The following is a 57,671-nucleotide window of genomic DNA, read 5'->3' as shown; positions in this document are numbered from 1 at the left end:
ATGATTTCAATTGCAATAGGTGAAACCTGAACAAAGAATTTTTTGTATAGATTTCGAATATGGGAAATAAACTGAGTTGGTTTCTTTACCAATAAATATCCAATGTAATGACATGTTAGCCAAATACTTTGTAATAAATAGCGTAAGGGATCGAAAATTTTAGGGCAACGAGGGTTAATATGAGGAAATAACTCACGCTGTTTTCTAGCTATTTTTCGCCAAAAAGGTGATTCCATCCGTAAAAAAATCCACATAATGCCGATAAATAGCTCGTTAACAATGGCTGCACTACGAGAGGCTCCGTTATGGCGATAGAATTTGTAATAACGAATAAGAATGTGTTGTGGCACATTCTTTTCTGTTTTTTGCTTGGCATCGAAAGATGATGGCATTATGGCTGTCCTTCTTTCCTCTCTAATAACGGAATACACCATTGGGTTAGTTGTGTAATTTCTTCAACTAACATGCAATTGGCTCGATAATCATATAAAGGTAAACGTGAGGCACAGGCTTCTAATGACGCCTCATCTCGATGAAGAACCATTGGGCATAAGGGAAAAGAAGTAGTTTGCCAAAATTGATAAAAATCTTGGTGAACTTGGCTAGTTGCTCGAAATTGATTAATGAGTATGTACTCATTTTTACTAAATTCATGCTGATTTAGGCGGATATGGCAGTTGCTTTCAGCCATTGCAACAGTGAAAAAAATAGCTGCTTTTTCTATCCAAGGGGTAAATAACGTATCTTGTGTATGTTGCAAGTCCATTAAAATAATGGCGTCTGGATGCAGTTGAATAAAGGATGATAAAAAGTGATTGAAATGCTGTTTTGCTGAAAATGATAACTGTAAGAGTAAATTATCCTTCGTGTTAACAAAACCAAAGGGTAAAACTTGATAGTGTGATCGATAGCTAAAAAGACACTCCTCTATAGGGGTTTGTGCCAATAATGCCTGACTTAATGTGGTCATTTCTTGCTGTGCAGGGAAATAATAAGACAAAATACTTTCAGTGCAATTATCAATAATAAGCACTTTTTTATTTTGTTGGTTAAATTGCCGAGCAAGAGCAATTGCAGTGGATGTTGTACCCACTCCGCCTCGTATCCCTTTTAATACAATAAGTGGCATAGTTAGCCTCATTTAGTCATGTAATGAAATGCATTGAGTAATGGCCATCGATAAATAAGCACACTATTTTCTTCTTCTTTATTAATATCCTGATAGTGATAGTTATTTAATGAAAATAATTTTTTTAATTTATCGATGTCCTTATTTAGATTATTTTTTTCTATTTTTATATTTGAGTTAATAAAAGTTTCATTTTTCATATTAATAACCTCTAGATAAAAACAAAATAAATCCTTTCCAGGATTAAATTCCCGGCAAAAGAATGTTTAATTAATCTTGTTTACTAATTATTTAAAACTTCCATTTTAGAATATGCTTTAAAAATAATTATTTCAATTACGTAAAAACACATAAAATAGATATTTATTATCTTTTTTATGTAATGGAGGGTTATTGGTTTTTCTTTTTAATTTATATTTTGTTTTTTTTATAATTGACTTTTCAAATAATGAATAAATGAGTTTAACTGCAAAATAAGGCAAAGAAAAAGAATTGTAAATTGCCTGTTTATAACAATATATTAAATTATTTAATTATGATGTTCATTATTGTATATTGATCTTAATCATTTTTAATCAAAAAGTTATTATTAGATAGTCACTTTTTGATTATTTATGTTTTTATATTAAGTGAATTATTTATTTATCGTAGTTGGTGTTTTTAAATTGTTATTAATTGTTATTTATTTGTTGTTTATTTTGTTTTTGTTTAGAAATATAAAAATAAGATAACTCTGTGTTTTATTAATTAATGAAAATAATGCACCATTTTTAAAAATAGTGGCTATTATATAAATAGAAGCTTGAGTGTTTTCTTTTAATACCGACTTAAATAAGTTGGTTTTTATTATTATCTTTATTTTTATATAAGAGGCCAGTATCCGTCTGGTTAATTTCTTTTTTGTTTTTTTTATTTAAGGGTTTTTACTAAGTGGTTAAATAAATATTCTCTTATATCTTTATTTAGTAGTTAATTTAATATCAGAAGTAATAAAAAGACAGATATGAATCATCATATAACTGTCGAGTTGGATTTATTTATACTAATAAGTAGGAAATCAAAATGAACAAGTCTAATTCAACCCAATTCGATTTTTTACATTACTGGCATGGGTTGGGAGCATGGAATTTCTATTTTTTACTAAAGTTTGTTTTACTTTGGTATGGTTATTTAAATTTTGATGCTTTTAGTAATCTACTTTTCCTCGCATTTTTATTGTTTCCATTACCTAAAAACATTTGGCATAAAATGCGCAATTGGATTGCTATCCCTATCGGAGCCATTTTATTTTATCATGATACATGGTTGCCCAGCTTTTCAACGGTATTAGCGCAAGGTGGACAACTTAAACAGTTTTCGTTTGATTATCTTGTTGAATTATCTGTTAATTTTATCAACATTAAAATGATCGGTGTTGCCTTTATTTTGCTGGTGGCTTACCTGTTTATTGAGCAGTGGGTAAGGGTTTCTGTCTTTATCATTGCGGGGGTCCTTTGGTTAAATATTGGAGGGTTTACCCATTTTTCGCAAGGTATGGTACCTGCTGTTTCAGCCAATAGCTTTACCCAAGAAAATAGTGTCAATAATGAGATAAGTAGTGAAAGAGCCAGTGAAATTGAAGTGTTACCCGCAACTGTTGGATCTCCAGCTGTGACACCTGTAGCGCCTGAAGTTATTACGAAACCTGTAGAACAAACAGTAATGGGAACACTTTATCCTCCCCAAAAACATCAGTTTAATAATAAAGTATTAGATGATTGGTTAACTCAATTTTATAGCTATGAGAAAAAACGTATAACGCCATTCCCAGTGCAGTTGTCTGCAGATGCTCAACCTTTTGATATCTTAATTATTAATATTTGTTCACTTTCAACAGCGGATGCCGCAGCTGTAGGGCTACAAGAGCATCCTATTTGGGGAAATTTTGATGTGCTATTTAGTCACTTTAATACCGTATCTTCTTATAGTGGCCCTGCATCACTAAGATTATTACGTGCTAGTTGTGGTCAAACTCACCATTCTGATTTATATGATCCGACCGATACACAATGCTTGTTAATGGACAATTTATCTTCGTTAGGTTTTGCAAAGAAATTGGTGCTCGATCATAACGGGAAGTTTGGCAATTATCTTCAAGAAGTTCAGCAACTTGGTAATCTTAATATCGCCTTACAAGATCAAGAGAATCTTTCTCATCAAATAACGGCCTTTGACGGCACTAAAATTTATAACGACAAAGAGACGTTGATGCGTTGGTTGCAAGGACGTGAACAATCAAATGAGAGTCGTAGTGTGACGTTTGTGAATTTAGTGTCATTACATGATGGTAATCGTTTTGTAGGGGAAAATAACACCGCTGATTACGGTAAGCGAGCCAGCACTTTATTAGACAGTTTAGATAATTTTATGAATGAGTTAGATAAAAAAGGAAGAAAAGTGATGGTAGTCATTGTGCCGGAACATGGCGCCGCTTTACTAGGTGATAAAACACAGATGTCAGGTTTAAGAGACATTCCTAGTCAAAGTATTACCACAGTACCTGTCGGTATTCGTTTTACAGGGATCAAAGATAGAGCACAATTTTATCCACCTGTGATTGTTGAAGAGCCAAGTAGCTATTTGGCCTTGTCTGAATTTATCTCTCGTAATGTGAATGGTGATGTTTTTAATCAATCTTCTATTGATTGGAATGCATTAGCCAGCGGATTACCTCAAACAGCCAATGTTGCAGAAAACCAAGCTACCATTGTGGTTGATTATCAAGGTCAGTCTTATATCAAGTTAAATGGAGGTGAGTGGATTAATTATCCTAACTAACTTGTTATAGAAAATCATTTCATTATAAGTCTATGTTCTCGTTTTCTCCTTTTGAGATCCCCGTGTTGATTGCGGGGTTTTTTTTATAGATTTAGAAATAAAATGAACAGCAATAAAAAACCACATCTCAAAAGATGTGGTTTTATCAAATAGTCAATAGCGTGATGTTAATAGCAGAGGATTATTTTAAACCCGCAGCTTCACGTAAGATTTCTGCTTTATCTGTTGCTTCCCAAGGGAATTCAGGGCGACCAAAATGGCCATAAGCCGCTGTTTTTTGGTAGATTGGATGCAGTAAATCTAGCATTTGAATTAATCCATAAGGACGTAAATCAAAGAATTCACGTACTAACAGAATAAGTTGTGCTGTTGGGACTTTTTCAGTACCAAATGTTTCTACCATAATTGATGTTGGCTCTGCCACACCGATTGCATAAGAAACTTGAATTTCACAACGATCTGCTAAACCAGCAGCAACGATATTTTTAGCAACGTAACGTGCTGCATAAGCTGCTGAACGGTCTACTTTCGATGGATCTTTACCAGAGAAAGCACCGCCACCGTGACGGGCCATACCGCCGTAAGTATCGACAATGATTTTACGACCTGTTAAACCACAGTCACCCATTGGGCCACCGATAACAAAACGACCCGTTGGGTTGATGAAGTATTTAGTTTGCTCATTTAACCATTCTGCTGGCAGAACAGGTTTAATGATCTCTTCCATCACCGCTTCATGCAGGTCTTTTTGTGAAATATCTTCAGAATGCTGAGTTGATAATACAACCGCATCAATACCAACAACTTTATTGTTGTCGTATTGGAGGGTAACTTGGCTTTTCGCATCAGGGCGTAACCAAGGTAAAGTGCCACTTTTACGTACTTGTGCTTGACGCTGAACTAAGCGGTGAGCATAAGTAATTGGTGCTGGCATTAATACGTCAGTTTCATTTGTTGCATAACCAAACATTAAACCTTGGTCACCAGCACCTTGTTCTAAAGGATCAGCTCGGTCAACACCTTGGTTGATATCTGGTGATTGTTTACCAATCGCACTGATAACTGCGCAGGAATTAGCATCAAAGCCCATATCGGAACTGGTATAACCGATTTCACGAACGGTATTACGTGTAATTTCTTCGATATCGACCCAAGCTTTGGTGGTAATTTCTCCGCCTACCATAACCATGCCTGTCTTAACGTAAGTTTCGCAGGCAACGCGTGCTTTTGGATCTTGTTCTAAAATTGCATCCAGAACAGCATCAGAAATTTGATCTGCAATTTTATCTGGATGACCTTCTGAGACTGATTCAGAAGTAAATAGGTGTGTAGTCATTATATCTCGTTACCTTAATACAAACGGTTTAAGGATGGATGTTTTAACATCTAGACGTCTATTTTATGACTCTTCTCTCTTTAATTCCAGCTTTTTTTAATCAAATATAGGGATAAAATAGAATCAAACAGTTAATCTTGTTTTTTATTGTGTGCTATTTTCTGATGATAAAAGATCGAAAATAAGAAAAAAAAGGTTTTTGTGCATTTTGCTTTTGCATTTTATGTTAACTACAGGTATAAACTCGCGGTTACTGTGAAATCTGAACACAGTGTAAACCGCAGAATTTCTAATTCTGTTTCTCTGTTAGGGAAATGGCTTATAGGTTTAAGCCATGTGTGGAGTGAATGGGTAATGATCCATTGTCTACAGGTTAGTCTTTTCAAAAACCAAAACAGCACTCGTCAATACTATACACGTAGTATATCTAGAGTGATTTCCTCTCTGAGCTCTTTCTCTTTAGAGCGAAGTTGTCTGTTACTTGCCAATAGGTGATTGTGTTAACTCGTTATAGGTTAACTCAAGAACTTTCTACTATTATGTCCGGCGAATAGCTGGATAATCATATAAAAATATATAGTGAGTCATTACTTCCAACTGTTATTTATCAGTCGTTTCAGATTTTCAATAAATTATTGACTACTATAGTGACAGGCAAGGTATAAACTCATACTCCCTAAGGAGAATGTCATGAATGATAACATCGCTCGTAAGATGCAGCAGACCTATAATATTGCATATTGGGGTGGCGGTTACTATTTAGCGAACAATCGGGGAAATATTAGCGTTTGCCCTAATCCTGATGTTCCTGATGCCACTTTTGATTTAACTGAATTGGTTAAACGTGTTCAAGAAGAGCAATCACATCTGCGCTTACCTGCACTTTTTTGTTTTCCTCAAATTCTACAGCATCGCTTACGTTCGATTAATGCGGCGTTTCATCGTGCGCGTGAATCTTATGGTTATAAAGGTGACTATTTTTTAGTTTACCCAATCAAAGTTAACCAACAACGCCGTGTTATTGAGTCATTAGTCAATGCAGGAGAGCCTTTAGGTTTAGAAGCTGGTTCTAAAGCTGAATTAATGGCCGTGCTTGCTCATGCCAATATGACAAGCTCTGTGATTGTGTGTAATGGTTATAAAGATCGTGAGTATATTCGCTTAGCACTCACAGGCGAAAAGCTTGGGCATAAAGTTTTCTTAGTGATTGAGAAAATGTCTGAGATAAAAATGGTACTTGAAGAAGCTGAACGTTTAGAGGTTATTCCTCGTTTAGGCGTTCGCGCTCGTCTTGCTTCTCAAGGATCAGGCAAATGGCAGGCAAGTGGTGGTGAAAAATCAAAATTTGGTTTAGCTGCGACACAAGTTCTGCAATTAATTGATATGTTACGTCAAGCTGATCGCTTAGAGAGTCTGCAATTACTGCATTTCCATTTAGGCTCTCAGATGGCGAATATCCGTGATATCGCAACCGGTGTTCGTGAGTCTGCTCGTTTCTATGTTGAGTTGCACAAATTAGGTGTGAATATTCAATATTTTGATGTGGGTGGCGGGCTAGGTGTGGACTATGAAGGCACTCGTTCACAATCTGATTGCTCGGTTAACTATGGCCTTAATGAATATGCAAATAATGTTATTTGGGCAATTGGTGATGCGTGTGATGAAAATGATTTACCGCATCCAACCGTAATTACCGAATCAGGCCGTGCGTTAACTGCACATCATACCGTATTGATTTCTAATGTCATTGGTGTTGAGCGTAATGAATTTACCGCGATTACGCCACCGGAGGAAGATGCAGCGAGACCAATCGCTAGCCTTTGGGAAACATGGGAAGAGATGCAAACCAAAGGGCATAGTCGTTCATTACGTGAATGGTTGCATGATAGCCAATTAGACTTGCATGATGTGCATACTCAATATGTTCATGGCATGTTAAGCCTGACAGAGCGTGCATGGGCAGAAGAGTTATATTTAAATATCTGTCGTCGTATCCAATATGATTTAGATCCAAGTAATCGTGCTCATCGCCCGATTATCGATGAGTTACAAGAACGTATGTCAGATAAGTTCTATGTTAACTTCTCATTATTCCAATCTTTGCCTGATGCATGGGGTATTGATCAATTATTTCCTGTATTACCGATTGAAGGGTTAGATAAACCACTGGATCGTCGTGCGGTACTACTCGATATTACGTGTGACTCAGATGGTATTATTGACCATTATGTTGATGGTGATGGCGTTGAAACAACGATGCCTATGCCAGCTTATGATCCTGAATACCCGCCTATGATTGGCTTCTTTATGGTTGGGGCTTATCAGGAAATTTTAGGCAATATGCATAATTTATTTGGTGATACTGCTGCTGTTGACGTTTATCTTGATGAAAAAGGTAATCTTACTTACGTCCAAAGCGAAGAGGGCGATACCGTTGCCGATATGCTTCAGTACGTTAAGTTAAATCCAACGGTGTTGTTAGATCGTTTCCGTACCCAAGTAAAAAATGCACAGTTAGATGAAGCGTTGCAAGAACAATTCCTGACTGAATTTGAAAGTGGCTTATACGGTTATACGTATCTGGAAGAAGAAGAGTAATTCTTAATTTTCCAATGCAGGAGTGATGTTATTAAACATCACTCTTTATCTATCATATTGATTTGTATGTTACTTATTTAAAATAAGTGACAGAGGTAATAGCATGAAAAATAGTACGTTAGGTAATGAGACTGATAATTCATTGATCTCTAATGCATTTGGTTTTTTACGTTTTCCACTGAATTTTCAGCCTTATAGTAGTGATGCGGATTGGGTTATTACGGGTGTACCTTTCGATATGGCAACATCGGGTCGTGCGGGAACTCGTCATGGACCAGGCGCTATCCGCCAAATCTCAACCAATTTAGCGTGGGAAGGAAACCGCTGGCCTTGGGATTTTGATATGCGTGAGCGCTTAAACGTTGTCGATTGTGGTGACTTAGTTTTTAATTTCGGTGATGCACAAGATATGAGCGATAAACTACAAGCTCATACAGAGAAGCTATTAGCCGCAGGTAAAAAATGTTTAACCTTTGGTGGTGACCACTTTGTCACATTACCTTTACTACGTGCTCATGCTAAACATTTTGGCAAAATGGCATTAGTCCATTTTGATGCGCATACAGATACTTATGGTAATGGCAGTAAATTTGATCACGGTACCATGTTCTTCCATGCACCTAATGAAGGATTAATCGATCCTAATCATTCTGTTCAAATTGGTATTCGTACCGAGCATGACAGTGATAACGGCTTTACCGTGTTAGATGCTGCACAAGTTAACGATCGTGGTGTGACTGATCTTGTCGATCAGATCAAAGGAATTGTGGGTGATTTACCTGTTTACCTGACTTTTGATATTGATTGTCTTGATCCTGCATTTGCACCTGGAACAGGAACACCAGTCGTCGGTGGCTTAACAACCGATAAAGCACTGAAGATCTTACGTGCATTACAACCGTTAAATATCGTCGGTATGGATTTAGTTGAAGTCTCTCCAGCTTATGATCAATCTGATATTACAGCACTTGCTGGAGCTACAATTGCACTTGATATGTTATATCTGCAAGCAACAAAAAAATAATGTCTGTTAACCCCAGAAAATAAAGATAAAGCGATATCTTGTAGGTATCGCTTTTTCTATTTCTATTTCTATTTCTATTTTTCTTCTATCTATGAATAAGTTAAGCATTTTTTGCTAATAAATAAACTTACTTCTCAAATGCCTTTTCTGCTCTTTTTAGTGCTTATTTTATCATTTATCGAGCACTTATTCTAAATGATAATTATTTACAGAGTGTTTGATCGCTATTATTGAGTTTACTAGCGAATGATCGTTATTTTGTCACCCGCCTGTTTAATTGCTACTGTTAATCTATTAACAAAGTTCTTTTTTAGAAGAGCTTTTTCATCTGTAAATATTCAGGAGAAAGACAATGGCTTTGAATGGTAAAGTAATTTTAGTTACAGGCGCTGCTCAGGGAATTGGCCGTGGCATTGCATTGCGTTTAGCAAAAGAAGGTGCTGATATTGCTCTGGTTGACTTGAAAGCAGATAAGTTAGCGGATGTTGCAAAAGAAATTGAAGCTCTCGGACGTAAAACAACAATTTTTGCTGCAGATATTAGTCATCGTGATGAAGTTTTTGCTGCTGTTGAACATGCTGAAAAGGTATTAGGTGGCTTTGATGTGATGATCAATAACGCAGGTATTGCCCAAGTTAAGCCTCTGGCTGACGTAACACCTGAAGATATGGATAGGATCTTCAAAATTAACGTAAATGGCACCATGTGGGGGATCCAAGCAGCATCAGAGAAATTTAAAGCATTAGGTCATAAAGGTAAAATTATTAATGCTTCTTCTATTGCAGGACACGATGGCTTTGCAATGTTAGGTGTTTATTCCGCAACTAAGTTTGCTGTACGTGCGCTGACACAAGCCGCAGCAAAAGAGTATGCTAGTGCTGGTATTACTGTAAATGCTTACTGCCCAGGTATTGTAGGCACAGATATGTGGGTTGAAATTGATGAGCGATTTGCTGAGATAACTGGAGCACCAAAAGGCGAAACCTATAAGAAATATGTTGAAGGTATTGCATTGGGTCGTGCTCAAACCCCTGATGATGTTGCTGCCCTCGTTGTTTTCTTATCAAGTGATGATTCTGACTATATTACAGGCCAAGCAATTTTAACTGATGGCGGTATTGTTTATCGTTAATCAATAAAATAAAAAGTTATTTATCAATACCCTGTGTGATTTAAAAGAATGACACAGGGTTATTTATTGCGAGCGATTTATAACGAAATCAAAGCTGAAAATACCGTGCCAGCAGCGGGGCGGTAAAATTCTTTTTCAAATAGAAGCCTCTGGGTAAGGTCATAATACGTTTTCCATCTTCACCAATAGCTTCTGTTAATGCTTTACTGTTTGCGGCTTTTGGACGGATTTGTAACACTTGTCCGTGGCGTGCAGTAATACTTTCTACTTTACCCAGCACAATCATATCCATTAACTCTTCCCAATCATGGCGTAAGAGTTCTTCTTCCAGACTATTAGGGCTCCAAAGTAACGGAGAAGCGACACGACGTTGTGCTAATGGTATTTCCCTTTCACCTTCAACAGGAACCCATAAGACTCTAGAGAGCTTACGTTTTACATGGCTGTTTTCCCATGTAATACCACTATTACCTGTTAATGCAGCAACACAGACAAAGGTGGTTTCTAAAGGCATACCTAGTCTGTCAATCGGGATTGTTTTAAGTTCAATACCCAATTCACTGAAATCTTGTTCGGGTTTACTGCCTGCACTTGCACCTAAATAATATTCTAACAACATTCCTACCCAGCCTTTATCTCTTTTTAGGTTGGCAGGAATAGGCAATTGTGCAAAAGCAGCAAGTTCACCAAATGTATAACCTGCTAGGGCTTTTGCCCGCTCAAATAAAACTTGCTCATTTTCAGGTGCTACAGGTGGCGTAAACATAGTTATCATCTTCTTGTTTAAAAAATAGACAGAAAAAAAAGGTTGTTGATAATGTATTTCACTTTATTTTATTTAAATCATAATAGCATGATATATCATCATTTTTTTGAGTTAATCCTTCAATTGAAATTTATAATATCAAGTTGTGCACGGTTATCCTGAAATCATAAACAGGCTTTTACACTAGGTTATCCACAGCTTTATGGGATAACTCACAGAAAGTGAGATCACTGTTCTGATTTACAGCCTTGACTTTTGCAGATATTCCTCAAAATAATCCTATTTTGTCTAACTAATCGGCATAACCTGTGGATAAAACATCCTGTGATTGTTTTTTGTACGATTTAAGGCGGTGAGTCTTTTAATTGTTTTATCTAATCGCTGAAATAGGCATTAAAAACTAGCTACTAATTTGAATTATAAGTGATATTTTAAAATTTATATCAACAGCCTTTTTTATGATATAAAAACTATACCCTGATTATCTCACTCTTTTTCACATAGATATCCACAGAAAAAGTGAATAAATCCCCTAAGCATTTATGTGGGTGTTTATAACTTTCAAGTTTTCTGTGAATTAACTTAAATCGTCACAATCATGACGATGAAAAAGTTCGTTATCTCTTATTCTGGTTACTGTGGCTCAATATCGGGTGTGAACCATGCTGATTTGAAATCAAACCAACCAAAAGTATTCATTTTGACACCACGTATGGTTCTTTCTCCTTGTAACTCAAGTAAATGGTGGAATAAAGGATAAAGCCAAATATTGTGTGTTAACTGACGACACCACTCTTCTAGTGGTAGCTTTTTTTGATGCCATAAAGAGAGCTCGTGTGTAAATGAACGCCCTAAACAGTGATGAAAAAGAGGTAATTCATAAAGAGTAGCGAAAATAGAAAATTCTAAAGGTTTATAGAAATTTACCGTTGCTAACCAGATATCACTTTCTGCCTGGCCGTAATACCATTGTTCGTAATCAAGAACTTGAATGGTGAGCTCAATACCATACAGAGATAAAATATTTTTGATGAGTTCAGCGATAGTGCTGTATTCATGATGCTCTTTATAGAGTGTGACAGTCAGTTTGGTTAATGATGCAGGTTTGGGATGTTGACGTATTAATTTACTGTGATGCCAATGAAGTAGTAAACCATAAGCAGGAGACCAATGGCGTTGATAGAAAGGATCGCAATGTGTCAGCATATTAACTGGAGTTAATACACTGCTTAACCACTCTCTTATTTCTATTTGCTGGCATTGTGCTGAGCGACTATCGTAAAGTAAAAAATAACATCCTTCCTCTTTACGACTTTCCAGTGAATCTTTGTTTGTATCATCATCTGTTAAATGAATGGTTGAACAGACCATTTTTTTATTCAGTTCAGGTACAACCCATATATCAATTTCATCTAATAATGCTCGTAACCCAAAATAGCGACTAAAGGCTTTGATTTGCAGTTTATGCTGATCATTAGCCATGATTTGATAAGCACCTGTTCCTATTGGGTGCTGTGCAAAGTCTGAGAGTGATGCCCATTCTTGTGGCAAAATAACAGCTTGAGGGCTCCCTAATAATGTAGCAAATTGTTTATCCGCTTCGTTTAAGAAAATATCAAGCACATAAGGTTGAGGTGAGGAAATACGTTCTATATGTGCATAAAGTGGATTACAGTGCTTCATACGCATTAAGGAAGTGCTGATATCTTCAAAAGTAAGCTCGCGACCATGATGAAAGTAGATAGAAGGGCGTAAATAAAATCGCCAATGTTGCTCTGTGATCATTTGCCAATGGTGAGCTAATTCTGCTTCAACTTCCCCATTTTCCTCTTTTAAATACACCAGAGAATTAAATATTTGACTCATTAAATGTAATTCAGATCGCCTTAAAGGCGTTCCTGGCAATAAATTTCTAAAAGGACGATAGTAAATAATCCGAAGTAACTGTTGACCAGGATGAAAACTTTTTTCAATTTGAGAGAGCACCATTTGGCGCACGGAGTCTTTGTCACCCATTAGTGCAACAAGCTTTTCAATATCGTTCTCTTTTATTAATCGCTCAGCACGATTTTGTTGAATTTCCTGCGCATTAGATTGAAAACTCAATGTGGACTTTTTGCCTCTACCTACTTCTGCTTGCCAATTTATCCAGCCTATTTCTTGCATTTTATTTAACAAAGAACGGACATGACGGCGCGTACAATGTAGCGTTTGTGCTAATTCTTGTAAGGTAGTTTCAGATGTTTTTCCCTGAAAGGCTTGCCATAGGCGAATAAATTGTAACTCTAAGCGGGGTGTAGTCATAAAAGAGGAAATCCCTTAATAAAGTGATCAATTTTAATTTCCTTATATTAGACCGATAATGTTTGTGTTTAAAGTTAGCTCTCATGTTAGTTATCACAAATTATGAATACTGACAGACTCCCCCATTTGAGCATTCGGTGATTGCCGGCCAGTGATAATTGATCACTGGCTTTTTTATTGGCTATTTATTGAGATAAAAAAAAACCGTAAACGAATTTACGGCAAGAATGACAAAGTAAACATCACAGAAAGTAGAAGAAGGTAAGAAATTGTCTTTATTAGCGCATAAAGGCAGGTTGTTTTGCCTCGTAAGCACTAATGTCATCTTGGTGTTGTAGCGTTAATCCAATACTGTCTAATCCTTCAATCATGCAATGACGGCGAAATGAATCGATTTCAAAAGAGAAACATAATTCACCGGCTCTGACTTCTTGTGCCACCAAATCGACAGTAATAGGGGTACCTGTGTGTTGTTTCACCCAATCAAATAATTGTGAAACTTCATTGTCACTTAATTTGATTGGCAACAGTTGGTTATTAAATGAATTGCCGTAAAAAATATCAGCAAAACTAGGGGCGATAACGGCGTGAAAACCATAATCTGTTAATGCCCAAGGAGCATGTTCACGAGATGATCCACACCCAAAGTTTTCTCGTGCTAATAAAATAGAAGCGCCTTGGTAAATAGGCTGATTCAAAATAAAAGCTGGATTAGGCTGAGTACCTTCATCATCTAAGAATCGCCAATCATGAAACAGATGCTTACCAAAGCCAGTACGAGTGACTTTTTGTAAAAATTGCTTAGGAATAATGGCATCGGTATCAACGTTTGCTGCATCTAAAGGAACCGCAATACCCGTATGTTGAGTAAATTTATTCATCATGTTCTCCTTTAGGATGCCACTGCAAATGTACGGATATCTGCAAAATGGCCATTAATTGCCGCAGCTGCTGCCATTGCAGGACTGACTAAATGTGTTCGGCCTCCACGGCCTTGACGTCCTTCAAAGTTACGGTTGCTGGTGGATGCACAACGTTCGCCTGGATTTAATCGATCGTTATTCATAGCTAAACACATCGAACAACCCGGTAAACGCCATTCAAAACCTGCTTCAATAAAGATTTTATCTAAACCTTCGGCTTCAGCTTGTGCTTTAACCGGCCCAGATCCCGGAACAACAATAGCTTGAACATGGGATGCAACTTTATGGCCTTTTGCGATTTCAGCTGCAGCACGTAAATCTTCAATGCGTGAGTTTGTACAAGAGCCAATAAAGACTTTATCAATAGCGATATCTGTTAAATTAACGCCTTCACTTAATCCCATATATGCCAAGGCTTTTTCAGCAGAAGCGCGTTCAACAGGATCATTAAAGCTATCTAATAACGGTACGATTTGATCAATAGCAATAACTTGCCCTGGGTTGGTACCCCATGTAACTTGTGGTGCAATGTCGGCAGCATTAATCGTGACAGTGGCATCGAAAGTGGCATCATCATCAGACTTTAAGGTTCTCCAATAAGCAACAGCCTCATCCCATGATTGGCCTTTAGGGGCAAATTGACGACCTTTTAAATAAGCAAAAGTGGTGTCATCAGGCGCCACTAAACCTGCTTTAGCACCCATTTCAATTGCCATATTGCATAAAGTCATTCGACCTTCCATGCTTAAGGCTTCAATAGCTTCACCTGCAAATTCGACGATATAACCAGTACCACCAGCACTACCTAATTTGCCAATAATCGCTAATACGATATCTTTTGCGGTGATCCCAATGGCAGTCTTGCCTTGAACTTCAATTTTTAATGTTTTAGCTCGTGATTGTTTTAACGTCTGAGTTGCTAAAACGTGTTCAACCTCAGATGTGCCGATCCCAAAAGCTAATGAGCCAAAAGCACCATGAGTTGCTGTATGTGAATCACCACAAACAATCGTCATTCCGGGCAAGGTTAAGCCTTGTTCTGGCCCCATTACGTGAACAATCCCTTGATATGGATGGTTTAAGTCATACAGCGTAACGCCAAATTCTTGGCAGTTTTTCATCAACTCTTGCATTTGAATTCTCGCCATATCACCACAAGCATTAATATCTTTAGTCTGTGTTGATACGTTGTGATCCATCGTTGCAAAGGTTTTATTGGGTTGACGAACAGGACGACCTTTTGTTCTTAATCCATCAAAGGCTTGAGGTGATGTCACTTCGTGCACTAAATGGCGATCGATATATAAAATCGGTGTTTCATCACTCACTTCTCTGACAACATGTGCATCGTAGATTTTTTGATATAATGTTTTACCCATGTTATGCCCCTTCACGAATATATTGAGTGATACGATCACCCATTTCTGTCGTTGTAATTGCGTTACCATCTCCCGCTAAGTCTGCGGTACGATAGCCTTCTGCTAATACTTGAGTGATAGCATCTTCAATGGCTTGGGCCGCTTTGTCTTCATTAAAGCTGTAACGCAGTAATAATGCAGCCGACAAAATTTGTGCAATCGGGTTAGCGATATTTTTACCTGCAATATCTGGTGCTGAACCACCAGCTGGCTCATATAAGCCAAAGCGTTCTTCATTAACGCTTGCGGATGGTAACATCCCCATTGAACCAGTGATCATGGCGCATTCATCAGATAAAATATCGCCAAAAATATTGGAGCACAGTAATACATCAAACTGAGATGGATCTTTAATTAACTGCATTGTGGCGTTATCGATATACATATGCTGAATTTCAACATCTGGGTATTCTTTGGCAATACCAGTTACGACTTCACGCCATAAAATAGAGCTTTGTAAAACGTTCGCTTTATCAATAGACGTTACTTTATGGCGACGTTTACGCGCTGATTCAAATGCAAAACGGGCAATACGCTCGATTTCGTAACGATGATAAACTTCAGTATCAAAAGCGCGTTCTTGAGCACCTTCGCCTTCACGGCCTTTAGGTTGACCAAAATAGATACCGCCTGTTAATTCACGTACACACAAAATATCAAAGCCACGCTGTGCAATATCAGCACGTAATGGACAATAAGCTTCTAAACCTTCATATAGGCGAGCAGGGCGTAAATTGCAGAACAATTTAAAATGTTTGCGTAAAGGCAGTAACGCACCACGTTCAGGTTGTTCATTAGCGGGTAAATGCTCCCACTTAGGGCCACCGACAGAACCAAATAAAATAGCATCGGCTTGCTCGCAACCTGCTAAGGTATTTGCTGGTAATGGTGTGCCATGATTATCGATGGCAATACCACCGATATCATATTCTTTTGTAGTGATATTGAGTGAGAAACGCTCACTTATGGCATCCATCACTTTGTGTGCTTGAGCCATAACTTCAGGACCAATACCATCTCCGGGTAATACTGCAATATGATAATTTTTTGACATAATTAAACCGCTTCTTGTGTTGTATGTTGTTTGCGTTTTTCTATTTCGACTTGCTCTGAGCGCCAAATACTATTGATAACGTGGATCATGGCATTGGCGGATGAACCAACTATGTCTGTTTCTAACCCCATTCCATGAAATTTACGGCCTTGATACTCAACGACAATATCAACTTGTCCTAAAGCATCTCTACCTTCACCTTTGGCTGTTAATTGGTAAGTTACTAACTTTAATGGGTAACCCGTTGCACGGGATATTGCTTGATATACTGCATCTACGGGGCCATTACCGGTTGCTGCTTCAGTAATTTCTTTATCACCATGTGTAATGCTGACACTGGCGGTGGCAACAGTTGATGAACCAGATTGAGTATTAAAATAGTTCATAACAAATTCATCTGGCTCTTGTTGTTGCTGACCAATAAATGCTAATGCCTCTAAATCATAATCAAAGACTTGGCCTTTTTTATCTGCTAAACGTAAGAAGGCTGCATATAAATTATCTAAGTTATAATCTTTTTCTCGATACCCCATTTCTTCCATACGATGTTTGACTGCAGCTCGGCCAGAACGAGAAGTTAAGTTTAATTGCACTTCTTTTAATCCAATTGATTCAGGTGTCATGATTTCGTAGGTTTCACGGTTTTTCAGTACGCCATCTTGGTGAATACCTGATGAATGGGCGAATGCATTGGAGCCGACAACCGATTTATTAGCATGAATAGGTGTATTACATAATTGGCTGACTAATTGACTGGTACGATAAATTTCTTTGTGATTAATGCGTGTTTGAACATTCATCATTTGTTCACGGACTTTTATTGCCATGATAACTTCTTCTAATGCACAGTTACCTGCGCGTTCACCTAACCCATTAATAGTACCTTCAACTTGTCTTGCACCTGCTTGTACTGCAGTAATCGAATTAGCAACAGCCATGCCTAAATCATCATGACAATGGACAGAGATAACTGCTTTATCAATATTAGGTACTCGCTCAAATAAGTTGGTGATAATGCCACCGAATTGATAAGGTGTTGTATAACCTACAGTATCAGGAATATTAATTGTGGTTGCCCCAGCATTAATGGCGCTTTCTACGATCCGACATAAATTATCAATATGAGTACGACCGGCATCTTCACAAGAAAACTCCACATCATCGGTATAACGGCGAGCACGTTTTATGGAATTCACACCCATTTCAATAATATCTTCGAACGATTTCTTCAATTTATGTTCAGCATGTAATGCCGAGGTCGCCAAGAATACGTGGATACGAAAAGCTTCTGCGACTTTTAAAGACTCTGCTGCAACATCAATATCGTTATCAACGCAGCGAGCTAATGCACAAATACGGCTATTTTTGATCTCACGTGCAATAGTTTGCACTGATTCAAAATCACCTGGAGAAGAAACAGGAAAGCCCGCTTCAATGATATCCACACCTAAACGCTCTAAGGCATAAGCAATTTGTAATTTTTCTTTTACGCTTAAGCTTGCTTGCAATGCCTGTTCGCCATCTCTCAATGTGGTATCAAAAATAATCACGTTGTTGCTCATAATCTGTTCCTTTCTCTTTTTATTTGCTGTTTGCGCTCTCCCAGGTATAAAAAAACCCGCGACTAGCGCGGGTTTTCTCTTTAAGGGTAGGTGTGTTTCATTTTTTACCCATAAGCCGACCGCGCATAAAAGTTGCGAGTAGTAGTAGGCTTGATAGTAAAATTGCGTTTAACATGAAACACCCTTAGATAAGTTCTCAATAATCTTTATTTATTGATACCTAATACCAATAAAGATGTCAAGCATTGGAATTTATAAAATCATTTAGCCATATTATTTATAAAATTTTCACAGTGATTTTGACTAATATCTAAATTTTTACTAATGATTATGACTATCAGCAAATCATTGATTGGGTTAATGTTCCGTACATTGTTTAAAAAAGAGTGAAATGAAAAATTAAACAACTGTTTGCTTTTTTTTTAATCAGCTAAATGAGAAGGAAAAAGAGTATCAATGAGATAGTAAAGATTAATAAATGTAAGCAAGGTTTTGAATGTAAGCATAAAAATCATTGTATTATTAGAGTTGATAGCTCTTGGATACTTATTTTAGGAATGAAAATACATCATTTTATTATGATTTTTATCATACTTTGTTTTATTATTTGCAAGGCAGAAGGTAAAACAGGTTGTAATATATATTGATATAATCATTTTCTATACATGTAATTTTAATATCAATTTTTCATCTTTATATGAAAAATGTTTTTTTATTGATATGAAACTTATGTGTTTAGTTATATGCATGGACGATGAATAATAAATTTTAATAAATAGTTAAAGTAATAGTTAAGACATATCTATTATTAATAATGCCTTTGTTAATAATAGTTAATTAACCATTATAATAACATAGTGGAGTAAGAAATGACGGATTACACATCAGCAACAGTTACCAGTAAAGAATCAGCAGATATGCATTTACGTAATGTTGATCTTAATTTATTAACGGTATTTGATGCTGTTATGCAAATGCAAATGCAAAATGTCACTCGAGCCGCACAGGTTCTTGGCATGTCACAACCCGCAGTTAGTAATGCAGTATCTCGACTTAAAGTAATGTTTAATGATGAATTATTTGTTCGTTATGGTCGTGGTATTCAACCTACATTAAGAGCAAAACAGCTTTTTGGTCCTGTTAGACAAGCATTGCAATTAGTACATAATGAACTTCCAGGGGCTGGGTTTGAACCAGAACAAAGTGAACGTATATTTAATTTATCTATTTGTAGCCCGCTAGATATTAAATTAGCACCAAAAATAGTTGAACAAATTAAAAATAAAACACCTAACATTAATGTTAATATTAAATCTTACTTAAATAGTAATATAGAACACCAATTAAAATATCAAGAAGTCGAATTCTTTATTAATTATAAACAATTTGATAGAGCAGAGTTTCATTCACAGCCATTGTTTAATGATGAACTTGTTTTAGTTGTTTCTAATAAGCATCCACGTATTAAAGAAAGTGTGACACAAGAGATGTTATTAAATGAACAACATTCAATTGTTTCTTTAGATGATGTTGGTTCATTTAGTACTCCTTATTATAAAGATACTCATTTAGAAAATCTTATCACTTATCAGGGAACTGATTTAAATAGCGTATTAAATATTGTCTCTAAAACTTATTTAGTTGCTATTGCACCAAAATGGTTAGTGGAATGCAATGCTGAGCAATTAGACATCAAAGCCATTTCGTTACCTTGGGAAAAGACACTGCGTCCATGTTATTTAATTTGGCATGAATCAACCGAGCGTGACAAAGGTCACTTATGGATGAAAAATTTACTTAGTGAAGTTTGTCAGAACTAGAGTGTTTTCGCTCATAATTAGTTTTTATTTCTAATTATGCAGAAATAGTGGCAGATAACATTAGTTGTTAGACTAATGACCAACATGAGTTTTATGCGGTTAGATAAAATAAATTGGATTGCTGTCACTATTTTTGCCCTTTATTTATAATAATGACTATTATTCGCATTTTACTCGCTCAACGGTGATTTTCTACACCAATACTCTTTTCTATATATTGTCACTGATTACGTAATAACAGTTACTTGTTGTTATTCATCTATTTTTCTTTTTATCTTCCATAAAAAAATAGAATTGTAATGTCGAACTCCCTCACTGAGGTGAGATAGCTCCTTTTGACAAAACTTTTCATAACTCACAATTTTACAAATTTATGTAAAATTGAATTCCTTTATTTTGGTGGATCACTTAGACTTTTATCCGAGTCAGCGAACAAGTGTAAGCTGAAATTATAAGTGGCGTATTTTGTCCATTTCAGTTTGATAACACGGTCGCTTTTCCATAAATAGCAGGAAAATTATGATAACTAATAATAATCTTCAAGATTATCATATAATTAGAAGATTGCAGATGCGGTTTTTGCACAGCGGGAATAATATTGCTTATCGTCAGTGGGATGCTAAGCGCAATATCGAAATGTCATGGACAGAGGTTGAAAAGAAAACACGCGCGCTCTCAAATGCATTATTAGAAATGGGTGTGAGTGTTCAAGAAAATATAGGGATCTTTTCTCAAAATACCATTGATTGGTCTTTGGCTGATATTGCTTCTTTGCAATTACGTGCGGTAACTGTTCCTCTTTATGCAACCAGCAATGTTGAACAAGCCGCTTATATTTTAAATGATGCAAATATTCGCATTCTTTTTGTTGGCGACCAAAAGCAATACGATATTGCTTCTGAATTATTAGCGTTATGTCCTCAACTTGAACATATTATTGTATTTAACTCTGATGTCGTATTAAACACAAATCCAGCTTCATGTTATCTCGATAGTTTAATTAATAACACTCAATATCAGTATGATGACGTGTTAGTACAACGCATTGGTGAGTGTAATTTAGACGATCTGTTTACCTTGATTTATACATCAGGAACAACAGGGGAACCTAAAGGTGTAATGCTTGATTACACGAGTTTAGCATCTCAACTTTACCTGCATGACGAACGTCTTTCATTATCAGATAAAGACGTTTCATTATGTTTCTTACCGCTTTCTCACGTTTTCGAACGTGCTTGGAGCTTTTATGTCATGCACACGGGAGCTGTCAATGTGTATTTAACGGATACTCATGCTGTTAGAGAAGCAATGAGTGAGGTTAAGCCTACCGTTATGTGTGCTGTTCCGCGCTTCTATGAAAAAGTATATAGCGCAATTCAAGACAAAGTGTCTCAGGCTTCACTATTACGTCGATTTATTTTTAAATGGGCAATCAAGCAGGGTGAAAAACAGCGCGAAGCACAACTTAATCAGCGTAATCTCAGTTTCATTTCTCGTTTATGTTATCGCTTTGCTGATAAGAAGGTTTTAAAACCATTACGCCAAATTTTAGGTGGACGGGTCCGCTTTTTACCAGCAGCTGGTGCGCGTTTAGATGATGCTGTTATTCGTTTCTTTTTAGCAACAGGGATTAATATTAAATACGGTTATGGTATGACCGAAACCTGTGCCACTGTTTCATGCTGGGAAGAAAATAAGTATAAATTAGGCTCTATTGGTACACCACTACCAGGTATTGAAGTTCGTATTGGGGCTGAAAATGAAATTCAAGTCCGTGGTAGCATTGTTATGAAAGGGTACTTCAATAAACCAGAAGATACCGCGGCTGCTTTTACAGAAGACGGTTGGTTACGTACTGGTGATGCCGGCGCGCTTGATAGTGATGGTGCACTATTTATCACTGAACGTTTAAAAGACTTAATGAAAACGTCGAATGGTAAATATATTGCACCACAAATGATTGAAGGTACTTTAGGGCAAGACCGTTTTATTGAGCATATTGCGGTGATTGCTGATACGCGTAAATTTGTTTCTGCGCTGATTGTGCCTTGTTTTGATGCTCTTGAAGAACATGCCCGAGCATTAAATCTAAAATACCATGATCGCATCGAATTATTACGTCATACAAAAATTAAAGAACTGTTTGATGAGCGTTTACGTGAAATGCAAAAAAACTTTTCTAGTTTTCATCAGGTTAAGCGATTTACGTTGCTTGCTGAAGGTTTTTCAATGGAATCAGGTGAGTTAACACCGACATTAAAACTTCGCCGTAAAATTATTTCAGAACGTTATCGAAATGAAATTGAATTGATGTATCAAGATTAAATTTAAGCAAGAAAAAGCACCTTTAAGGTGCTTTTTTCTTGTGAAATTACTGATTGATAGATAATGATGATTAAAATAATTGATAAAAGGCATAAACGGAAACGTTGACGCATACGGTTTTATCAGTAAATTGTGTTAAAATGCAAAATCAGATCAGCATAATGACTGAAGTTCATAGCAATATGTAATAAATAACACATTTAATAATTAAAAGAGGCTAATGTGAAACTGGATGAAATCGCCCGCTTGGCTGGTGTTTCACGAACAACAGCAAGTTATGTCATTAATGGTAAGGCGAAACAGTACCGTGTAAGTGACAAGACTGTTGAAAAAGTGATGGCGGTGGTCAGAGAGCATAATTACCACCCGAACGCTGTTGCCGCGGGATTACGTGCTGGTCGTACGCGTTCTATTGGTTTGGTTATTCCTGATTTGGAAAACACCAGTTATACCAGGATCGCAAATTACCTTGAACGACAAGCACGCCAACGCGGTTATCAGTTGCTAATTGCATGTTCAGAAGACCAACCTGACAACGAAATTCGTTGTGTTGAGCATTTATTACAACGTCAAGTTGATGCCATTATTGTTTCAACGGCATTGCCACCAGAACACCCTTTTTATCAGCGTTGGGCTAATCGCTCATTACCGATTATCGCGCTAGATAGGGCATTAGAAAGTGAGCATTTTATCAGCGTTGTTGGTGATGACTTAGAAGATGCCAAAATGTTGGCAACTGAACTGAAAGCTTTTCCTTCGCAATCTGTACTTTACTTAGGGGCCCTTCCTGAACTCTCTGTGAGTTTTTTACGTGAACAAGGTTTCCGTAGTGTTTGGAAAGATGATCCTCGAGAAGTAACCTACCTTTATGCTAATAGCTATGAGCGAGAAGCCGCAGCAGCAGCTTTCTCAGAATGGCTAAACAATAATCCAATGCCAGATGCATTATTCACAACTTCGTTTGCTTTATTGCAAGGGGTTATGGATGTGACGTTACAACGAAGTGGCCGTTTACCAACACAATTGGTTATTGCGACTTTCGGTGATCATGAGTTATTGGATTTCCTTGAATGCCCTGTTTTATCTGTCGCTCAACGACATCGTGATATTGCAGAACGTGTATTAGAACTTGTTCTTGCTAGTCTGGAAGAAGAACAAAAACCGCAAGCGGGAATTACACGTATTCGTCGTGATTTATGTCGCCGAGGCAGTTTAGGACGCGCACGTTAATTTGATATTGCTTTATCATAATTACCTGCATTTATACTCATCCCTGTTTTATTAAATTAAAACGGGGATGCTTTATTTGATTTAAGAATGTCGAATAGCTTAGAGAATATTAAATTTGAGATTAATCTTAAGCCTTTTTTTACTATTTCTCTCATTTTTCTAAGTTAATAGATTAAATTTTGACATACCCATAAGTGATATTGCTTAACTTTAATAAATAACAGATTTTACTTTAGAGAAAGTGAGAAGAAAATAAATAACTATCTGCCTGATATTGAATTATTTTTTTAAGCCTTTTTATTTTTATTTATATAAAAGCATCCTCAAATGATTATGTTGGCTAAAGGTAAATGAACTGCTATAAATTAGTTTTTTATCATTAAAATTATTATTTACTCATTATGATTTCTTTATCTGGTTTTCTTCCTTGTTATCGTTATAAATAATTACTTTTCGTAATTAAAAATATAAAATGAAAAATAATCGCTATTAATCATAGTGTTAATATTCCTTATTTCTTTTTTGTCAATAATTTCAACATTTCGGTGTACTCATCAAATTACTGTAAATATAAATAAAGCTTCCTACATCTGGCTTGACAACGTTTTCATACCATCCGTAAACTCTATTTGTGGGGATTTGTGGGATAATGTGGTGTAAATTACAAAGCTGAGGGTAATGAGGATGTTTCGTGGAGCAACACTCGTTAATCTTGACAGCAAAGGGCGAATAACAGTTCCTTCCCGTTATCGAACAACGCTGAGTGAGATTTCTGAAGGTCAAATGGTTTGTACCATTGATCTCAATCAGCCGTGTTTATTGCTTTATACACTTCCTGAATGGGAAAAGATTGAGTTAAAATTGGCGGCTTTGTCTTCCATGAACCCGGCTGAACGTCGAGTTCAACGTCTGTTATTAGGACATGCCAGCGAATGCCAAATGGATAGTGCAGGACGTCTTTTGCTAGCTAGCACGCTAAGACAGCATGCGGGGCTAACCAAAGAGGTCATGTTAGTCGGTCAATTCAATAAATTTGAATTGTGGGATGAACAGGTCTGGTATAGCCAGATTGAAAAAGACATTGTTGCCGAGCAAACCTCTCAGGAACCGTTATCGACACGACTATTGGATTTATCACTTTAAATAATGACAACAAATAATTTTAGCCATACCAGTGTACTACTGGATGAAGCAGTGAATGGCCTGAACATTAAGTCTTCAGGTATCTATATCGACGGAACATTTGGTCGCGGAGGCCACTCCCGTTTAATTTTATCGCAATTAGGTGAGCAAGGTCGCTTGATAGCGATAGACCGAGATCCACAAGCTATTGCAGTTGCCAATGAAATAGATGATGCACGATTTTCTATTGTTCATGGGCCTTTTTCAAATATTGAACAGTATGTCAAAGAGTTAGGTTTAGCTGGGAAGATTGATGGCGTTTTGCTGGATTTAGGCGTTTCTTCTCCTCAGCTTGATGATCCTGAACGTGGTTTTTCTTTTATGCGAGACGGGCCACTTGATATGCGTATGGACCCCACTTCAGGGCAATCTGCTGCGCAATGGCTAATGACAGCTGCAGAAGATGACATTACTTGGGTACTGAAAACATTTGGTGAAGAACGTTTCGCTAAGCGCATTGCACGCGCCATTGTTGCTCGTAATAAAACAGAAGAGCCGTTGACACGAACTAAGCAGTTAGCTGATTTAATTAGTGAAGCAAGCCCAGTAAAAGAACGCCATAAGCATCCAGCAACACGAAGCTTTCAAGCAATTCGAATCTATATCAACAGCGAATTAGATGAAATTGAAAAAGCATTAAAAGGTGCAGTCTCAGTTTTAGCGCCAGAAGGGCGTTTATCTGTGATTAGCTTCCATTCATTAGAAGACCGATTAGTAAAACGCTTTATTCGTGATGAGAGCAAAGGGCCAGTTGTCCCAGCGGGTATTCCACTCACAGAAGCGCAGATAAAAGAGTTAGGAAGTGCTCGCTTATCCAGTATTCACAAGATGAAACCGACAGGTATAGAGGTGGAAGAGAACCCACGGGCACGAAGCTCTGTATTACGTGTAGCACAACGTATTGAGGAATAAATGTCTACAGAACGACACACACTACCAGGAGTTATAGGGCAGGATTTACTGCGTCATGGCAAGTTACCTGTATGTTTACTGATAGCCGTGATTATTTCTGCGGTGTATGTCGTGACGACAGCGCACAAGACACGTTTATTGACAGCAGAAAAAGAGCGTTTAGTGCTGGAAAAAAATGTATTGGATATCGAATGGCGCAACCTCATTCTTGAAGAAAATGCACTGGCCGATCATAGCCGAGTAGAGCGTTTTTCAAGTGATAGTTTGGGGATGGTTCATGTTGATCCAACAAAAGAGAACATCGTGGTTACTAAATAATTAAGGCAAGTATGAAATTTTCACGTTCGGCAAAAGCGAAAGCAAAGACAAAGTCAAATGCCAAACTACGCAAGCCTGAAGAAAAAACAGGATTTGTGAGTTGGCGTTTTGCGTTGCTTTGCACAGGCATTGGTATCGCTTTAGCCGCGCTATTAATCCGTGTTGCCTATTTACAAATTATTAATCCAGATCCCCTAATTCGTGAAGGGGATATGCGTTCTTTACGTGTACAAAAAGTCCCAACAGCAAGAGGGATGATCAGCGATAGAATGGGAAGACCTCTTGCAGTCAGTGTGCCTGTGTATGCTATTTGGGCAGATCCTAAAGTTGTATTGGATGCCAATCCAGATATGACAGATTCTCGTTGGTTAGCGCTTGCTGACGCACTAAAGATCTCCGTCAGTCAAATCGAACAGAAAATTGCTGCCGCACCTTCCGCACGTTTTATCTATCTTGCTCGCCAAGTTAATCCCGAAATTAGTGATTACATTAGTAAATTGAAAATTACTGGGATTAACATGCGCCAAGAATCCAAACGTTATTATCCATCGGGTGAAGTAACTGCTCATATTATTGGTGTAACGAATATTGATGGTGATGGCATTGAAGGTGTTGAAAAAAGTTTTAACCAATGGCTAACAGGTGCTCCTGGTGAACGTGTCGTTCGTAAGGATGGTTTCAATCGAGTCATTGAAAATATTGCTCAAACAGATAGTCAAGCTGCTCATAACTTGATGTTAAGTATTGATGAACGCCTACAATCCGTGGTTTATCGTGAATTAACCAATGCTGTTATCAAGAATAAAGCAGAATCTGGAACTGCTGTTTTAGTAGACGTCAATACAGGCGAAGTGTTAGCAATGGCGAATAGCCCATCTTATAACCCGAATAATTTAGCGGGAACGCCTAAAGATGCGATGCGTAATCGTGCTATCACCGATATTTTTGAACCAGGTTCTACAGTAAAACCGATGGTTGTGATGAGTGCTCTGCACAATCATATTGTTAAAGAAAATAGTGTTATTAATACAATTCCTTATCGTCTTAACGGACATCAAATAAAAGATGTGGCGTTATATCATGAGTTATCGATAACAGGAATATTACAGAAATCGAGTAACGTTGGTGTTTCACGACTAGCGTTAGCGATGCCTGCATCTGAACTTGTGGATGTTTATTCACGTTTTGGATTCGGGAAGCCAACTAACTTGGGGCTAGTTGGTGAAAGTAGTGGCATATTTCCAATAAAAAAACAACGGTGGTCCGATCTTGAAAGGGCCACCTTCTCATTCGGATATGGGCTAATGGTAACACCGTTACAATTAGCGCGTGTCTATGCAACGATTGGTAGTTTTGGTATTTACCGTCCACTCTCAATTACAAAAGTTGATCCTCCTGTACCAGGAACGCGCGTATTTCCTGAGCCAGTAATGAAAACGGTCGTGCATATGATGGAAAGTGTTGCATTGCCCGGTGGCGGCGGTGTAAGTGCGGCTATTAAAGGGTATCGCATTGCGATTAAAACAGGTACGGCGAAAAAAGTAGGACCAGACGGAAAATATATCAATCAATATATCTCTTATGCGGCGGGCGTTGCGCCTGCGAGTCGTCCACGTTTTGCGTTGGTTGTGATAATCGACGAACCTAAAGCGGGTAAATATTACGGGGGCGCAGTATCTGCACCGGTGTTTGGCACAATCATGGGCGCGGTTTTACGAACAATGAACGTAGAACCAGATGCATTGATGCCAGACGATAAAAATGAATTTGTAATTAAAAAAGAAGAGGATACAAGTGGCCGATCCTAACTTAAGTGACCTATTAGGGGCACTAGGGATACAAGCACCGTCATTGATGCTCAAAGACATGACACTCGACAGCCGAAAAGCGGCAAGCGGTGATCTTTTTATCGCCATTAAGGGTCATGAAACTGATGGTAGACGCTATATTCCTCAAGCAATTGCTCAAGGTGTTTCTGCGGTATTAGCGGAAGCACAAGATGTTGCAACGCATGGTGAAATTCGTGAAAGCCACGGCATACCTGTTATTTATATTGATAATCTCAATGCGGAATTATCAAAATTAGCTGGATATTTTTATCATCAACCAGCTGAAAAACTGAAATTAATTGGTGTTACTGGAACTAACGGAAAAACAACAACAACACAATTGTTAGCGCAGTGGGCACAAGGATTAGGCGAAACCAGTGCTGTGATGGGAACAGTAGGTAACGGGCTATTAGGTCACGTTGTTCCAGCCATGAACACCACAGGCTCTGCGGTTGATATTCAATTAGAGTTACAACAACTATTAAATCAAGGCGCGACATTTACAGCGATGGAAGTCTCTTCTCATGGCTTAGTGCAAGGTCGCGTTAGCGCTTTACCTTTTGTGACCAGTGTGTTTACTAATTTAAGTCGTGATCATCTTGATTATCATGGTGATATGGCAAATTACGAAGAGGCCAAATGGTTATTGTTCTCCACACATCATAGTGGTGAGAAAATCATTAATGCGGATGATACTGTTGGTCAAAAATGGTTATTACGTTTGCCTGACGCTGTTGCAGTGACAATGGATAATAAATTGCCTGTAAATTGGCAAGGTCGCTTCGTTAAAACAACAAACATTAATTACCACGATGAAGGTGCAACTATTCGCTTTAGCTCAAGCTGGGGTGAAGGGGAAATTGAAAGCCCATTAATGGGGGCATTTAACGTCAGTAATCTATTATGTGCTTTAGCGACATTGTTAGCACTGGAATATCCATTAGATGCTGTGATTAAAGCATCGTCTGCACTTACTCCTGTTTGTGGTCGAATGGAAGTGTTTAGTGCAGATAATCGTCCTACCGTTATTGTCGATTATGCTCATACTCCTGATGCACTAGAAAAAGCACTCCAAGCCACTCGTTTACACTGCACTGGTAAATTGTGGTGTGTGTTTGGTTGTGGTGGTGATAGAGATAAAGGTAAGCGCCCACTAATGGGTGCAGTTGCAGAAGAATTAGCAGATAAAGTTGTTATCACTGATGATAATCCACGTAGTGAAGAGCCAAAAGCCATTATTCAAGATATTCTTTCTGGTTTAATGGAACCTGGCCGTGCAATTGCTATTGAAGGCAGAGCAGAAGCAGTGACTAACGTGATTATGCAAGCCGATGCTAATGATATGATTTTAGTCGCAGGCAAAGGGCATGAAGATTACCAGTTAGTCGGTTCACGCCGCCTTGATTATTCGGATAGATTAACCGTTGCACGGTTATTAGGGGTGATAGCATGATCCCTTTATCACTAGAAATCATTGCACAAGTTACAGATGGTCAGTTGAGCCATATTGCTCAAAGCCAAGCTAATCAGTTAACGATTAAATCAATTTCAACAGATAGCCGCAATATTGATGAATATTGCCTCTTTATTGCATTAGCAGGTGAGCGTTTTGATGCGCATGACTTTATCGCTGATGTCAAAGAAAAGGGCGCCGTTGCCGTATTGGTTAACCGTGAAATTGATATTGATTGTCCGCAAATCATTGTGAAAGATACTCGTTTGGCAATGGGGGCGATTGCTACTCATATCCGTTCACTGAGCAATGCTAAAATTGTGGCATTGACAGGCTCTTCAGGAAAAACATCTGTCAAAGAAATGACGGCTTCGATTTTGCGTCATTGTGGTGAAACTTTATATACTTACGGTAATTTAAATAATGATATTGGTGTGCCACTAACACTGTTTCGTTTAACACCAGAGCATCGTTTTGCCGTTATCGAGCTAGGTGCAAATCATATTGGTGAAATTGCCTATACCGTGGATATGGTTAAACCTGATAGCGCTTTGGTAAATAATCTCTTTTCTGCTCATATTGAAGGTTTCGGCTCACTTGAAGGCATTGCCCAAGCAAAAGGCGAAATCTTTACACATCTAAAAGAGCAAGGTACTGCCATTATTAATCTTGATAGTAATGACTTACCTCTATGGGAACGCCACTTTAATGCGCGTCAAACGCAATGGTCTTTCTCTTTATCAGCTCACAGTAATGCTGATTTTTATCCGACGGATATCGCTATTAAGCAATTCACCACTAACTTCACCTTACATACACCAGAAGGTTGTGTTGAAGTCACTCTTCCATTGCCGGGACGTCATAATATTGCCAATGCTTTAGCTGCTAGTGCGTTGGCACTTTCAGCAGGCGCAACGCTTGATGCGGTTCGCCTTGGGTTATCAACATTAAAAGCGGTACCTGGGCGATTGTACCCTGTGGAGTTAACCACCGGGAAAATGGTGTTAGATGATACTTATAATGCGAATGATGGTTCGATGATTGCGGGCTTACAAGTGCTCTCTCAATTGCCGGGATATAAGATTTTTGTTGCGGGAGATATGGCTGAGTTAGGTAAAGACTCAGAGAAATGTCACCGTGATGTGGGACGTTTTGCACACAATGCAGGGATTGATAGTGTATTTACCGTAGGGGATCACAGCCACTTTATTAGTGATGAAAACCAAGGTGGTCAGCATTTTACATTTAAAGCCGACTTACTCGCTCAATTAATTCCATTATTACAGCAGCATGATGTTGTTTCAGTTTTAGTAAAAGGTTCACGAAGCTCCGCAATGGAAGATATCGTGAACGCATTAAAGGAGTGCTTTGAATGTTAGTTTGGCTAGCCGAATATTTGGTTAAATACCATACATTTTTTAATGTGTTTTCTTATCTGACATTCAGGGCGATTGTTGGTTTATTGACGGCATTAATTATTGCTTTGTGGATGGGGCCTCACCTCATTGCTTGGTTACAAAAAATGCAAATTGGACAAGTGGTTCGTAGTGAAGGGCCAGAGTCTCACTTTAGCAAACGTGGCACACCAACAATGGGCGGGATTATGATCCTGTTCTCTATCTCCATTTCCACATTACTATGGGCAAGACTAGACAACCCTTATGTTTGGTGTGTGTTATTGGTTTTAATTGGTTATGGCGTTATCGGCTTTGTTGATGATTATCGCAAAGTCGTTCGTAAAGATACCAAAGGCTTGATTGCACGTTGGAAATATTTCTGGCAATCCGTGTTGGCGTTAGTCGTTGCATTTAGTATGTATGCTATTGGTAAAGATACTCCTGCAACACAGCTAGTCGTCCCATTCTTTAAAGATGTTATGCCTCAATTAGGCATGCTTTATATTTTACTGGCTTATTTCGTCATTGTGGGAACAAGTAACGCCGTTAACTTAACGGATGGTTTAGATGGTTTAGCCATTATGCCAACTGTTTTTGTCGCCGCTGGTTTTGCATTAGTCGCATGGGCGACAGGTAACGTTAATTTTGCAAGTTACTTGAAGATCCCCTATTTAATGCATGCGGGCGAATTAGTGATTGTATGTACCGCTATCGTCGGTGCGGGTTTAGGTTTTCTTTGGTTTAACACTTACCCAGCGCAAGTCTTTATGGGAGATGTTGGTTCTCTCGCATTGGGTGGTGCGTTAGGTACGATTGCTGTGTTATTACGCCAAGAATTCTTATTAGTGATTATGGGGGGTGTGTTTGTTGTTGAAACACTCTCCGTTATTTTACAAGTCGGTTCATTTAAATTACGTGGTCAGCGTATTTTCCGTATGGCTCCAATTCATCACCACTATGAATTAAAAGGCTGGCCTGAACCTCGTGTTATTGTCCGCTTCTGGATTATTTCACTGATGTTAGTGCTTATTGGTCTGGCGACGTTAAAGGTACGTTAAGATGGCAAATTATCAGGGAAAAAAAGTCGTTGTTGTTGGGCTTGGAATAACAGGTCTTTCCTGCGTTGACTTTTTTATCCGTCAAGGTGTTACACCTAAAGTGATTGACACGCGCCAAAAACCAGGAGGCTTAGATAAGCTTCCTGTTGACGTTGAATATCATACAGGCAGCTTTCACCAAGCATGGCTTAACGATGCTGATTTAATTGTCTCAAGTCCTGGTATTGCCCTTTCGACTCCTGAGCTTGTTGAAGCTGCAAGTCATGGTGTCGAAATTGTGGGGGATATTGAACTGTTTTGTCGCGAAGCAAAAGCACCTATTGTGGCTATTACAGGCTCTAATGGTAAAAGCACAGTTACAATGCTTGTGGGTGAAATGGCAAAAGCGGATGGTATTCGAGTTGGTGTTGGGGGGAATATTGGTGTTCCTGCACTGACCTTGCTAACTGAGCCTCATGATCTTTATGTATTAGAGCTATCAAGTTTCCAACTAGAAACCACGTATAGCTTAAAAGCAGCTGCGGCGACAGTCTTAAATATTAGCGAAGATCATATGAATCGCTATCCATTAGGATTGGAACAGTACCGTGAAGCGAAATTACGTATCTATGATAATGCTAATACCTGCGTTTATAACCAAGATGACACACTCACATTACCTTTAATGGGTAAAGATGGCCGTTGTGTCAGTTTTGGAGTAGGACAAGGTGATTATCAGCTTGATAACACAAATCGCGTCTTAAAAGTAAATGGTGAAAAAGTTCTTTCAACGTCCGAAATGTATCTTTCAGGACAGCATAACTATACCAATGCATTAGCGGCACTAGCACTTGCAGATGCAGTGGAGATTTCTCGTCAAGCAGCAACTGAAGTACTGAAAACGTATCACGGTCTTGCTCATCGTTTTCAATTAGTTTATTCACATCAAAATGTACGCTGGATAAATGATTCGAAAGCGACCAATGTGGGAAGTACAGAAGCGGCATTACGAGGACTCGACGTCGAAGGTACATTGCACCTTTTATTAGGTGGTGATGGAAAATCAGCCGATTTTACAGCTTTATTGCCTTATATCAGTGGTGACAATATTCGCCTCTATTGCTTTGGACAAGACGGGCAAGCTCTAGCTAGTTTACGACCAGATGTCTCTTTATTAACAGTGACAATGGAAGAGGCAATGCGTGCATTAGCCCCTACTGTTAAACCAGGGGATATGGTGTTGCTTTCACCAGCTTGCGCAAGTTTAGATCAGTTTAAATGTTTTGAGCAACGTGGTGATGAATTTGCGCGCTTGGCAAGGGAGCTTGGCTGATGAGCATATTCGCAATGCGAAGACTAAAACAGTGGTTAGTGGGCAGTTATCAAACTGAGAATACGGCGTTTGTGCCGTATGATCGCACTTTGCTCTGGTTTACTTTCGGATTAGCGGTTATCGGTTTTGTCATGGTGACATCAGCTTCAATGCCTGTTGGTCAACGACTTGCAGAAGATCCTTTCCTATTTGCAAAGCGTGATGGAATTTACCTTATAGTGGCGTTTTGTATTGCGTTAGTCACTATGCGTATTCCTATGGCAATTTGGCAACGTTATAGCAGTCTAATGCTGTTTGGTTCAATACTACTTTTATTAGTGGTATTGGGCGTCGGAAGTTCGGTTAATGGTGCTTCACGTTGGATTGCTGTGGGGCCATTAAACTTTCAACCTGCTGAATTATCAAAATTGGCTTTATTTTGTTACTTATCTAGCTACTTAGTTCGAAAAGTTGAAGAGGTCAGAAACAACTTTTGGGGTTTCTGTAAGCCGATGGGCGTTATGTTAGTACTGGCTGTTTTACTGTTATTGCAGCCAGACTTAGGTACCGTGGTTGTGTTGTTTGTTACCACATTGGCACTTTTATTTTTAGCGGGTGCTAAGATCTGGCAATTCTTAGCGATTATCGGTTCAGGTATTGCCGCTGTGGTTATGCTTATCATTGTTGAACCTTATCGTGTTCGCCGGATCACTTCTTTCTTAGAGCCTTGGGAGGATCCATTTGGTAGTGGTTACCAATTAACGCAATCTTTGATGGCATTTGGCCGAGGCGATTTGCTTGGACAAGGTTTAGGAAACTCAGTACAAAAACTGGAATATTTGCCAGAAGCACATACCGACTTTATTTTCTCCATTTTGGCAGAAGAACTTGGTTATATCGGTGTGGTTTTAGTGCTTTTAATGGTATTCTTCATCGCTTTTCGCGCGATGCAAATTGGGCGACGTGCATTGATACTCGATCAGCGCTTTTCAGGCTTTTTAGCGTGTTCAATTGGGATCTGGTTTACATTCCAATCCTTGGTCAATGTAGGCGCAGCAGCAGGCATGTTGCCAACGAAGGGATTAACTCTTCCTCTTATTAGTTACGGTGGTTCAAGTTTGATTATTATGTCAACAGCCATCGTGATGTTGTTACGAATAGATTATGAAACACGTCTAGCACAAGCTCAGGCGTTTGTAAGGAGCCCGAAATGAGCGAGCGTAGACGCCGTTTAATGGTAATGGCTGGTGGTACGGGGGGACACGTATTCCCCGGGCTAGCTGTTGCTCATTATCTACAATCCCAAGGTTGGGAAATCCGATGGTTAGGAACGGCGGATAGAATGGAAGCTGATTTAGTACCCAAACACGGTATTGATATTGAATTTATTCGTATTTCTGGCTTACGTGGTAAAGGTATTAAAGCATTAATAGCAGCGCCAATTCGTATAATTAAAGCCATTTTTCAGGCGCGCGCCATTATGAAACGTTATCAACCCGATGCTGTACTTGGTATGGGGGGATATGTTTCAGGCCCCGGTGGTGTTGCGGCTTGGATGTGTGGCATCCCCGTTATTTTGCATGAACAAAATGGGATTGCTGGATTAACCAATCGTTGGCTATCCAAGATTGCTAAACGTGTATTACAGGCTTTTCCGGGCGCATTTCCTAAAGCGCCAGTTGTTGGGAATCCTGTACGTGAAGATGTATTAGCGCTTGAAGCGCCATCGGTACGATTAAAAGAGAGAACTGGTCCGATTCGAGTGTTGATTATTGGTGGTAGCCAAGGCGCTCGAATTTTAAATCATACCTTGCCGGTGGTCGCTGGTTTGCTTGGTGAACATGTTACAATCTGGCATCAAGCAGGAAAAGGTGGCGAAAGTGATACAAAAACACGCTATCAGAATGAATTAGCGAAAAATTCAGTTAAATCTGAATACAAAGTTACTGAATTTATTGATGATATAGCGCAAGCTTACCAATGGGCTGATGTTGTCGTATGTCGTTCCGGCGCATTAACAGTCAGTGAAATTGCCGCTGCGGGATTACCCGCTATTTTTGTTCCCTTCCAGCACAAAGATAGACAGCAATATTGGAATGCCCTGCCATTAGAAAAAGCGGGGGCAGCGCGAATTATCGAGCAAAATGATTTAACTCCAGAAGTCATTGCACAAACCCTGAAGCAGTGGGATAGAGAAACATTGTTAGCGATGGCAGAAAAAGCAAAAAGTGTTGCGATTACGGATGCCACAGAGCGTGTAGCAAATGTGATAATCGAAGTGGCAAAGAAATAAACGTAACTTGTAACCATTAACTTAGAGTGAAGAAGTAAATAGTGAATACACAACAACTGGCAAAATTAAGATCGTTTGTGCCTGAAATGAGAAAAGTTAAGCATATTCACTTTATTGGCATCGGTGGTGCCGGTATGGGTGGGATTGCCGAAGTGCTAGCGAATGAAGGCTATGAAATCAGTGGTTCTGATTTAGCGCCAAATGCCGTTACACAACAGCTCGTTGCTTTGGGCGCAACTGTTTATTTTAATCACCGCCCTGAAAATATTCGTGGCGCTAGTGTTGTTGTGGTCTCGACTGCAATCAGTGCTGAGAATCCTGAAATTATTGCCGCGAGAGAGGCACGTATTCCAGTTATTCGTCGTGCTGAGATGTTGGCTGAATTAATGCGTTATCGTCATGGTGTGGCGATTGCAGGAACTCATGGTAAAACCACCACGACAGCAATGATTTCAAATATTTATGCACAAGCAGGATTAGATCCTACTTTTGTAAATGGCGGATTAGTTAAATCAGCGGGTACGCATGCTCGTTTAGGATGTAGCCGTTATTTAATCGCTGAAGCTGACGAAAGTGATGCATCGTTTTTACATTTACAACCTATGGTGGCTGTGGTTACGAATATCGAAGCAGACCATATGGATACATATCACGGTAATTTTGACAATTTAAAAGAGACGTTTATTACCTTTTTGCACAATTTACCGTTCTATGGTCGTGCAGTGATGTGTCTTGATGATGATGTTATCCGTTCTATCATCCCTAAAGTGGGTCGTTATATTACGACTTACGGGTTTAGTGAGGATGCAGATGTTCGTATTACGCATTATGAACAAAAAGGTGCTCAAGGTTTCTTCACTATTTCTCGTGAAGATATGCCTGATTTACAAGTTGTATTAAATGCACCTGGTCGTCATAACGCATTAAATGCAACTGCGGCTGTGGCGGTTGCTACTGAAGAAGGTATTGCTGACGAACATATTTTAGCTGCATTACTTAACTTCCAAGGTACGGGACGCCGTTTCGACTTCTTAGGTAATTACGGTCTTGAACATGTTAACGGTCAAGAAGGTGAGGTGATGTTAGTTGATGATTATGGCCATCACCCAACAGAAGTTGACGCAACGATTAAAGCAGCGAGAGCCGGTTGGCCAGATAAACGTCTTGTAATGATTTTCCAACCGCATCGTTATACACGTACACGTGATTTGTATGAGGACTTTGCTACTGTTCTCAACCAAGTTGATATTTTATTATTAACAGACGTTTATTCTGCCGGAGAAACTCCGATTGCAGGCGCAGACAGTCGCTCACTTTGTCGAACAATTCGTCAGCGTGGCAAGCTAGATCCTATCTGGGTATCTGATGTCGATAATATTTCATCAATATTAGCGGGTGTATTAACAGATAATGATCTTGTTTTAGTTCAAGGTGCTGGAAATATTGGTAAAATAGCGCGTCGCTTAGCAGATACAAAATTACAGCCATCTTTAAGCGAGGATTAAGACGGATGTTTGAGCAAGTGAACATCATTTATGGTGAAATGGGTAATCAACTCGCTGTAATGATGAGGTGTTATGAGAAAAATAGCACTGTATTGGCGAAAAAAATGAACAAGAATTCGCTTGCTCAAAACCGTGTTGAGAGAAAATTTCAGTTAAAAAGCAAGAAAAACGCAGAAAAATTCGCAATTTCTTCTTTTAAAGTAAATAATTCTCAACAGATTGAACAATTTAGTGATTTAATTATCAAACCTAAAGGTGTTCATAAAGTATATATATGTAGGAAAAGTATTAATCGAAGGAACATCGGACAAAAGGATGGGCGATTCTCTGGTTTAAACGTTGCTCAGGAGTTAGTGGGTTAATATGTCACAAGCAGCGCTAAATATAAAAGAACACAAAGAGAAACAGCATTCTGACAGACCGAGTAATGGTACTTATTTATCAGGATTAATCTTTTTCTTATGTGTGATTGCCACTATCGTTTGGGGTGGAATACAAGTAGTTAACTGGATGAAAGATGCAAATCGTCTTCCTATCTCAAAACTTGTATTAACCGGTGAGAGGCATTACACAACGAATGATGATGTGCGTCAGGCGATTTTATCTTTAGGACAGCCAGGCACATTTATGACACAGGATGTGAATATCATTCAGCAACAAATTGAACGTATGCCATGGATTAGGCAAGTCACTGTGCGTAAACAGTGGCCTGATGAGCTTAAGATCCATCTGGTAGAGTATGTTCCCTTTACCCGCTGGAATGATACTTACTTTCTTGATAAAGAAGGGCGCGTTTTCAGTCTGCCAACGCAATTGGAAACCAAAGGTAATTACCCTTTGTTATATGGCCCTCAAGGAAGTGAAAAAATGGTGTTATCAGGTTATGTAGCAATGAGAGATCAACTTCTTGCAAGTAACCTGAATTTAAAAGCAGCGTCAATGTCTGCACGTCAAGGATGGCAATTAGTTTTAGACAATGATGTCCGATTGGAGTTAGGTCGTAAGGATAACGAAAAACGGATCGCTCGCTTTATTGAGTTGTATCCGATACTGCAACAACAAACAGATAAACGAGTTGATTATGTTGATCTGCGTTATGACAGTGGTGGTGCAGTCGGATGGGCTCCTTTATTACTTGAGAATGAATAAACAAGACGTGGCAGATGACACGATGAAGGCGAAGGCAGAACAATAATGATCAAAGCGACGGACAGAAAATTAGTAGTTGGTCTTGAGATTGGTACGGCCAAAGTAGCCACCCTTGTCGGTGAGATCCTGCCTGATGGTGTTGTGAATATTATTGGGGTGGGAAGTTGTCCATCTCGAGGCATGGATAAAGGTGGCGTTAACGATCTTGAATCCGTCGTAAAATGTGTGCAACGGGCGGTAGATCAGGCTGAATTGATGGCTGACTGTCAAATATCTTCAGTATATTTGGCGTTATCAGGCAAGCATATCAGCTGCCAAAATGAGATTGGTATGGTGCCAATTTCAGAAGAAGAAGTGACTCAAGATGACGTTGATAGCGTGGTTCACACTGCGAAATCCGTCAAAGTAAAAGATGAACATCGTGTTTTACACGTTATACCGCAAGAGTATGCCATTGATTATCAAGAAGGGATCAAAAACCCTGTTGGATTGTCGGGTGTACGTATGCAAGCTAAGGTTCATCTAATTACCTGCCATAACGATATGGCAAAGAATATTGTAAAAGCAGTTGAACGCTGTGGGTTAAAAGTGGATCAACTGATTTTTGCGGGACTAGCTTCAAGTTTCGCTGTATTGACAGAAGATGAACGTGAACTTGGTGTGTGTGTTGTTGATATTGGTGGCGGTACGATGGACATCGCCATTTATACTGGTGGAGCATTAAGACACACTCGCGTTATTCCTTATGCTGGCAATGTAGTAACAAGTGATATCGCTTATGCGTTTGGTACACCCCCAAATGACGCTGAAGCTATCAAAGTTCGCCATGGTTGTGCATTAGGCTCTTTAGTTGGTAAAGATGAAAATGTCGAAGTTCCTAGTGTCGGAGGCAGGCCACCAAGAAGTCTGCAACGACAAACTCTTGCTGAGGTGATTGAGCCTCGTTATACCGAATTGCTCAATCTTGTTAATGAAGAGATTTTAAAAGTTCAAGAACAATTACGTCAGCAAGGGATTAAGCATCATTTAGCCGCAGGTATTGTGCTAACAGGTGGTGCTGCACAGATTGATGGACTTGTTGAATGTGCTCAACGTGTTTTTCACACGCAAGTACGGATCGGTAAACCGTTAAATATTACCGGGCTAACAGATTATGCGCAGGATCCCTACTACTCAACAGCGGTTGGGCTCTTGCATTACGGTAAAGAATCCCACTTTGGTGAGGAAACAGAAACCGAAAAACGCTCTGCTGTCAGTGGTTTGTTTAAGAAACTCACCGGCTGGCTGAAAAGAGAGTTTTAATAATCAGACAAATTTAAAAAGAGGTCGTTTGAGCAAGCGACCCTGAGAAGGCACAAAACGGAGAGAAATTATGTTTGAACCTATGGAATTAACCAACGATGCGGTGATCAAAGTCATCGGCGTTGGTGGCGGCGGCGGTAATGCGGTTGAGCACATGGTTCGTGAACGTATTGAAGGCGTAGATTTCTTTGCAGTCAATACGGATGCTCAAGCGCTACGTAAAACAGCGGTCGGACAAACTATCCAAATTGGTAATGCCATTACGAAAGGCTTAGGTGCAGGTGCAAACCCTGAAGTGGGTCGTAATGCCGCAGAAGAAGACCGTGAAGCGTTGCGTGCAGCGCTTGAAGGTGCCGATATGGTCTTTATCGCAGCAGGTATGGGCGGTGGTACTGGTACAGGTGCCGCACCAGTTGTTGCTGAAGTTGCTAAAGAATTAGGTATTTTGACCGTTGCTGTAGTAACTAAGCCTTTTAATTTTGAAGGCAAAAAACGTATGGCATTTGCGGAACAAGGTATTACTGAGTTGTCAAAACATGTTGACTCATTAATCACTATTCCTAATGACAAATTATTAAAAGTATTGGGTCGTGGAATTTCATTATTAGATGCGTTTGGCGCGGCTAATGATGTCTTAAAAGGCGCAGTTCAAGGTATCGCTGAGCTAATCACCCGCCCTGGTTTAATGAACGTTGACTTTGCTGACGTAAGAACCGTGATGTCTGAAATGGGTTATGCCATGATGGGCTCTGGTGCTGCTAAAGGTGAAGATCGCGCTGAGGAAGCCGCAGAAATGGCGATTTCAAGTCCATTATTGGAAGATATCGACCTGTCTGGTGCGCGTGGTGTGTTAGTCAACATTACCGCTGGCTTTGACTTACGTCTTGATGAATTTGAAACAGTGGGTAACACCATTCGTGCATTTGCATCAGACAACGCGACTGTGGTTATCGGTACATCCCTTGACCCAGAAATGAATGATGAACTGCGTGTAACTGTCGTTGCAACAGGTATCGGCATGGACAAACGTCCAGAAATTACGCTGGTAACGAATAAGCAAAATCAGCAAAGCGCAATGGAGAATCGTTATCAGCAAATGCAAAATAGCATGTCTTCTTTTACCGCTGTAGAAGAAAGCAAGCCAGCAGCAAAAGCAGTTAACGAACAATCTACTCAGGCGAATAAAGAGCCCGATTATTTAGATATCCCTGCGTTCCTGAGAAAACAGGCTGATTAATCGCCAAAAAGATTGGCATCTCCGCTTTTTGTGCTAAACTGTCCTGCCAATTATAAGTATAATGATTGGTAGGACGGATAACATTGCGAGATAAAATGATGATCAAACAACGGACATTAAAACGAATTGTACAAGCAACTGGTGTGGGACTTCACACGGGTAAAAAAGTTACGCTTACAATGCGTCCGGCGCCAGCCAATACTGGGGTCATCTACCGTCGTACTGATTTAAATCCACCGGTGGATTTTCCAGCAGACGCAAAATCAGTTCGTGACACTATGCTATGTACTTGCTTAGTTAACGAAGATGATGTGCGTATATCAACCGTTGAGCATTTAAACGCAGCACTGGCTGGTTTAGGCATTGATAATATCGTAATTGAAGTGAATGCACCTGAAATTCCAATAATGGATGGAAGTGCAGCACCTTTTGTTTTCTTGTTACTTGATGCAGGAATTGAAGAACTTCGTACTGCGAAGAAATTCATTCGTATCAAAGAAACAGTACGTGTAGAAGATGGTGATAAATGGGCAGAAATGCGTCCATACAATGGGTTCAAATTAGATTTTACTATCGATTTTAATCACCCAGCCATTGATGCAAGTACACAGCGTTATAAATTAGATTTTTCTGCTGAATCCTTCATGAGCCAAATTAGTCGTGCTCGTACTTTTGGATTTATGCGTGATATTGAATATCTGCAATCTAAAGGATTGTGTTTAGGCGGAAGCTTCGATTGTGCGATTGTAGTTGATGACTATCGTGTTCTCAACGATGATGGTTTACGTTTTGAAGATGAATTTGTTCGTCACAAAATGTTGGATGCAATCGGTGATTTATTTATGTGTGGCTATAACATTATCGGTGAATTTACCGCGTTTAAATCCGGTCACGCATTAAACAATAAATTACTCCAAGCTGTATTAGCAAAAGAATCTGCATGGGAATTCGTCACATTTGAAGACGAAGCACAAATGCCAGTGGCATTTAAAGCTCCCTCAATGGTTTTTGCTTAATTCCAGTAATGGAAAGCACGTTAATTATCTCTAATTAACGTTCATCTTTGGTTGCACTTGTACTCTCTCCGGCAAGTGCAGCCAACCGTTCTAATTTCTCTCTTAACTTCTTCGGACTTTTCTGCGCCAAATACCTTAATGATTGAGCACTTTCTAAACTCAAGTGACGTCTCTTTGTAGGCTCTTGTTCTTTTAATGATGATATTAAAGATCTTTTTTCCGGTTTTATTCCTAAAGTCGGATTAATTTTGATGTCTATTGAGGATAAGGATGGTAAAATTTCTTGTCTTAATGCAGAAAGTAATGATGGAGTTTCATAGCGTAATCGCGTTAACCAACTTGCGTTTGCTACTTCAATAATTAAAATAGCATTGCGATAATTTGCGACACGGCATTTATCTCGTAAAGGAACAGGTAAAAGAGCCATGACGGCGCGATTTAATTTTAGTAAAATCGTTGCACGCTGTTGTATGAGTTGTAATGTATTCTTATTGGAACCTTCAAGTTCTATGAAGATTTTTTCCAATGATTGTGGGTAACTATCCCGCATAGATTTTGACTCCACAAAATAAAAATTAATGAGCAACAAAGATTAATGAGCATTATAAGTTTTTGGCGACAGTTTGGCAGGCGATATTTTTGGTCGCATCTGCTTTTAGGGATGGTAGCAGCAGGTATTGGAATACCTTCGCTGTTGTCTGCTCATGCCGAAAATCCACAGCAAACAGATACACCTTCTTCACAGAATCGTCAAAGTCAGGCACTCATTGCATTTGATAACTTATTCTTACGTCAAAGTGTACAGAATCCTGCCTCATCCTTCACCTTTAATTACTGGCAACAGCATGCAGTAAAAAATGTTATTAAACAGCTTTCTTTTGCGTTCACCATTAATTCTCCTGAATTGATGGTTAAAGCCAAAGATGAGCCGTCTCCTGTTTCTAATGTTGCAGAGGTCATGCTTGATACTCTGTATGCGTTACTAACAAACACATCATCAACCGCATTAACTCATTTACCGCTTTCTGGCTATGCTTTAGTACAGAACACCACTTCTTATCATACCGGATTGTGGCTTGCACAAATCCGTGGGATCCGCGCTGGGCCTTACCTAACTGCTTAATTGAGTCACTTAATCTAATAAGATTATGATTATCTCTGTTAATACATAAAACAGAGGCTTTTTTCGGCGTTTTCACGCCATAAATGAGAATAAAGATTTATGTTAGGTAAAATTGTAACCAAGATTTTTGGTAGCCGTAATGATCGTTCTATCCGCCGTATGCGCAAAGTAGTTGTTGAAATTAATAAACTAGAGCCAGAATTTGAAAAACTGACTGATGATGAATTAAAAGCAAAAACAGATGAGTTTCGTGAGCGCTTAAAAAAGGGTGAAAAAGAAGAAGATATTTTACCAGAAGCGTTTGCAACTGTTCGTGAAGCAAGTAAACGTGTCTTTGGTATGCGTCATTTCGATGTGCAGCTAATCGGTGGTATGGTGCTAAATGAACGTTGTATTGCTGAGATGCGTACAGGTGAAGGTAAAACATTAACTGCAACATTACCGGCATATTTAAATGCGTTATCAGGTAAAGGGGTTCACGTTGTTACCGTCAATGACTACTTGGCACAACGTGACGCCGAAAATAACCGTCCTTTATTTGAGTTTTTAGGATTAAGCGTTGGTATCAACCTACCGAATATGGCACCACCAGTAAAACGTGAAGCCTATAACGCTGATATCACCTATGGTACTAACAACGAATTCGGTTTCGATTATCTGCGCGATAATATGGCATTTAGCCCACAAGAGCGTGTTCAACGTAAATTACACTATGCATTAGTGGATGAGGTTGACTCAATCTTAATCGATGAAGCGCGTACACCTCTGATTATTTCAGGCCCAGCAGAAGATAGCTCTGAGCTTTATATCCAAATGAACAAAGTGATCCCTCATTTGGTTTCTCAAGAAAAAGAAGATTCAGATACTTTCCAAGGCGAAGGTGATTACTCTGTTGATGAAAAAACACGTCAAGTAAATATCACAGAACGTGGTCTGGTTAAGATTGAAGAATTATTAGCAGATGCGGGCATGATGAAAGAAGGCGAGTCTTTATACTCACCAGCTAATATTATGTTAATGCACCATGTGACAGCGGCATTGCGTGCTCACGCTCTATTTACTAAAGATGTTGACTACATTGTTAAAGATGGCGAAGTTATCATTGTTGACGAACATACTGGTCGTACAATGCAAGGTCGTCGTTGGTCAGATGGTCTACACCAAGCAGTTGAAGCAAAAGAAGGTGTGAAGATCCAAAATGAGAACCAAACATTAGCGTCAATCACATTCCAGAACTATTTCCGTTTATACGAAAAATTAGCAGGGATGACGGGTACTGCGGATACTGAAGCGTTTGAATTTAACTCTATCTATCGTTTAGAAACGATTGTTATCCCAACGAACCGCCCAATGGTGCGTAAAGATCTGCCTGATTTAGTTTATATGAATGAACAAGGTAAATTTGCTGCCATTATCGAAGATATTCGTGAGCGTACCAAAAATGGCCAACCTGTACTTGTTGGTACTATCTCAATTGAAAAGTCAGAAGAAATCTCTAATGCGTTAACGAAGGCGAATGTTCACCATAACGTGCTGAATGCGAAATTCCACGCAATGGAAGCTGATATTATTGCTAACGCAGGTTTACCTTCAGCGGTAACTATTGCAACTAACATGGCGGGTCGTGGTACTGATATCGTGTTAGGGGGTAGCTGGCAAACTGAAGTGGCTAAACTTGAAGAGCCAACTGAAGAGCAAATTGAAGAAATCAAAGCTAAATGGAAAGAGCGCCATGACGCAGTATTAGCTTCAGGTGGTTTACATATCATTGGTACTGAACGTCACGAATCTCGTCGTATTGATAACCAGTTACGTGGTCGTGCGGGGCGTCAAGGTGATGAAGGTTCTTCTCGTTTCTATTTATCTATGGAAGACTCCTTAATGCGTATTTTTGCTTCAGATAAAGTATCTGGCATGATGCGTAAATTAGGTATGAATGAAACCGAAGCGATTGAGCACCCTTGGGTAACTAAAGCAATTGCAAATGCGCAACGTAAAGTAGAAAACCGTAACTTTGATATTCGTAAGCAACTGCTTGAATATGATGACGTAGCTAATGACCAACGTCGTGCAATCTACACTCAACGTAACGAATTACTGGATGTGGCAGATGTAAGCGAAACTATCGACAGTATTCGTCAAGATGTCTTCACTACAATGATCGATAACTACATTCCGCCTCAATCACTGGAAGAAATGTGGGATATCGAAGGTTTAACGGCATGTCTACAAAAAGACTTTGATTTAAATTTACCAATCAAAGAATGGTTAGATAAAGAGCCTGAGTTACACGAAGAAACATTACGTGAACGTATTTTAGAAAAATCTATTGAAGTCTATAAAGCGAAAGAAGAAATTGTTAGTGCTGAAATGATGCGTAACTTTGAAAAAGGTGTGATGTTACAAACGCTAGATTCATTGTGGAAAGAACACTTGGCCGCAATGGATTACTTGCGTCAAGGTATTCACTTACGTGGTTATGCACAAAAAGATCCAAAACAAGAGTACAAACGTGAATCGTTCGCGATGTTTGCTAATATGTTGGAATCACTGAAATACGAAGTGATCAGCACACTAAGCAAAGTCCAAGTTCGTTTACCGGAAGAAGTTGAAGAGTTAGAACGTCGCCGTCGTGAAGAAGCAGAACGTTTAGCTAAACAACAGCAGTTAAGCCATGAAGTGACAAAAGAATCTCAAATGTCAGCGGTTGATGGTCAAGTGGCTGCGGGTAAAAAAGTGGGTCGTAATGAACCATGCCCTTGTGGATCAGGTAAGAAATTTAAACATTGTCATGGTCAATTAGGTTAATTGACGAACTGATGATAATAGCTATTTAATCGAGCTTTTAATAAGAAAATCCCGCTGAGTAATAAGCGGGATTTTTTTATCACAAATAAATTAGATTGAAGAGCGAAGGCGAGAGAGATGGCTTTTGGTTATTCTCTTTTCAGAAGTCTCTTCAGTCGCCGCTAATCCTGCAATAATCGGACAATTTGGATTATTGTCACCTTGGCAATCTTTTGCTAAATGTTCTAGTGTTTGTGTCATCTGCTGAAGTTCAGCTATTTTGCGGTTAAGCTCTTCAATATGAGAAATGGCTATGGATTTCACATCTGCGCTAGCTCGCTCTCTGTTGTTCCATAAAACTAATAACGTTGATATTTGCTCGATTGAAAAGCCAAGTGCCCGAGAATGACGAATAAAACGAAAGCAAGCCACATCTGCATCTGTGTAATCTCGATAGCCTGAACCAGTACGAATAGCCTTTGGAATTAAGCCAATCTGCTCATAATAACGGATCATTTTGCTGGAAATACCGGACTTTTTTGCTGCTTGACCAATATTCATCATATTTTCCTTATTAGAATAATGAAGCGTGCTTTTATAAGTATAGGATAGTCGCTTTATAGTATTGAGTCTGGTCATAGAGGTGATCTATCTATTTTATAACCAGAATGCTCAATGGCAGTAACGGCAATGATAGGGCGCTTTTAATGCTCGTTCAACACGACCAACACATGAAGCACATGTCATGCCTTCCACAGGTAAGCTCAGCCGGCTGGCAGAGATAATGCTGTCTTCGCATTCATTAAAATTCCCCTTCTAAATATGGTATGAAATAAAGCTTAGGCTTTACCATTAGGGGAAGGTCAAGGGTTGTGTGTTATTTATCTTTTACAGTGTTGAGTAATTTTTTACTTTAATTCAAATGATTATGTTTTTATAAGGCTATTTGGAATATTAGAAAATGTAAATTTATGGGAGAAGAAAAGGCTAAAATACAAAAAGATAAAAACCCCGCTTACTGTAATAACAAGCGGGGTTGGCTTATAAAAGAATAGGCATTACTCTTTTATCAGGTATCTATTACTTTTCAGAAATAGATGATTTTGTGTTTACAGTCTCATTGACTTTAACTGGTGATTTTAATGATAAATCACCACCTGCCAGTTGTTTCACTAAATCAACGGCTGATGATTTCAGATCAAGATCTGCTCCCGCTTCATAATGATGGCCTTCAATATTATTTAATTGAACGTTGCTACCACCTAAATCAACCTGTCCTTGCTCACTTTTCACTTCTGCACCTGTAAGTTTAGTTGTGCCACTTACATTTAATGAAATGTCATTTTTGCTGGTTAAGGTCGAGGTTTGGGCTACAGCATCATTATCAATATGAGAGACATTGATATCGGCATTGGCGGTATGACCTTCCGCTCCAGTAACGATATTTTTGATACCGTTACCTATTGTACCAACACCTTTATCAATTTTTGCTTTTGTCTCACCACTGATACCGGTTTTATCTGCAATAGTGGAAGAAAGAGAATTGTATTTATCAGAAATAACATCTGTTGCAGATTTAATTCCTGAATCAATAGTCTCTTTGATCGTATTTTCTAACAATGATCCGCCTGCTTTGGCTGTTTTATCAACTTGGCTAGATTTAGGATCATTGTTGTGGTTGTAACCGACATTTACATCAACATTAACATGACGATCACTGTCTTTCTGGCTAGTTACTGTAAAGTCACCACCCACATTACCCGTTACATTATCCGCAGAAACATTTGCACCAGAAAGAGCGAGGTTTTTATCGCTATTTACAGTTAATGTGCCTGTTTCTACAGAGGCATTTTGGTGAGTAGATTTTTGCTGATCTTCAACGTTTACTAAAACTTTGCCACCAATATTATGGATAGAGGTTGCTGGATTTTCTTCAGTCACTTCTTTTGGCGTAGTATTGGTTTGTTTGCCATTTAAAGAAATATCAGTACCCCAATTGTTTTTGTAATCAGTTGATTGTGCTGATGTGAGTGTAGTATCTCCAGATTGAGACGTTAATTGCGTATCTTTGCTATTAACTTTAGTACCTTGAAGGTTAACTGAACTACCATTAACGGTTAAATTACCTTGGTTAGCGATTGTGCCACCTTCACGCGAGACTGTTTTTTCATCTTGCTTACCAATAGCAAATTCAGCGCCACCTAATCCATTGACAGAAGAGGATTTCTCTCCCGTTTTTTGGCCAAATCCTGCTTGTAATCCACCTGATAAGTTTTTACCTGTTTCAGTACGTTGAGATTCAGTTGCTTGGAAATCAACTTTGTTGGTTGCGGTCAGAGCAACATCATTTTCGCTGGTTAAATGAGTGCCTTGTAAAGTCAGATTATGGCCTGAGTTTAACTCAATACCTTGAGAACCATTTACTGAACCCGCTTTTGCTGTTGTCTGATCTTTTTGATGATTTGCACCACCTGCGTTAAAGCCGCCACCATAATCTTTATTGTCTGGTGTTGTACCTACTTTCAGGTTTGCACTGCCATTTACGTTATGTTGACTTTCAGTGTGGGTATCTGTTGCTTGTGCAAGCGTTAAATCACCGCCAGCATTAATGACAGTTTTACCCTCTTGAGCATCAAACTTAGCGCCTTCATAATGTGCATCTTCGCGTACATTAATATTGATATTGCCTGCTGAGTTAAATTGGCTACCTTCAGCTTTTATTGTCGTTAAACTAGTGTCAGTGGTTTTACCTTCACCTTTAATTGCTACGGTAATGTCAGAGCCAGTTTTGGTGCTGACACCTACTTGACCACCACCTGTTGTTTCATGGAAGGAGCCTTGGTGTTTATTTTGTGCTGCTTCACTAGTATGAGTGTTAGCAGTTAGTGCAACATCACCTTGGGTTGATTGATAATGAGTTCCTTGATCATGTAAGGTGTTATTGCTGTCAGTATTAATTTTACCAGCAGTAATCGATGTTGAAACCGCTTGGGTATCGTTTTGTGATTTCTGACTTCCGCCACCTTTCACTCCAACTTCAACGCCCACATTAGGTGCTTCTAAGCTACTTAAGTTAGCAAGATTGCTAATGGCATCTCTAAAGGTAACTTTTTTATCAATACCTTTGTTGCTGTCTGGATTAGTAGCATCAACACCATCTTCAACGGCTTTCTTAATTGGTTTAGTGACGCCACTATAATCAAGATTAACACCCACATCGACACCTACATTTAAAGTATTTGTTTTAGATGTTGCACTATCATTGGCGGCAAGGTGATTAATATTTTCACCTGATTCTTTATAAGCGCCATCAACTTTGTGTGATGCACCTTGGTGGGTTACATCATTGTTTGCAGTGATAGTTAAATCACCCGCAACTTGAGTTTCGCTACCTTTATTTTTGGTGATTTCGGTTGTTGTATGTTGTTTGTCATATTGGAAATCAGCTTTGTTACCGATTTTATCAACGCCACCAGTATAGCTAAAGCCACCTGAAATGGTTCTATCTGTACTGTCAGTCTCTTTTTTGTTTTCTGTTGAAACAAAGGCAACATTGTCACCAGAAACGGTGGCATTACCTGCTGTTGTTTTTAGGTCAGAACCAGCAAAAGTGACATCTTTATCCGCTTGAACTTTAACACTGCCACCACTGAGAGTAGAGCCGACTTGTTCTGCCTCTGTGCTATTGTTTTTATTGGATGTATGAGTGATATGAAAACCAGCGCTATATTGTTTGTCTTCAACTTCTTTAGCGTGGCCAGTGATTTCTAATGATGTTTTTTCATCATTGATTTTTGTAGTTTGTTGTGTCGATTTAACGTTGATATCACCTAAAGATTCAATACCTAACTCATCAGCACTTTTAATTAGGCTACCGATGACATTGACATCTTTCCCACTGACAACAGTTAATTGCGCATCAGAAACTAATTCACTACCAGTTGAAAGTTGTTGATTAGTTTCATTTTTGTGGGAGTTTTTAGTAATATTAAAAGCTGTACCTGTGCGTTCATCCGTTTTAGTGATGGTTTCGCTAATTGCATTATCAATTACGATATCACCTTGGATTGTCTTAACAAAAGCACCTTGATTGCCTTTGACTTGGCTCCCAGTGATTTTGACACTGTTATCTGCCGCAAGTAACAGTTGTCCATCTGCCGTTAATTGTGTTGAATGGCTGACTTCTTGTTTGTTGTTATTGTTCTTATTATTACCACCGCCGATCCCGCCCCAAACAACATGATTGTCGGTCACGGTTTTATCATTGTTGGTATTTTGAACATTAAGATTGATATTCTCTTTGGCGTTAACCACAACATTCTCATTAGAATGTAATTTTGTACCTTGAGCTGTTACTGAGCCTTCAGCATTTAAGCCTAGTGTTTTACCTGCAGTCAATTCACTGGCTTTTAACGTTTCTGTTTGATGGCTATTGCTCCAACTACCTGTCTCTAAACGAGAAGTGTGGTTACGTTTATAGCCATTTTCACTGCGATTTTCTTTTTCAATTAATCCATTGATATTAATATCTTTATTGGCATTAATTGCCAGAGTATTACCTGCATTAACTTTTGCACCTTCAAGAGTGACATCACCTTGAGTTGCTGTTAGTGTGGCATTGTTTTTGGCATCAATATGGCTACCAACTTGTTGTACGAGTTCTTTTTCTTTAGTGACATCATACTGCCAAGAATAGAACCAGCGATTGTCGGTATCAGTCTCTTTTTGTTGTAGCTGTTTTCCATCAACAGTTAAATGAGCGCCTTGTAATAAAATATCATCACCCATTAAATCAGAGGCTTTGATTTGGTTTTTATTATCAGCAATTAATGTGATGTTTTTACCTTTTAACTCTGTTTTTGTTAGAGTTTGGCTTGAACCACTATTATTAACTGCGATACCACCACGGTAATTTTGGTAATTTTCACTGCCATCTTTGTCGAAACTATCGTAACGAACTTGACTATCTGTTTGAATGTTATCTGCTTTTACACTTAATTCATTATCAGAAATGAATTTACCAGTTAACTTAACACCACTTCCTTCTGCGGTATTAATAATACGAATACGACCAGATTGCATGCTTCCGAAGAAATAGCTATCTAGTGCAGAAGTTGGTTTTTGTGATGTAAGAATATCAAAACGTTGAGAGAAGGTGTTTTGTCCTGTTAACGCTGAAATTTCAGCAGCAGTTATTTTTCCTTTGCTATCAATACGCGGCGCTATTAAATCTAAAAGACCCGGAGCATATAAACCGTTTTTACCAATAGAAAGTAAATTGGTGTTGTTAAGTGTGCTATATCCTTTTAACTCACCGTTTTCAAACAGTGGATTACCCACGACTAAAGAAGACCGGCTTGTATTGATAAAACCACAGCCATCACAAGTGATGCCATTCGGGTTAGACAGAACATATTCCGCAGCAATACCAAAGACTTCTTGTTGACCTAATAAGAATGATGGGTTACGGCTAACAACTTCATTTAAAATTAAAGACGCGGCTTGCCCATTTAAATTACTGTTGGCATTTAATTGCCCTGCAAGTTGTGATTGCCCGGCTTCTAAGGCGTTGTTAAATACTGCGCCAGGTTTGCCTACATTAAAATCTTGATATTGGTTGTGAGAAATACCTTCACTATTTGGTGTAACGATATTAATGACTTGAGTGCCACCATTGACTGATGAAACATTCGGTCCTTGATTGCCCGAATCAGGAACAATACCGCCAGCATATGCATTTAATGATACGAAAATAATCGCTAAAGATGCAGCAAGCCTACCCGAAGGAGAGAGCTTGAAATTTTTTGAGTTCATAGAGTTTTCTCCGTTTATTGCTATGAGTGTGAATCAAAATAAATATGAAAATCTAACTAACACTTGAGTAGGGTCTTTGGTTTTATTGGAATTCGTTTGGTTGTAAAGCAAATGCCCCTTAGCAACTTCAATATCAAATTGTGCTTTTTGATATTGAAGATTTAAGCCTGAACTGAGTCCATAACCATTACGCCATCCTTCATAGTTGCCATGTTGTTGAACACGACCTGCATCTAGGCCAATTCTAGGGGTGATTGAAAAGGTATTTCTTCGATAAGGATAAGAAAGGGTATTACGTAAATACCCTCCGTTATCGCCAGAAAGCGTGCTTTGATCAAAACCGCGGATCGCATTTTTATCGGTTAAACTGAGCCATTCAACTCCCGGTAAGGTGTCAGGACTATATTGACCAATGAAAGCGCTATTGAATAAAAATGTAGAATCCGATAATGAAAAGCGATGTTGCCAATTGGCAAAAAGTTTAACTTTTGTAAAGCGATAGTCATTACCACCACCATTAGCAACATGAGGTGAGCCGTCTGCACCAAACCAACCAATGGCTTTTTCTGCGCTTAAATTAACACTGACAACGCCGTTGGAAATAATGTGTAAATGGTTGATGCCTAGCTCTACGGTTGTGAGTGCTGGACTACTTAGATCTAAGCGGATTTGGCTGAAATAGTTGCGTATCCGTTTATGTGTTATCTGCATGTTTAAGGTATCTATCTGTTTTTGACTACGATAAAAAGCGTAATCTCCCCTTAAACCTACTTGTGTGGTATTCCCGGATAAACGTATCGTACGTGTTTGTAATGCTTGATGAAATTCGTACTCTGAATAGCTACCAAAAGCACTTAATGTTAATGCGCCATAAGGTAAAGAATAGAGTAGAGTATAAGCACGATTAAAACGTGCATTTGGATTGTCTGTGGTGATGCTAGTATTTAAGCTGATAAAATCGGATAGCCCCAAGGGGCTGTCTAAGCTTGCATTCGTTCGAACTAACCAGCGTCCTGAGTTTTTTTGCCCATAATTATCACTTGAAATATTCAAGTGCCAAGGCGCTTGGCGTTGATTGGTAAGCTGAATAATGGAGCCACCTAATTGTGTACCCGGTAATATATCCAGTTTGACCTTATTGGATTGTAAACGGTTAGCTTGATCAAGTCCCTGATCAAGCTTTGACAGTTTTAGCGGTTTTCCTTCAATATGAGGAAAAAGTAAAGTTGTGTTAACACCTCGGTCACCACCCTGTATTTTTTCAATAAAGCCTTCAATAACATATAATCCAAGCTGTTGTTCTTCATTAGGGCGTAAAAATTGGACCCTGGCTGTGATATAACCATGTTGAAGGTAGCGTTGAGTTAACTCTTTGACTAATCGGTTAACGTCTGCACTTTTTATACATTGCTCTGGTATTGGTGTTAATGAATCAAGATCTTTTTCATTAAGTAAAGTAATTCCTTGAACATAAACACCATTAATAGGTAAACAATGTTCTGATTCAGTAATAAGTGTGGGGGTAGGTGAAACCTCTAATGCATTTTCTTGAAGTTGCTGATAGCGATTTTGTTCAATAAGTTGATTTATTTCACGTTGGCTATCTTGTAATGCGCGCCGCGATTCTCCCATCGAGCCTAAATAACCGGCGTCATTTGCTGTTAATCCACTGGTTGAAAATCCACTTAATAGTGTTAATAAAATAACTTTTTTTCTCATTTTACCTCAATATAAAGGTATTAATTCAAATATAAATAATATGGCTTAAATATAGTAAGATAATAATTAATGTTTTTATATTATCTTTAATTTAAAAATAATAAATACCAGTCACTCTCAATATGAAAAGAAATTAAAAATCAATGAAATAAAGATAAATTTTTATCTCTTTTAACATAAAATATCGCCATAACTAAAATGATTAATATTGATAATAGTGTTAATTAAACAAATGATTCAATTGAATGCTATCTATAACATTGATTTTCATAGTTATAATCTATCATGTTATTTTTCTCTCTGTTTAAGTTAACATCAATTTTTCTGTGTTAATTAATAAAATTTCGTTTTTTATTAAGAGAGTGTAAATAATGAGAGGAAGTTCTAGTAAATGAAGAAATTTAAAGTAATCCCTTTTCATTTGTTATTTGCAAGTTTATTAATGTTGTATTATGAAATAAAGATTTTATGAATTATTATTTCATTTTAATGAATAAAATAGGATTTATAAAAGTAAAGACATCATGTTTTCATTGTTAAATAATTAGTCATGATTAAAAGTAAGGTTATTGGGGTTTTATTTCAATATTATGAAAATGTAATATAAATACAGGTATTACCACTTAATGATATCAATAAAAATTTAAACTATAAAAAATAGTTTATTAAAAATTGAAGTAAGTGATAGTGATCACGTTAATATATTATTTATCATAAATAGTGTGATAACTGTCCAAAATATACTATTGTTATATTACTAATCGTGTTTAACTGTTATATAAATTAGCATGTAAATTGTACTATTTCCTGACTATAAGGGTTAAAGTATGTTCTCATCATTTAATGTCTTGATAATATTAAGAGGTTTCTTCAGATTGAAGAAATGGTTTAATATTGATTCTGAACTCGCCTTCTTCTTTCCTGAAAAATAATCCTTTTTTATATCTATCAAAATAATTTAATACTCTTTTTCCGTTTAATTTAAATGGAAAGATTATTTTATTTATTCGTAATTTTATAATTTAATATATATTAAAGGTATTATCATGGCTAAAAGAATTGTAGAACCATTCCGCATTAAAATGGTAGAAAAAATCCGTGTTCCTTCAAGAGAAGAACGTGAGGCTGCATTAAAAGAAGCTGGTTATAACCCATTCCTATTACCAAGTCATGCCGTTTATATAGATTTATTAACAGACTCTGGTACTAACGCAATGAGTGATCATCAATGGGCAGCGATGATCACAGGTGATGAGGCTTATGCAGGTTCAAGAAACTATTATGATTTAAAAGATAAAGCCAAAGAACTATTTAATTACGATTATATTATTCCTGCTCACCAAGGTCGTGGTGCTGAAAATATTCTTTTCCCAGTATTATTAAAATATAAACAAAAAGATGGAAAAGCGAAAAATCCTGTTTTCATTTCTAACTTCCATTTTGACACAACAGCAGCACACGTTGAATTAAATGGCTGTAAAGCAATTAATATTGTTACTGAAAAAGCATTTGATTCAGAAACCTATGATGATTGGAAAGGCAATTTTGATATTGCTAAATTAAAAGAAAATATTGCTAAGCATGGTGCTGATAACGTTGTTGCCATTGTTTCAACCGTGACCTGTAATAGTGCTGGTGGTCAGCCTGTTTCAATGGATAATTTAAAAGAAGTTTATGAAATTGCCAAACAACACGGTATTTTTGTTGTGATGGATTCAGCTCGTTACTGTGAAAATGCGTATTTTATTAAACAGCGTGATCCGAAATATAAAAATGCCACAATTAAAGAAGTTATTTTAGACATGTATAAATATGCTGATGCATTAACCATGTCAGCGAAGAAAGATCCATTGTTAAATATCGGTGGTTTAGTCTCTATTCGTGATAATGAAGAAGTCTTTACATTAGCAAGACAGCGTTGTGTACCGATGGAAGGTTTTGTCACTTATGGTGGTTTAGCTGGTCGTGATATGGCTGCTATGGTACAAGGTTTAGAAGAGGGTACAGAGGAAGAATATCTGCACTATCGTATTGGTCAGGTACAATACTTAGGCGATCGCCTACGTGAAGCGGGTATTCCAATTCAATATCCTACAGGCGGACATGCTGTTTTCGTTGACTGTAAAAAACTAGTGCCACATATCCCTGGTGATCAATTCCCTGCTCAAGCGGTAATTAATGCTCTTTATTTAGAATCTGGTGTCCGTGCAGTTGAAATTGGCTCGTTCTTATTGGGTCGTGATCCTGCAACAGGTGAACAAAAACATGCAGATATGGAATTTATGCGTTTAACCATTGCTCGTCGTGTTTATACTAACGACCATATGGATTATATTGCTGATGCGCTTATTGGCTTAAAAGAGAAGTTTAAAACGCTTAAAGGTCTTGAGTTCGAATATGAACCACCTGTATTAAGACACTTTACTGCTAGATTAAAACCTATCAAATAAATAATACTCCACAATAATAATGGCTCTCGTGCAATGCGAGAGCCCTATCCTTATTTCAGTAAGGACTAAAAAATGGAAAATAAGTCGGTAAATAAAGAACCCTCAATTATTGTAGGGGGATTTGTGTTGGGTGGCGCCATGATCGGTGCGGGAATGTTTAGCCTCCCAACAATAATGTCTGGCGCTTGGTTTATTAACTCACTCTTTATATTGTTTATTGTTTGTTTTTTTATGTTTCACTCAGGGATTTATATTCTGGAATGTATTTCAAAATATGGGGCAGGAACAAACTACTTTCATATATCAAAAGAGTTATTGCCAACATGGGCCTGTTATCTTGCTAATGCATCTTTAATATTTGTATTATATATATTAATTTATGCTTATATTTCTGCAGCGGGTTCGATTATTTATGAGGCGTCATTATTATATGGCATTAATCTAAACCTTAAAGCAATATTTTTTGTATTCACTATCGTGCTTGGAGCAACAATATGGTGGGGAGGCGCTTGTGCGAGTCGCTTAACTTCCATTTTCTTATTTATTAAAATTGTTCTATTTGTATTCGCTTTTTCTGGTTTATTTTTTAAAGCAAGTGGCGACTTATTATTTAGCGCAACTTTTGAAGGGAAAAACCAGTTATATCTTTATCCATTTATTTTTATCATTATTCCTTATGCGATAACTTCATTTGGATATCATGGAAACGTTTGTAGCCTTTATAAGCTTTATCATGAAAATGAAAGAAAGGTTGTTAAGAGTTGTGTGATTGGTTGTGTGTTAGCGCTAGTGATTTATTTACTTTGGATGATTGGTACTATGGGGAATCTACCCCGTGAACAATTTATTACCATTATTCAAAAAGGCGGTAACTTAGATGCCTTTATTGATTCGTTATATACCGTCTTGAATAGTAAATATATTGAAGGTTTTTTATTATGGTTCTCAATTAGTGCCGTATTCTGTTCATTCTTAGGGGTAGCGATTGGTTTGTTTGACTATATTTTAGCATCACTGAAATTTAAAGATAACAAAACAGGGCGCTTAAAATCAGGTGTTTTATGTTTCACACCACCTTTATTGCTCTGCTTGCTTTTCCCTAATGGTTTCTTAATTGCAATTGCGTATGCAGGTACGGCGGCTTGTGTCTGGGCAATTATTTGTCCTGCAGTTATGGCACTGAAAGCACGAGAAAAATTTCCTAACTCAGGTTTTAAAGTATGGGGTGGTAAAGGGTTAATTTATTCTGTTATCGCTTTTGGTGCTGTAGGTATTATTTGCCAAACATTAGCACAGTTTGGTTTCTTGCCTATTTATCGTTAATTAATCGATATAATCAGGGAAAGAAAACCAGAGTAGCGCCATTGGATATACGTTATAATAACGTTAAGTTGTTATAATAACTGGACTATTCAATAGGTTGCCTATAATGGATAAAAAAAAGCTACATATTGCTGCGGGTATTATTTGTGATCAAAACAATAATGTCTTTATCACTCAACGCCCTCTAAAATCGCATATGGGGGGATTTTGGGAATTTCCGGGGGGAAAGTTAGAAGATAAAGAAACTCCGGAGCAGGCGTTAGTGCGTGAGTTACAAGAGGAAATTGGTATTGATGTAACACAGTGCTCGCTTTTTGAAACGGTAGAGCATGATTTTCCAGATAGGCACATCACATTATCTTTTTTCTTAGTGACTCAATGGGATAATGAGCCATACGGTAAAGAAGGGCAAGATTCAAAATGGACTTCTATCGCATCATTAAATGCTGATGATTTTCCACCGGCTAACCGCACAATTGTGGCGTTGTTACAAAAATAAAAGTATATAAATGATGTAGTAATAAATAAAATAGCCACTCCAATGAGTGGCTATTTTTTATATTCTTAATCGGAGCATTAAAAATCTTTAGGCTCAGATTGTGGCGCTTCACTCCAGTCGTCACTGTCATTGATATCGCTTTGACTTGGAATGCGTTTTGATTCGTCAGCCCATTCACCTAAATCAATAAGTTGGCAACGTTTACTACAAAAAGGACGATAAGGGCTACTTTCATTCCAAATAACTTCTGTTTGACAGGTTGGACATTTCACAATTAATTCTTCGCTCATCATCTCTCCTAGATTTCATTGGCGCGATAGGTGTTCATGGTAATCAACACAATGTTAGCAACAAGCAATCTCAAAGGGTAGTTCTAGCGGTATTGTTCCATTTTCACTATTAAGTGGTAAGAAGCGGATCGCGTAACGATTTTTATGACCAGATACTTGAGGGTAGATCTGGTGGTCAATGGCAATTTTAAGACGTAGCAATTCACCTTCTTCAGCACTATCTTGGTAAAAACCACGATGGCTTAACGCTGGTTTAAAAATATCTGATTGTCGAATAAGCGTTAGT

The 57,671-nt window shown here is 38.3% G+C and carries 45 protein-coding genes and 1 pseudogene (2 of these 46 running past the window's edge); 29 read left to right on the top strand and 17 right to left on the bottom strand.

Going from position 1 to position 57,671, the window contains the following annotated elements:
- The 3 genes in view from bcsA to bcsR are tightly spaced (at most 8 nt apart) and all read right to left on the bottom strand, a layout consistent with a single transcriptional unit that may run on beyond the window.
- A protein-coding gene (gene bcsA, locus LG402_RS15050; protein WP_166540901.1) for a UDP-forming cellulose synthase catalytic subunit crosses the window boundary here: on the bottom strand, positions 1 to 392 show its beginning. The gene continues 2,194 nt to the left of window position 1, outside the view; the window shows 392 of its 2,586 coding nt (coding positions 1-392); the start codon lies at positions 390 to 392; its stop codon lies beyond the left edge, outside the window.
- Positions 392 to 1,129: a cellulose synthase operon protein YhjQ/BcsQ gene (locus tag LG402_RS15045; protein WP_227335848.1), complete on the bottom strand. Its 738-nt coding sequence runs from the start codon at positions 1,127 to 1,129 to the stop codon at positions 392 to 394. Before LG402_RS15045 ends, bcsA begins: the two co-directional genes overlap by 1 nt.
- 8 nt (positions 1,130 to 1,137) lie before the next feature.
- Complete coding sequence (gene bcsR, locus LG402_RS15040) at positions 1,138 to 1,329, bottom strand: cellulose biosynthesis protein BcsR (RefSeq protein ID WP_166540900.1); 192 nt, start codon at positions 1,327 to 1,329, stop codon at positions 1,138 to 1,140.
- Between the two features lie 862 nt (positions 1,330 to 2,191).
- Between bcsR and bcsG the strand changes: the two genes are divergently transcribed.
- On the top strand, positions 2,192 to 3,946 hold the full coding sequence (gene bcsG / locus LG402_RS15035; RefSeq protein ID WP_166540899.1) for a cellulose biosynthesis protein BcsG: 1,755 nt from the start codon (positions 2,192 to 2,194) through the stop codon (positions 3,944 to 3,946).
- Between the two features lie 181 nt (positions 3,947 to 4,127).
- On the opposite strand, the gene metK is transcribed toward bcsG, so the two are convergent.
- Positions 4,128 to 5,282 carry a methionine adenosyltransferase gene (gene metK / locus LG402_RS15030; protein WP_109407482.1) on the bottom strand — a complete coding sequence of 385 codons (1,155 nt, stop codon included), beginning with the start codon at positions 5,280 to 5,282 and terminating at the stop codon, positions 4,128 to 4,130.
- Positions 5,283 to 5,972: 690 nt separating this feature from the next.
- Here metK and speA point away from each other — a divergent pair.
- The 3 genes from speA (at position 5,973) to LG402_RS15015 (ending at position 10,036) form a co-directional block, all read left to right on the top strand.
- Positions 5,973 to 7,880: a biosynthetic arginine decarboxylase gene (speA, locus tag LG402_RS15025; protein WP_109407481.1), complete on the top strand. Its 1,908-nt coding sequence runs from the start codon at positions 5,973 to 5,975 to the stop codon at positions 7,878 to 7,880.
- 103 nt (positions 7,881 to 7,983) lie between these two features.
- Complete coding sequence (gene speB / locus LG402_RS15020) at positions 7,984 to 8,904, top strand: agmatinase (RefSeq protein WP_166540898.1); 921 nt, start codon at positions 7,984 to 7,986, stop codon at positions 8,902 to 8,904.
- 352 nt (positions 8,905 to 9,256) lie between these two features.
- Positions 9,257 to 10,036 (top strand): acetoin reductase, encoded by a 780-nt coding sequence (locus LG402_RS15015; protein ID WP_227335847.1) that lies wholly within the window; start codon positions 9,257 to 9,259, stop codon positions 10,034 to 10,036.
- An 88-nt stretch (positions 10,037 to 10,124) separates the two neighbouring features.
- Here LG402_RS15015 and mutH read toward each other — a convergent pair whose 3' ends face one another.
- The 6 genes from mutH to leuA all read right to left on the bottom strand — a co-directional run bounded on the left by mutH (position 10,125) and on the right by leuA (position 18,063).
- On the bottom strand, positions 10,125 to 10,802 hold the full coding sequence (mutH, locus tag LG402_RS15010) for a DNA mismatch repair endonuclease MutH (RefSeq protein WP_166540896.1): 678 nt from the start codon (positions 10,800 to 10,802) through the stop codon (positions 10,125 to 10,127).
- A 633-nt stretch (positions 10,803 to 11,435) separates the two neighbouring features.
- Positions 11,436 to 13,106 (bottom strand): HTH-type transcriptional regulator SgrR, encoded by a 1,671-nt coding sequence (gene sgrR, locus LG402_RS15005; RefSeq protein ID WP_227335846.1) that lies wholly within the window; start codon positions 13,104 to 13,106, stop codon positions 11,436 to 11,438.
- 278 nt (positions 13,107 to 13,384) lie between these two features.
- Positions 13,385 to 13,990: a 3-isopropylmalate dehydratase small subunit gene (leuD, locus tag LG402_RS15000; RefSeq protein WP_166540894.1), complete on the bottom strand. Its 606-nt coding sequence runs from the start codon at positions 13,988 to 13,990 to the stop codon at positions 13,385 to 13,387.
- A gap of 8 nt (positions 13,991 to 13,998) precedes the next feature.
- Positions 13,999 to 15,408 (bottom strand): 3-isopropylmalate dehydratase large subunit, encoded by a 1,410-nt coding sequence (leuC, locus tag LG402_RS14995; protein WP_109407476.1) that lies wholly within the window; start codon positions 15,406 to 15,408, stop codon positions 13,999 to 14,001.
- A gap of 1 nt (position 15,409) precedes the next feature.
- Positions 15,410 to 16,501 (bottom strand): 3-isopropylmalate dehydrogenase, encoded by a 1,092-nt coding sequence (leuB, locus tag LG402_RS14990; protein WP_109407475.1) that lies wholly within the window; start codon positions 16,499 to 16,501, stop codon positions 15,410 to 15,412.
- A 2-nt stretch (positions 16,502 to 16,503) separates the two neighbouring features.
- A complete protein-coding gene (gene leuA, locus LG402_RS14985) occupies positions 16,504 to 18,063 on the bottom strand; it encodes a 2-isopropylmalate synthase (RefSeq protein WP_166540893.1) in 1,560 nt (519 codons plus the stop codon).
- An 869-nt stretch (positions 18,064 to 18,932) separates the two neighbouring features.
- On the opposite strand from leuA, the gene leuO reads away from it, so the two are divergent.
- The 19 genes from leuO (at position 18,933) to lpxC (ending at position 41,380) form a co-directional block, all read left to right on the top strand.
- Complete coding sequence (gene leuO / locus LG402_RS14980; protein ID WP_227335845.1) at positions 18,933 to 19,883, top strand: transcriptional regulator LeuO; 951 nt, start codon at positions 18,933 to 18,935, stop codon at positions 19,881 to 19,883.
- Between the two features lie 519 nt (positions 19,884 to 20,402).
- Entirely contained in the window at positions 20,403 to 22,208 is a 1,806-nt protein-coding gene (locus tag LG402_RS14975; RefSeq protein ID WP_227335844.1) for an AMP-dependent synthetase/ligase, read from the top strand.
- A gap of 222 nt (positions 22,209 to 22,430) precedes the next feature.
- A complete protein-coding gene (gene cra / locus LG402_RS14970) occupies positions 22,431 to 23,438 on the top strand; it encodes a catabolite repressor/activator (protein ID WP_072069275.1) in 1,008 nt (335 codons plus the stop codon).
- Between the two features lie 684 nt (positions 23,439 to 24,122).
- A complete protein-coding gene (mraZ, locus tag LG402_RS14965; protein WP_072069274.1) occupies positions 24,123 to 24,581 on the top strand; it encodes a division/cell wall cluster transcriptional repressor MraZ in 459 nt (152 codons plus the stop codon).
- A 3-nt stretch (positions 24,582 to 24,584) separates the two neighbouring features.
- Positions 24,585 to 25,532 (top strand): 16S rRNA (cytosine(1402)-N(4))-methyltransferase RsmH, encoded by a 948-nt coding sequence (gene rsmH, locus LG402_RS14960; RefSeq protein ID WP_109407471.1) that lies wholly within the window; start codon positions 24,585 to 24,587, stop codon positions 25,530 to 25,532.
- The gene (ftsL, locus tag LG402_RS22250) at positions 25,533 to 25,850 is read left to right on the top strand and encodes a cell division protein FtsL (RefSeq protein ID WP_082151795.1); all 318 of its coding nucleotides are present in this window, start codon (positions 25,533 to 25,535) and stop codon (positions 25,848 to 25,850) included.
- An 11-nt stretch (positions 25,851 to 25,861) separates the two neighbouring features.
- Positions 25,862 to 27,658, top strand: coding sequence for a peptidoglycan glycosyltransferase FtsI (gene ftsI, locus LG402_RS14955; RefSeq protein WP_166540890.1), 1,797 nt, complete (start codon positions 25,862 to 25,864; stop codon positions 27,656 to 27,658).
- The gene (gene murE / locus LG402_RS14950) at positions 27,645 to 29,132 is read left to right on the top strand and encodes a UDP-N-acetylmuramoyl-L-alanyl-D-glutamate--2,6-diaminopimelate ligase (RefSeq protein WP_227335843.1); all 1,488 of its coding nucleotides are present in this window, start codon (positions 27,645 to 27,647) and stop codon (positions 29,130 to 29,132) included. The genes ftsI and murE overlap by 14 nt, the downstream gene beginning before the upstream one ends.
- Positions 29,129 to 30,511: a UDP-N-acetylmuramoyl-tripeptide--D-alanyl-D-alanine ligase gene (gene murF, locus LG402_RS14945; RefSeq protein ID WP_166540888.1), complete on the top strand. Its 1,383-nt coding sequence runs from the start codon at positions 29,129 to 29,131 to the stop codon at positions 30,509 to 30,511. The genes murE and murF overlap by 4 nt, the downstream gene beginning before the upstream one ends.
- Positions 30,505 to 31,587: a phospho-N-acetylmuramoyl-pentapeptide-transferase gene (gene mraY, locus LG402_RS14940; protein WP_023581493.1), complete on the top strand. Its 1,083-nt coding sequence runs from the start codon at positions 30,505 to 30,507 to the stop codon at positions 31,585 to 31,587. The genes murF and mraY overlap by 7 nt, the downstream gene beginning before the upstream one ends.
- 1 nt (position 31,588) lies before the next feature.
- Entirely contained in the window at positions 31,589 to 32,899 is a 1,311-nt protein-coding gene (murD, locus tag LG402_RS14935) for a UDP-N-acetylmuramoyl-L-alanine--D-glutamate ligase (RefSeq protein WP_166540887.1), read from the top strand.
- The gene (gene ftsW, locus LG402_RS14930; RefSeq protein ID WP_109407466.1) at positions 32,899 to 34,092 is read left to right on the top strand and encodes a cell division protein FtsW; all 1,194 of its coding nucleotides are present in this window, start codon (positions 32,899 to 32,901) and stop codon (positions 34,090 to 34,092) included. Before murD ends, ftsW begins: the two co-directional genes overlap by 1 nt.
- A complete protein-coding gene (murG, locus tag LG402_RS14925; protein WP_166540886.1) occupies positions 34,089 to 35,171 on the top strand; it encodes an undecaprenyldiphospho-muramoylpentapeptide beta-N-acetylglucosaminyltransferase in 1,083 nt (360 codons plus the stop codon). Before ftsW ends, murG begins: the two co-directional genes overlap by 4 nt.
- A 41-nt stretch (positions 35,172 to 35,212) precedes the next feature.
- Complete coding sequence (gene murC, locus LG402_RS14920) at positions 35,213 to 36,676, top strand: UDP-N-acetylmuramate--L-alanine ligase (protein ID WP_072069267.1); 1,464 nt, start codon at positions 35,213 to 35,215, stop codon at positions 36,674 to 36,676.
- Positions 36,677 to 36,681: 5 nt separating this feature from the next.
- Complete coding sequence (locus tag LG402_RS14915) at positions 36,682 to 37,038, top strand: hypothetical protein (protein ID WP_166540885.1); 357 nt, start codon at positions 36,682 to 36,684, stop codon at positions 37,036 to 37,038.
- 1 nt (position 37,039) lies between these two features.
- Positions 37,040 to 37,825, top strand: coding sequence for a cell division protein FtsQ (ftsQ, locus tag LG402_RS14910; protein WP_036934971.1), 786 nt, complete (start codon positions 37,040 to 37,042; stop codon positions 37,823 to 37,825).
- A 45-nt stretch (positions 37,826 to 37,870) separates the two neighbouring features.
- Positions 37,871 to 39,127, top strand: coding sequence for a cell division protein FtsA (gene ftsA, locus LG402_RS14905; protein ID WP_006533748.1), 1,257 nt, complete (start codon positions 37,871 to 37,873; stop codon positions 39,125 to 39,127).
- Positions 39,128 to 39,197: 70 nt separating this feature from the next.
- On the top strand, positions 39,198 to 40,364 hold the full coding sequence (gene ftsZ, locus LG402_RS14900) for a cell division protein FtsZ (RefSeq protein WP_072069264.1): 1,167 nt from the start codon (positions 39,198 to 39,200) through the stop codon (positions 40,362 to 40,364).
- A 98-nt stretch (positions 40,365 to 40,462) separates the two neighbouring features.
- On the top strand, positions 40,463 to 41,380 hold the full coding sequence (gene lpxC, locus LG402_RS14895) for a UDP-3-O-acyl-N-acetylglucosamine deacetylase (RefSeq protein ID WP_036913397.1): 918 nt from the start codon (positions 40,463 to 40,465) through the stop codon (positions 41,378 to 41,380).
- A gap of 34 nt (positions 41,381 to 41,414) precedes the next feature.
- On the opposite strand, the gene LG402_RS14890 is transcribed toward lpxC, so the two are convergent.
- On the bottom strand, positions 41,415 to 41,930 hold the full coding sequence (locus LG402_RS14890) for a DUF721 domain-containing protein (protein ID WP_166540884.1): 516 nt from the start codon (positions 41,928 to 41,930) through the stop codon (positions 41,415 to 41,417).
- Positions 41,931 to 41,975: 45 nt separating this feature from the next.
- Between LG402_RS14890 and secM the strand changes: the two genes are divergently transcribed.
- A complete protein-coding gene (gene secM / locus LG402_RS14885) occupies positions 41,976 to 42,503 on the top strand; it encodes a secA translation cis-regulator SecM (protein WP_166540883.1) in 528 nt (175 codons plus the stop codon).
- 99 nt (positions 42,504 to 42,602) lie between these two features.
- Positions 42,603 to 45,311 carry a preprotein translocase subunit SecA gene (secA, locus tag LG402_RS14880; protein WP_166540882.1) on the top strand — a complete coding sequence of 903 codons (2,709 nt, stop codon included), beginning with the start codon at positions 42,603 to 42,605 and terminating at the stop codon, positions 45,309 to 45,311.
- A gap of 90 nt (positions 45,312 to 45,401) precedes the next feature.
- Here the strand turns inward: secA and cueR are convergent, their stop codons facing one another.
- The 4 genes and pseudogenes from cueR to LG402_RS14860 all read right to left on the bottom strand — a co-directional run bounded on the left by cueR (position 45,402) and on the right by LG402_RS14860 (position 52,823).
- Positions 45,402 to 45,851: a Cu(I)-responsive transcriptional regulator gene (gene cueR, locus LG402_RS14875; protein WP_166540881.1), complete on the bottom strand. Its 450-nt coding sequence runs from the start codon at positions 45,849 to 45,851 to the stop codon at positions 45,402 to 45,404.
- Positions 45,852 to 45,989: 138 nt separating this feature from the next.
- Positions 45,990 to 46,076: pseudogene (locus LG402_RS22380) on the bottom strand (cation transporter); the annotation flags it as partial.
- A 294-nt stretch (positions 46,077 to 46,370) separates the two neighbouring features.
- Positions 46,371 to 51,104 (bottom strand): calcium-independent hemolysin HpmA, encoded by a 4,734-nt coding sequence (gene hpmA, locus LG402_RS14865; RefSeq protein ID WP_227335842.1) that lies wholly within the window; start codon positions 51,102 to 51,104, stop codon positions 46,371 to 46,373.
- Positions 51,105 to 51,137: 33 nt separating this feature from the next.
- A complete protein-coding gene (locus tag LG402_RS14860; protein WP_166540879.1) occupies positions 51,138 to 52,823 on the bottom strand; it encodes a ShlB/FhaC/HecB family hemolysin secretion/activation protein in 1,686 nt (561 codons plus the stop codon).
- A gap of 827 nt (positions 52,824 to 53,650) precedes the next feature.
- Here LG402_RS14860 and tnaC point away from each other — a divergent pair.
- The 4 genes from tnaC (at position 53,651) to mutT (ending at position 57,095) form a co-directional block, all read left to right on the top strand.
- Positions 53,651 to 53,755, top strand: coding sequence for a tryptophanase leader peptide (tnaC, locus tag LG402_RS22375; protein WP_071788547.1), 105 nt, complete (start codon positions 53,651 to 53,653; stop codon positions 53,753 to 53,755).
- A 114-nt stretch (positions 53,756 to 53,869) separates the two neighbouring features.
- Positions 53,870 to 55,273, top strand: a complete 1,404-nt coding sequence (locus tag LG402_RS14850; RefSeq protein ID WP_109407456.1) for a tryptophanase — start codon at positions 53,870 to 53,872, stop codon at positions 55,271 to 55,273.
- Between the two features lie 72 nt (positions 55,274 to 55,345).
- Positions 55,346 to 56,596: an aromatic amino acid transporter gene (locus LG402_RS14845; RefSeq protein WP_227335841.1), complete on the top strand. Its 1,251-nt coding sequence runs from the start codon at positions 55,346 to 55,348 to the stop codon at positions 56,594 to 56,596.
- Positions 56,597 to 56,702: 106 nt separating this feature from the next.
- Positions 56,703 to 57,095 carry an 8-oxo-dGTP diphosphatase MutT gene (gene mutT, locus LG402_RS14840; protein WP_166540877.1) on the top strand — a complete coding sequence of 131 codons (393 nt, stop codon included), beginning with the start codon at positions 56,703 to 56,705 and terminating at the stop codon, positions 57,093 to 57,095.
- A gap of 77 nt (positions 57,096 to 57,172) precedes the next feature.
- Here the strand turns inward: mutT and yacG are convergent, their stop codons facing one another.
- Together yacG and zapD are read right to left on the bottom strand one after the other, a co-directional pair.
- Positions 57,173 to 57,385, bottom strand: coding sequence for a DNA gyrase inhibitor YacG (yacG, locus tag LG402_RS14835; protein ID WP_166540876.1), 213 nt, complete (start codon positions 57,383 to 57,385; stop codon positions 57,173 to 57,175).
- Positions 57,386 to 57,439: 54 nt separating this feature from the next.
- On the bottom strand, positions 57,440 to 57,671 hold the final stretch of the coding sequence (gene zapD / locus LG402_RS14830; protein ID WP_166540875.1) for a cell division protein ZapD. It continues 521 nt past the right edge of the window; 232 of the gene's 753 nt are visible here — the last part of the coding sequence; its start codon lies beyond the right edge, outside the window; its stop codon occupies positions 57,440 to 57,442.

It is taken from the genome of Proteus sp. NMG38-2 (assembly GCF_020640995.1).
Taxonomy (GTDB): domain Bacteria; phylum Pseudomonadota; class Gammaproteobacteria; order Enterobacterales; family Enterobacteriaceae; genus Proteus.
Note: the sequence above shows the minus strand (reverse complement) of the source record. Positions and strands in the feature narration are given on the sequence as shown.

Coding starts and splice junctions, on each gene's coding strand:
- LG402_RS15045 (WP_227335848.1), bottom strand. CDS start 1,129: ATGCCACTTATTGTATTAAAAGGGATACGAGGCGGAGTGGGTACAACA.
- bcsR (WP_166540900.1), bottom strand. CDS start 1,329: ATGAAAAATGAAACTTTTATTAACTCAAATATAAAAATAGAAAAAAAT.
- bcsG (WP_166540899.1), top strand. CDS start 2,192: ATGAACAAGTCTAATTCAACCCAATTCGATTTTTTACATTACTGGCAT.
- metK (WP_109407482.1), bottom strand. CDS start 5,282: ATGACTACACACCTATTTACTTCTGAATCAGTCTCAGAAGGTCATCCA.
- speA (WP_109407481.1), top strand. CDS start 5,973: ATGAATGATAACATCGCTCGTAAGATGCAGCAGACCTATAATATTGCA.
- speB (WP_166540898.1), top strand. CDS start 7,984: ATGAAAAATAGTACGTTAGGTAATGAGACTGATAATTCATTGATCTCT.
- LG402_RS15015 (WP_227335847.1), top strand. CDS start 9,257: ATGGCTTTGAATGGTAAAGTAATTTTAGTTACAGGCGCTGCTCAGGGA.
- mutH (WP_166540896.1), bottom strand. CDS start 10,802: ATGTTTACGCCACCTGTAGCACCTGAAAATGAGCAAGTTTTATTTGAG.
- sgrR (WP_227335846.1), bottom strand. CDS start 13,106: ATGACTACACCCCGCTTAGAGTTACAATTTATTCGCCTATGGCAAGCC.
- leuD (WP_166540894.1), bottom strand. CDS start 13,990: ATGATGAATAAATTTACTCAACATACGGGTATTGCGGTTCCTTTAGAT.
- leuC (WP_109407476.1), bottom strand. CDS start 15,408: ATGGGTAAAACATTATATCAAAAAATCTACGATGCACATGTTGTCAGA.
- leuB (WP_109407475.1), bottom strand. CDS start 16,501: ATGTCAAAAAATTATCATATTGCAGTATTACCCGGAGATGGTATTGGT.
- leuA (WP_166540893.1), bottom strand. CDS start 18,063: ATGAGCAACAACGTGATTATTTTTGATACCACATTGAGAGATGGCGAA.
- leuO (WP_227335845.1), top strand. CDS start 18,933: ATGACGGATTACACATCAGCAACAGTTACCAGTAAAGAATCAGCAGAT.
- LG402_RS14975 (WP_227335844.1), top strand. CDS start 20,403: ATGATAACTAATAATAATCTTCAAGATTATCATATAATTAGAAGATTG.
- mraZ (WP_072069274.1), top strand. CDS start 24,123: ATGTTTCGTGGAGCAACACTCGTTAATCTTGACAGCAAAGGGCGAATA.
- rsmH (WP_109407471.1), top strand. CDS start 24,585: ATGACAACAAATAATTTTAGCCATACCAGTGTACTACTGGATGAAGCA.
- ftsL (WP_082151795.1), top strand. CDS start 25,533: ATGTCTACAGAACGACACACACTACCAGGAGTTATAGGGCAGGATTTA.
- ftsI (WP_166540890.1), top strand. CDS start 25,862: ATGAAATTTTCACGTTCGGCAAAAGCGAAAGCAAAGACAAAGTCAAAT.
- murF (WP_166540888.1), top strand. CDS start 29,129: ATGATCCCTTTATCACTAGAAATCATTGCACAAGTTACAGATGGTCAG.
- mraY (WP_023581493.1), top strand. CDS start 30,505: ATGTTAGTTTGGCTAGCCGAATATTTGGTTAAATACCATACATTTTTT.
- murD (WP_166540887.1), top strand. CDS start 31,589: ATGGCAAATTATCAGGGAAAAAAAGTCGTTGTTGTTGGGCTTGGAATA.
- ftsW (WP_109407466.1), top strand. CDS start 32,899: ATGAGCATATTCGCAATGCGAAGACTAAAACAGTGGTTAGTGGGCAGT.
- murG (WP_166540886.1), top strand. CDS start 34,089: ATGAGCGAGCGTAGACGCCGTTTAATGGTAATGGCTGGTGGTACGGGG.
- LG402_RS14915 (WP_166540885.1), top strand. CDS start 36,682: ATGTTTGAGCAAGTGAACATCATTTATGGTGAAATGGGTAATCAACTC.
- ftsQ (WP_036934971.1), top strand. CDS start 37,040: ATGTCACAAGCAGCGCTAAATATAAAAGAACACAAAGAGAAACAGCAT.
- ftsA (WP_006533748.1), top strand. CDS start 37,871: ATGATCAAAGCGACGGACAGAAAATTAGTAGTTGGTCTTGAGATTGGT.
- ftsZ (WP_072069264.1), top strand. CDS start 39,198: ATGTTTGAACCTATGGAATTAACCAACGATGCGGTGATCAAAGTCATC.
- lpxC (WP_036913397.1), top strand. CDS start 40,463: ATGATCAAACAACGGACATTAAAACGAATTGTACAAGCAACTGGTGTG.
- LG402_RS14890 (WP_166540884.1), bottom strand. CDS start 41,930: ATGCGGGATAGTTACCCACAATCATTGGAAAAAATCTTCATAGAACTT.
- secM (WP_166540883.1), top strand. CDS start 41,976: ATGAGCATTATAAGTTTTTGGCGACAGTTTGGCAGGCGATATTTTTGG.
- secA (WP_166540882.1), top strand. CDS start 42,603: ATGTTAGGTAAAATTGTAACCAAGATTTTTGGTAGCCGTAATGATCGT.
- cueR (WP_166540881.1), bottom strand. CDS start 45,851: ATGAATATTGGTCAAGCAGCAAAAAAGTCCGGTATTTCCAGCAAAATG.
- hpmA (WP_227335842.1), bottom strand. CDS start 51,104: ATGAACTCAAAAAATTTCAAGCTCTCTCCTTCGGGTAGGCTTGCTGCA.
- LG402_RS14860 (WP_166540879.1), bottom strand. CDS start 52,823: ATGAGAAAAAAAGTTATTTTATTAACACTATTAAGTGGATTTTCAACC.
- tnaC (WP_071788547.1), top strand. CDS start 53,651: ATGTTCTCATCATTTAATGTCTTGATAATATTAAGAGGTTTCTTCAGA.
- LG402_RS14850 (WP_109407456.1), top strand. CDS start 53,870: ATGGCTAAAAGAATTGTAGAACCATTCCGCATTAAAATGGTAGAAAAA.
- LG402_RS14845 (WP_227335841.1), top strand. CDS start 55,346: ATGGAAAATAAGTCGGTAAATAAAGAACCCTCAATTATTGTAGGGGGA.
- mutT (WP_166540877.1), top strand. CDS start 56,703: ATGGATAAAAAAAAGCTACATATTGCTGCGGGTATTATTTGTGATCAA.
- yacG (WP_166540876.1), bottom strand. CDS start 57,385: ATGAGCGAAGAATTAATTGTGAAATGTCCAACCTGTCAAACAGAAGTT.